Origin of the sequence: Bacillus sp. FSL R5-0439, assembly GCF_038008805.1 — a bacterium.
Taxonomy (GTDB): domain Bacteria; phylum Bacillota; class Bacilli; order Bacillales; family Bacillaceae; genus Bacillus; species Bacillus safensis.
In genome coordinates, this window is sequence record NZ_JBBOZW010000001.1 from 2,189,861 (window position 1) to 2,244,380 (window position 54,520).

69 protein-coding genes, 1 tRNA gene and 2 riboswitches (2 of these 72 cut by a window edge) are annotated in these 54,520 nt (G+C 41.3%); of the genes, 17 read left to right on the forward strand and 53 right to left on the reverse strand.

The features are described from left to right. The 7 genes from spoIIIAB to NST59_RS11175 form a co-directional block, all read right to left on the reverse strand. Positions 1 to 301, reverse strand: partial view of a stage III sporulation protein SpoIIIAB gene (gene spoIIIAB, locus NST59_RS11145; protein WP_064497591.1) — the 5' portion only. The gene continues 215 nt to the left of window position 1, outside the view; the window shows 301 of its 516 coding nt (coding positions 1-301); its start codon is at positions 299 to 301; the stop codon falls past the left edge of the window. Further along, positions 295 to 1,218, reverse strand: coding sequence for a stage III sporulation protein AA (spoIIIAA, locus tag NST59_RS11150; RefSeq protein ID WP_024428002.1), 924 nt, complete (start codon positions 1,216 to 1,218; stop codon positions 295 to 297). Before spoIIIAA ends, spoIIIAB begins: the two co-directional genes overlap by 7 nt. A 66-nt stretch (positions 1,219 to 1,284) precedes the next feature. Further along, positions 1,285 to 1,566, reverse strand: a complete 282-nt coding sequence (locus NST59_RS11155; protein ID WP_039179893.1) for a YqhV family protein — start codon at positions 1,564 to 1,566, stop codon at positions 1,285 to 1,287. Positions 1,567 to 1,894: 328 nt separating this feature from the next. Continuing rightward, positions 1,895 to 2,452 (reverse strand): elongation factor P, encoded by a 558-nt coding sequence (gene efp, locus NST59_RS11160; protein WP_024422954.1) that lies wholly within the window; start codon positions 2,450 to 2,452, stop codon positions 1,895 to 1,897. A gap of 25 nt (positions 2,453 to 2,477) precedes the next feature. Next, on the reverse strand, positions 2,478 to 3,539 hold the full coding sequence (locus NST59_RS11165; RefSeq protein ID WP_341040598.1) for a M24 family metallopeptidase: 1,062 nt from the start codon (positions 3,537 to 3,539) through the stop codon (positions 2,478 to 2,480). Continuing rightward, positions 3,536 to 3,979, reverse strand: a complete 444-nt coding sequence (gene aroQ / locus NST59_RS11170) for a type II 3-dehydroquinate dehydratase (RefSeq protein WP_341040599.1) — start codon at positions 3,977 to 3,979, stop codon at positions 3,536 to 3,538. The genes NST59_RS11165 and aroQ overlap by 4 nt, the downstream gene beginning before the upstream one ends. A gap of 108 nt (positions 3,980 to 4,087) precedes the next feature. Then, positions 4,088 to 4,615, reverse strand: a complete 528-nt coding sequence (locus tag NST59_RS11175; RefSeq protein WP_039179901.1) for a YqhR family membrane protein — start codon at positions 4,613 to 4,615, stop codon at positions 4,088 to 4,090. Positions 4,616 to 4,838: 223 nt separating this feature from the next. On the opposite strand from NST59_RS11175, the gene NST59_RS11180 reads away from it, so the two are divergent. Next, positions 4,839 to 5,795 (forward strand): DUF1385 domain-containing protein, encoded by a 957-nt coding sequence (locus NST59_RS11180; protein WP_039179902.1) that lies wholly within the window; start codon positions 4,839 to 4,841, stop codon positions 5,793 to 5,795. 38 nt (positions 5,796 to 5,833) lie between these two features. Beyond that, positions 5,834 to 6,229: an SA1362 family protein gene (locus NST59_RS11185; protein WP_039179905.1), complete on the forward strand. Its 396-nt coding sequence runs from the start codon at positions 5,834 to 5,836 to the stop codon at positions 6,227 to 6,229. Here the strand turns inward: NST59_RS11185 and NST59_RS11190 are convergent. The 3 genes from NST59_RS11190 to NST59_RS11200 all read right to left on the reverse strand — a co-directional run bounded on the left by NST59_RS11190 (position 6,226) and on the right by NST59_RS11200 (position 8,562). After that, the gene (locus tag NST59_RS11190; protein ID WP_341040600.1) at positions 6,226 to 7,101 is read right to left on the reverse strand and encodes a patatin-like phospholipase family protein; all 876 of its coding nucleotides are present in this window, start codon (positions 7,099 to 7,101) and stop codon (positions 6,226 to 6,228) included. The two genes, NST59_RS11185 and NST59_RS11190, sit on opposite strands and share 4 nt — an antisense overlap. Positions 7,102 to 7,205: 104 nt before the next feature. After that, positions 7,206 to 7,640, reverse strand: a complete 435-nt coding sequence (gene mntR, locus NST59_RS11195) for a transcriptional regulator MntR (RefSeq protein ID WP_003215946.1) — start codon at positions 7,638 to 7,640, stop codon at positions 7,206 to 7,208. Positions 7,641 to 7,725: 85 nt separating this feature from the next. After that, positions 7,726 to 8,562, reverse strand: a complete 837-nt coding sequence (locus tag NST59_RS11200) for a lipoate--protein ligase family protein (protein ID WP_144490306.1) — start codon at positions 8,560 to 8,562, stop codon at positions 7,726 to 7,728. Positions 8,563 to 8,781: 219 nt separating this feature from the next. Between NST59_RS11200 and NST59_RS11205 the strand changes: the two genes are divergently transcribed. Then, the gene (locus tag NST59_RS11205) at positions 8,782 to 9,162 is read left to right on the forward strand and encodes a rhodanese-like domain-containing protein (RefSeq protein ID WP_039183198.1); all 381 of its coding nucleotides are present in this window, start codon (positions 8,782 to 8,784) and stop codon (positions 9,160 to 9,162) included. Between the two features lie 44 nt (positions 9,163 to 9,206). Here the strand turns inward: NST59_RS11205 and gcvPB are convergent, their stop codons facing one another. From gcvPB to gcvT, 3 genes are read right to left on the reverse strand one after another with little or no spacing between them, the layout of a single operon-like run. Beyond that, a complete protein-coding gene (gene gcvPB / locus NST59_RS11210; protein ID WP_047202283.1) occupies positions 9,207 to 10,667 on the reverse strand; it encodes an aminomethyl-transferring glycine dehydrogenase subunit GcvPB in 1,461 nt (486 codons plus the stop codon). After that, complete coding sequence (gene gcvPA, locus NST59_RS11215) at positions 10,660 to 12,006, reverse strand: aminomethyl-transferring glycine dehydrogenase subunit GcvPA (RefSeq protein WP_341040601.1); 1,347 nt, start codon at positions 12,004 to 12,006, stop codon at positions 10,660 to 10,662. The genes gcvPB and gcvPA overlap by 8 nt, the downstream gene beginning before the upstream one ends. 16 nt (positions 12,007 to 12,022) lie before the next feature. After that, positions 12,023 to 13,120: a glycine cleavage system aminomethyltransferase GcvT gene (gene gcvT, locus NST59_RS11220; RefSeq protein ID WP_058839091.1), complete on the reverse strand. Its 1,098-nt coding sequence runs from the start codon at positions 13,118 to 13,120 to the stop codon at positions 12,023 to 12,025. Between the two features lie 99 nt (positions 13,121 to 13,219). Next, positions 13,220 to 13,313, reverse strand: a riboswitch (glycine riboswitch). Between the two features lie 3 nt (positions 13,314 to 13,316). Beyond that, positions 13,317 to 13,423: riboswitch (glycine riboswitch) on the reverse strand. Positions 13,424 to 13,671: 248 nt separating this feature from the next. Between gcvT and NST59_RS11225 the strand changes: the two genes are divergently transcribed. The 4 genes from NST59_RS11225 (at position 13,672) to sinR (ending at position 16,870) form a co-directional block, all read left to right on the forward strand. Next, the gene (locus tag NST59_RS11225; protein ID WP_126681602.1) at positions 13,672 to 15,342 is read left to right on the forward strand and encodes a DEAD/DEAH box helicase; all 1,671 of its coding nucleotides are present in this window, start codon (positions 13,672 to 13,674) and stop codon (positions 15,340 to 15,342) included. A gap of 14 nt (positions 15,343 to 15,356) precedes the next feature. Then, complete coding sequence (locus tag NST59_RS11230) at positions 15,357 to 16,154, forward strand: YqhG family protein (RefSeq protein ID WP_039179926.1); 798 nt, start codon at positions 15,357 to 15,359, stop codon at positions 16,152 to 16,154. Positions 16,155 to 16,336: 182 nt separating this feature from the next. After that, positions 16,337 to 16,501, forward strand: a complete 165-nt coding sequence (locus NST59_RS11235; protein WP_073206269.1) for an anti-repressor SinI family protein — start codon at positions 16,337 to 16,339, stop codon at positions 16,499 to 16,501. A gap of 33 nt (positions 16,502 to 16,534) precedes the next feature. Further along, entirely contained in the window at positions 16,535 to 16,870 is a 336-nt protein-coding gene (sinR, locus tag NST59_RS11240) for a transcriptional regulator SinR (protein WP_024422969.1), read from the forward strand. A 67-nt stretch (positions 16,871 to 16,937) separates the two neighbouring features. On the opposite strand, the gene tasA is transcribed toward sinR, so the two are convergent. Genes tasA through tapA form a run of 3 tightly spaced genes read right to left on the reverse strand, consistent with a single transcriptional unit; the run spans position 16,938 to position 18,947 of the window. Beyond that, positions 16,938 to 17,738 (reverse strand): biofilm matrix protein TasA, encoded by an 801-nt coding sequence (gene tasA / locus NST59_RS11245; protein ID WP_039179929.1) that lies wholly within the window; start codon positions 17,736 to 17,738, stop codon positions 16,938 to 16,940. A 57-nt stretch (positions 17,739 to 17,795) separates the two neighbouring features. Beyond that, positions 17,796 to 18,368 carry a signal peptidase I SipW gene (gene sipW / locus NST59_RS11250; protein WP_047202287.1) on the reverse strand — a complete coding sequence of 191 codons (573 nt, stop codon included), beginning with the start codon at positions 18,366 to 18,368 and terminating at the stop codon, positions 17,796 to 17,798. A gap of 51 nt (positions 18,369 to 18,419) precedes the next feature. Then, on the reverse strand, positions 18,420 to 18,947 hold the full coding sequence (tapA, locus tag NST59_RS11255; RefSeq protein WP_058839089.1) for an amyloid fiber anchoring/assembly protein TapA: 528 nt from the start codon (positions 18,945 to 18,947) through the stop codon (positions 18,420 to 18,422). A gap of 299 nt (positions 18,948 to 19,246) precedes the next feature. On the opposite strand from tapA, the gene NST59_RS11260 reads away from it, so the two are divergent. Continuing rightward, on the forward strand, positions 19,247 to 19,525 hold the full coding sequence (locus tag NST59_RS11260; RefSeq protein WP_231120214.1) for a DUF3889 domain-containing protein: 279 nt from the start codon (positions 19,247 to 19,249) through the stop codon (positions 19,523 to 19,525). Between the two features lie 33 nt (positions 19,526 to 19,558). On the opposite strand, the gene NST59_RS11265 is transcribed toward NST59_RS11260, so the two are convergent. The 9 genes from NST59_RS11265 to NST59_RS11305 form a co-directional block, all read right to left on the reverse strand. Beyond that, a complete protein-coding gene (locus NST59_RS11265; protein ID WP_024718846.1) occupies positions 19,559 to 19,753 on the reverse strand; it encodes a YqzE family protein in 195 nt (64 codons plus the stop codon). 59 nt (positions 19,754 to 19,812) lie between these two features. Then, positions 19,813 to 20,196, reverse strand: a complete 384-nt coding sequence (locus NST59_RS11270) for a competence type IV pilus minor pilin ComGG (RefSeq protein WP_341040602.1) — start codon at positions 20,194 to 20,196, stop codon at positions 19,813 to 19,815. Further along, on the reverse strand, positions 20,193 to 20,723 hold the full coding sequence (gene comGF / locus NST59_RS11275; protein ID WP_341040603.1) for a competence type IV pilus minor pilin ComGF: 531 nt from the start codon (positions 20,721 to 20,723) through the stop codon (positions 20,193 to 20,195). The genes NST59_RS11270 and comGF overlap by 4 nt, the downstream gene beginning before the upstream one ends. Then, positions 20,632 to 20,949, reverse strand: a complete 318-nt coding sequence (gene comGE, locus NST59_RS11280) for a competence type IV pilus minor pilin ComGE (RefSeq protein WP_039179945.1) — start codon at positions 20,947 to 20,949, stop codon at positions 20,632 to 20,634. The genes comGF and comGE overlap by 92 nt, the downstream gene beginning before the upstream one ends. Continuing rightward, the gene (gene comGD, locus NST59_RS11285; RefSeq protein WP_039179947.1) at positions 20,933 to 21,379 is read right to left on the reverse strand and encodes a competence type IV pilus minor pilin ComGD; all 447 of its coding nucleotides are present in this window, start codon (positions 21,377 to 21,379) and stop codon (positions 20,933 to 20,935) included. Before comGD ends, comGE begins: the two co-directional genes overlap by 17 nt. Then, positions 21,372 to 21,665 carry a competence type IV pilus major pilin ComGC gene (gene comGC, locus NST59_RS11290; RefSeq protein ID WP_024422977.1) on the reverse strand — a complete coding sequence of 98 codons (294 nt, stop codon included), beginning with the start codon at positions 21,663 to 21,665 and terminating at the stop codon, positions 21,372 to 21,374. The genes comGD and comGC overlap by 8 nt, the downstream gene beginning before the upstream one ends. 16 nt (positions 21,666 to 21,681) lie before the next feature. Then, a complete protein-coding gene (gene comGB / locus NST59_RS11295; protein ID WP_039179950.1) occupies positions 21,682 to 22,722 on the reverse strand; it encodes a competence type IV pilus assembly protein ComGB in 1,041 nt (346 codons plus the stop codon). Beyond that, on the reverse strand, positions 22,703 to 23,773 hold the full coding sequence (gene comGA / locus NST59_RS11300; RefSeq protein WP_341040604.1) for a competence type IV pilus ATPase ComGA: 1,071 nt from the start codon (positions 23,771 to 23,773) through the stop codon (positions 22,703 to 22,705). Before comGA ends, comGB begins: the two co-directional genes overlap by 20 nt. A 177-nt stretch (positions 23,774 to 23,950) precedes the next feature. Beyond that, the gene (locus NST59_RS11305) at positions 23,951 to 24,826 is read right to left on the reverse strand and encodes an STAS domain-containing protein (RefSeq protein WP_039179956.1); all 876 of its coding nucleotides are present in this window, start codon (positions 24,824 to 24,826) and stop codon (positions 23,951 to 23,953) included. A 98-nt stretch (positions 24,827 to 24,924) separates the two neighbouring features. Between NST59_RS11305 and NST59_RS11310 the strand changes: the two genes are divergently transcribed. Next, positions 24,925 to 24,995, forward strand: a tRNA-Gln gene (locus NST59_RS11310). 55 nt (positions 24,996 to 25,050) lie between these two features. Here the strand turns inward: NST59_RS11310 and NST59_RS11315 are convergent. Further along, positions 25,051 to 25,431, reverse strand: coding sequence for a Spx/MgsR family RNA polymerase-binding regulatory protein (locus NST59_RS11315; RefSeq protein WP_007501232.1), 381 nt, complete (start codon positions 25,429 to 25,431; stop codon positions 25,051 to 25,053). A 215-nt stretch (positions 25,432 to 25,646) separates the two neighbouring features. Between NST59_RS11315 and NST59_RS11320 the strand changes: the two genes are divergently transcribed. Next, positions 25,647 to 25,889, forward strand: coding sequence for a DUF2626 domain-containing protein (locus NST59_RS11320; RefSeq protein ID WP_003217440.1), 243 nt, complete (start codon positions 25,647 to 25,649; stop codon positions 25,887 to 25,889). Positions 25,890 to 25,936: 47 nt separating this feature from the next. On the opposite strand, the gene NST59_RS11325 is transcribed toward NST59_RS11320, so the two are convergent. After that, positions 25,937 to 26,575, reverse strand: coding sequence for an MBL fold metallo-hydrolase (locus tag NST59_RS11325; RefSeq protein ID WP_039179959.1), 639 nt, complete (start codon positions 26,573 to 26,575; stop codon positions 25,937 to 25,939). A gap of 157 nt (positions 26,576 to 26,732) precedes the next feature. On the opposite strand from NST59_RS11325, the gene NST59_RS11330 reads away from it, so the two are divergent. Beyond that, the gene (locus NST59_RS11330; RefSeq protein WP_003217333.1) at positions 26,733 to 26,906 is read left to right on the forward strand and encodes a DUF2759 domain-containing protein; all 174 of its coding nucleotides are present in this window, start codon (positions 26,733 to 26,735) and stop codon (positions 26,904 to 26,906) included. Between the two features lie 189 nt (positions 26,907 to 27,095). Here NST59_RS11330 and NST59_RS11335 read toward each other — a convergent pair whose 3' ends face one another. The 11 genes from NST59_RS11335 to rpmG form a co-directional block, all read right to left on the reverse strand. Further along, complete coding sequence (locus NST59_RS11335) at positions 27,096 to 27,410, reverse strand: MTH1187 family thiamine-binding protein (RefSeq protein ID WP_024427984.1); 315 nt, start codon at positions 27,408 to 27,410, stop codon at positions 27,096 to 27,098. Between the two features lie 76 nt (positions 27,411 to 27,486). Further along, complete coding sequence (locus NST59_RS11340) at positions 27,487 to 28,740, reverse strand: MFS transporter (protein WP_341040605.1); 1,254 nt, start codon at positions 28,738 to 28,740, stop codon at positions 27,487 to 27,489. 155 nt (positions 28,741 to 28,895) lie between these two features. Next, entirely contained in the window at positions 28,896 to 30,020 is a 1,125-nt protein-coding gene (locus tag NST59_RS11345; protein WP_059374629.1) for a M14 family metallopeptidase, read from the reverse strand. A gap of 86 nt (positions 30,021 to 30,106) precedes the next feature. Further along, positions 30,107 to 32,026, reverse strand: a complete 1,920-nt coding sequence (locus NST59_RS11350; RefSeq protein ID WP_039179972.1) for an LTA synthase family protein — start codon at positions 32,024 to 32,026, stop codon at positions 30,107 to 30,109. 213 nt (positions 32,027 to 32,239) lie between these two features. After that, positions 32,240 to 33,193 carry an ROK family glucokinase gene (locus NST59_RS11355; RefSeq protein ID WP_341040606.1) on the reverse strand — a complete coding sequence of 318 codons (954 nt, stop codon included), beginning with the start codon at positions 33,191 to 33,193 and terminating at the stop codon, positions 32,240 to 32,242. 13 nt (positions 33,194 to 33,206) lie between these two features. Continuing rightward, positions 33,207 to 33,410 (reverse strand): YqgQ family protein, encoded by a 204-nt coding sequence (locus tag NST59_RS11360; protein WP_047202300.1) that lies wholly within the window; start codon positions 33,408 to 33,410, stop codon positions 33,207 to 33,209. A 70-nt stretch (positions 33,411 to 33,480) separates the two neighbouring features. Further along, a complete protein-coding gene (locus NST59_RS11365) occupies positions 33,481 to 35,019 on the reverse strand; it encodes a rhomboid family intramembrane serine protease (protein ID WP_327841534.1) in 1,539 nt (512 codons plus the stop codon). 86 nt (positions 35,020 to 35,105) lie between these two features. Continuing rightward, the gene (locus NST59_RS11370; protein ID WP_162473402.1) at positions 35,106 to 35,279 is read right to left on the reverse strand and encodes a hypothetical protein; all 174 of its coding nucleotides are present in this window, start codon (positions 35,277 to 35,279) and stop codon (positions 35,106 to 35,108) included. A gap of 85 nt (positions 35,280 to 35,364) precedes the next feature. Beyond that, positions 35,365 to 35,829, reverse strand: a complete 465-nt coding sequence (locus NST59_RS11375; RefSeq protein WP_047202302.1) for a hypothetical protein — start codon at positions 35,827 to 35,829, stop codon at positions 35,365 to 35,367. 131 nt (positions 35,830 to 35,960) lie between these two features. Then, entirely contained in the window at positions 35,961 to 36,521 is a 561-nt protein-coding gene (locus tag NST59_RS11380; RefSeq protein ID WP_341040607.1) for a 5-formyltetrahydrofolate cyclo-ligase, read from the reverse strand. Positions 36,522 to 36,569: 48 nt separating this feature from the next. Continuing rightward, positions 36,570 to 36,719 (reverse strand): 50S ribosomal protein L33, encoded by a 150-nt coding sequence (gene rpmG / locus NST59_RS11385; protein WP_008360061.1) that lies wholly within the window; start codon positions 36,717 to 36,719, stop codon positions 36,570 to 36,572. Between the two features lie 413 nt (positions 36,720 to 37,132). Between rpmG and NST59_RS11390 the strand changes: the two genes are divergently transcribed. Together NST59_RS11390 and NST59_RS11395 are read left to right on the forward strand one after the other, a co-directional pair. Then, positions 37,133 to 37,480 (forward strand): hypothetical protein, encoded by a 348-nt coding sequence (locus NST59_RS11390; RefSeq protein WP_024422989.1) that lies wholly within the window; start codon positions 37,133 to 37,135, stop codon positions 37,478 to 37,480. Further along, on the forward strand, positions 37,477 to 37,977 hold the full coding sequence (locus tag NST59_RS11395; protein WP_064497607.1) for an endolytic transglycosylase MltG: 501 nt from the start codon (positions 37,477 to 37,479) through the stop codon (positions 37,975 to 37,977). Before NST59_RS11390 ends, NST59_RS11395 begins: the two co-directional genes overlap by 4 nt. Before the next feature lie 41 nt (positions 37,978 to 38,018). On the opposite strand, the gene pstB (NST59_RS11400) is transcribed toward NST59_RS11395, so the two are convergent. The 9 genes from pstB (NST59_RS11400) to NST59_RS11440 all read right to left on the reverse strand — a co-directional run bounded on the left by pstB (NST59_RS11400) (position 38,019) and on the right by NST59_RS11440 (position 47,617). Beyond that, a complete protein-coding gene (pstB, locus tag NST59_RS11400; protein ID WP_039179987.1) occupies positions 38,019 to 38,801 on the reverse strand; it encodes a phosphate ABC transporter ATP-binding protein PstB in 783 nt (260 codons plus the stop codon). Positions 38,802 to 38,816: 15 nt separating this feature from the next. Continuing rightward, complete coding sequence (gene pstB, locus NST59_RS11405; RefSeq protein ID WP_024422992.1) at positions 38,817 to 39,629, reverse strand: phosphate ABC transporter ATP-binding protein PstB; 813 nt, start codon at positions 39,627 to 39,629, stop codon at positions 38,817 to 38,819. A gap of 23 nt (positions 39,630 to 39,652) precedes the next feature. After that, the gene (gene pstA / locus NST59_RS11410; protein ID WP_039179988.1) at positions 39,653 to 40,537 is read right to left on the reverse strand and encodes a phosphate ABC transporter permease PstA; all 885 of its coding nucleotides are present in this window, start codon (positions 40,535 to 40,537) and stop codon (positions 39,653 to 39,655) included. Then, a complete protein-coding gene (pstC, locus tag NST59_RS11415; RefSeq protein ID WP_047202305.1) occupies positions 40,537 to 41,463 on the reverse strand; it encodes a phosphate ABC transporter permease subunit PstC in 927 nt (308 codons plus the stop codon). The genes pstA and pstC overlap by 1 nt, the downstream gene beginning before the upstream one ends. Positions 41,464 to 41,542: 79 nt before the next feature. Continuing rightward, positions 41,543 to 42,460: a phosphate ABC transporter substrate-binding protein gene (locus tag NST59_RS11420; protein WP_039179996.1), complete on the reverse strand. Its 918-nt coding sequence runs from the start codon at positions 42,458 to 42,460 to the stop codon at positions 41,543 to 41,545. Between the two features lie 214 nt (positions 42,461 to 42,674). Continuing rightward, a complete protein-coding gene (locus tag NST59_RS11425; protein ID WP_039183202.1) occupies positions 42,675 to 44,810 on the reverse strand; it encodes a peptidoglycan D,D-transpeptidase FtsI family protein in 2,136 nt (711 codons plus the stop codon). 122 nt (positions 44,811 to 44,932) lie between these two features. After that, positions 44,933 to 46,219, reverse strand: coding sequence for an MFS transporter (locus tag NST59_RS11430; protein WP_039179998.1), 1,287 nt, complete (start codon positions 46,217 to 46,219; stop codon positions 44,933 to 44,935). Between the two features lie 121 nt (positions 46,220 to 46,340). Beyond that, a complete protein-coding gene (gene sodA / locus NST59_RS11435; RefSeq protein WP_007501264.1) occupies positions 46,341 to 46,949 on the reverse strand; it encodes a superoxide dismutase SodA in 609 nt (202 codons plus the stop codon). A gap of 182 nt (positions 46,950 to 47,131) precedes the next feature. Next, positions 47,132 to 47,617 carry a DUF456 domain-containing protein gene (locus NST59_RS11440; RefSeq protein ID WP_039180001.1) on the reverse strand — a complete coding sequence of 162 codons (486 nt, stop codon included), beginning with the start codon at positions 47,615 to 47,617 and terminating at the stop codon, positions 47,132 to 47,134. 144 nt (positions 47,618 to 47,761) lie between these two features. On the opposite strand from NST59_RS11440, the gene NST59_RS11445 reads away from it, so the two are divergent. Further along, on the forward strand, positions 47,762 to 48,520 hold the full coding sequence (locus NST59_RS11445; protein WP_041117993.1) for a DUF1189 domain-containing protein: 759 nt from the start codon (positions 47,762 to 47,764) through the stop codon (positions 48,518 to 48,520). 74 nt (positions 48,521 to 48,594) lie between these two features. On the opposite strand, the gene NST59_RS11450 is transcribed toward NST59_RS11445, so the two are convergent. Continuing rightward, complete coding sequence (locus tag NST59_RS11450) at positions 48,595 to 49,140, reverse strand: GNAT family N-acetyltransferase (protein ID WP_064497610.1); 546 nt, start codon at positions 49,138 to 49,140, stop codon at positions 48,595 to 48,597. Between the two features lie 198 nt (positions 49,141 to 49,338). On the opposite strand from NST59_RS11450, the gene NST59_RS11455 reads away from it, so the two are divergent. Further along, positions 49,339 to 49,641: a hypothetical protein gene (locus tag NST59_RS11455; protein WP_039180007.1), complete on the forward strand. Its 303-nt coding sequence runs from the start codon at positions 49,339 to 49,341 to the stop codon at positions 49,639 to 49,641. A gap of 105 nt (positions 49,642 to 49,746) precedes the next feature. Then, positions 49,747 to 50,862 (forward strand): flavodoxin-dependent (E)-4-hydroxy-3-methylbut-2-enyl-diphosphate synthase, encoded by a 1,116-nt coding sequence (ispG, locus tag NST59_RS11460; protein WP_024423001.1) that lies wholly within the window; start codon positions 49,747 to 49,749, stop codon positions 50,860 to 50,862. 43 nt (positions 50,863 to 50,905) lie between these two features. Here ispG and NST59_RS11465 read toward each other — a convergent pair whose 3' ends face one another. Then, positions 50,906 to 51,268 (reverse strand): cell division protein CrgA, encoded by a 363-nt coding sequence (locus NST59_RS11465; RefSeq protein WP_144491407.1) that lies wholly within the window; start codon positions 51,266 to 51,268, stop codon positions 50,906 to 50,908. A 139-nt stretch (positions 51,269 to 51,407) separates the two neighbouring features. Here NST59_RS11465 and NST59_RS11470 point away from each other — a divergent pair, with 139 nt between their 5' ends. After that, positions 51,408 to 51,986: a 5' nucleotidase, NT5C type gene (locus NST59_RS11470; protein ID WP_247544517.1), complete on the forward strand. Its 579-nt coding sequence runs from the start codon at positions 51,408 to 51,410 to the stop codon at positions 51,984 to 51,986. A gap of 19 nt (positions 51,987 to 52,005) precedes the next feature. Here NST59_RS11470 and NST59_RS11475 read toward each other — a convergent pair whose 3' ends face one another. The 4 genes from NST59_RS11475 to NST59_RS11490 all read right to left on the reverse strand — a co-directional run. Beyond that, a complete protein-coding gene (locus NST59_RS11475) occupies positions 52,006 to 52,923 on the reverse strand; it encodes an ROK family protein (RefSeq protein WP_327841522.1) in 918 nt (305 codons plus the stop codon). Positions 52,924 to 53,059: 136 nt separating this feature from the next. Continuing rightward, entirely contained in the window at positions 53,060 to 53,488 is a 429-nt protein-coding gene (locus NST59_RS11480) for a Fur family transcriptional regulator (protein ID WP_003217433.1), read from the reverse strand. Further along, positions 53,466 to 54,326 (reverse strand): metal ABC transporter permease, encoded by an 861-nt coding sequence (locus NST59_RS11485; protein WP_024423005.1) that lies wholly within the window; start codon positions 54,324 to 54,326, stop codon positions 53,466 to 53,468. Before NST59_RS11485 ends, NST59_RS11480 begins: the two co-directional genes overlap by 23 nt. Further along, positions 54,326 to 54,520, reverse strand: partial view of a metal ABC transporter ATP-binding protein gene (locus tag NST59_RS11490; RefSeq protein WP_024423006.1) — the 3' end only. 582 nt of this gene lie beyond the right edge of the window; 195 of the gene's 777 nt are visible here — the last part of the coding sequence; its start codon lies off the right edge, out of view; the stop codon is at positions 54,326 to 54,328. Before NST59_RS11490 ends, NST59_RS11485 begins: the two co-directional genes overlap by 1 nt.

Genomic DNA, 54,520 nt, shown 5'->3' on the forward strand with positions numbered 1-54,520 from the left:
TCTTTTTCCAAACATCTTCAAGACTTTCGTTCCATGCATGACGTGCAGAAAAAGTCCCCACTTTCAGCTTTTCTGCAAATTGTTCAAACAGCTGACTCACAGGAGGACCTACCTGCGCTGCAATTTGCTCTGCCGCCCGCGCTAAAGGGGTTTGACCATACATAATTTCAGCTTCAAGAGACTGGAGAGCAAACCGCAGCTGCCGAATTTGTTTAGGTCTGTCGCTGTATCGTTTGGCAAACTCGAATCCTCCCCAAGTCGTGGCCGCGACAATGAAAATAGCGCCAATGAGCTTTAACATACGTCCACTCCCCGCCTCCATTTCATCTCTTGGCCGTCCCCGCCGTACATCCGCCCGATCGTACCTGGTCCATTGTTTCGATTTAATTCAACATATCGTTCAAACACACGAAGCTCCCATAACGGCTTAAATGAAGGACGTTTATATACATCTTCAAGTGAATAGCCATGAGCTGAGACGATGATGTTGACTCCGGCATGAATCGCTTCTAAAAGTGCCTCGACATCCTCGCTTTTTCCGATTTCATCGACAATCATGACCTCTGGGCTCATTGACCGAATCATCATCATCAACCCTTCAGCCTTTGGACACGCATCGAGTACATCAATCCGGTGGCCAAAATGGTGCTGCGGCACCCCTCTTATACAACCGGCGATTTCAGAACGCTCATCAATAATGCCTGTTTTTCTAGGAGGGATTGTCTTTGTGCCTGTACTAGCAAGACGTGCTATATCCCGGAGCAATGTGGTTTTCCCCGTTTGCGGGGGACCGATGATGAGTGTATTGTGCCAGTGTTCTTCATATAAATAAGGAAGAAAGGGAAGCGCAATCCCGATTTTTTCTTTTGCAATGCGGATATTAAATGAAGAGATATCTCTTAGCCCTTTGACAAATCCGTTTTCAACGATCACTTTTCCTGCAAGTCCTACCCGGTGTCCGCCAGATATGGTGATATAGCCCTGTTTTAGCTCTTCCTCAAGTGTGTACATGCTGTAATTGCTCAGCCTGCCTAATAGCTGAGACGCATCTTCCCAGGTGGTGTGATAAGAAAGGAAACGTGGTTTTCCTCCTTGCATCAGTTCAATAGGACGATCCGTGCGAATGCGGATTTCTTCTATTTGCGCCCATTCTGCCTCTTTCAGCAGTCTGAGTTCTTGTCCAATCGAGTGCGGGAGAATATCCAACAAACTCCGCAACGAATTCCCCTCCTTTTTTTCTTCTCTAAAATGTATGATGTGAGCCGTTAATTATGCCAAGCCGTTTCACTTATAGATCCCAACAAGAATAAACACGACACCAATGAAAATGAACACGAGCTTTGCATAGGATAGCTGCCCTGCAATTTGATAGATTCCAATCGTCATCGTGATAATAAAAATGAGCGGTCCGATGATCGCCAATATACTATTGATGACCACCGCTTTCCGTACATCATTTGTGATTAAAATGAGGATGGCTGCCGTCAGTTCAATGGCGGCGGATAAGAACCTCATGCCTGCCATTGCAGCGACCGACGGGTGTATGCCTGGGAGAAATTGTTTCATATAGAACCTCCAGCTTTTTTTACACTATATGCTTGACCAGCTGGAAGTAGTCTTGTTTTTCAGGAAGGAAGAGAGATGAATGAGAGAATTGAGAGAAGGCCAGTCTTGAGGAGTCATTTTTCAATAAAAAAAGACTGTAAACACGAGGTTTACAGTCTCAGCGTGTAGACAAACCCTCGCATTCGGTGTCAGGTCTGCGCGCTGGTGCTCACGAATAACAAATTCGCTCCGCGCCAGTGCTCACCCTTCCTAGACTGCAAAGGTTTTCTATCACACTGAAAAGAAGACAAAGGCTGTAAACACGAGGTTTACAGCCTTTTTTCGTTCATTACGCTCTTGAAACGTATGAGCCGTCTGATGTATTAATCACTAGTTTATCTCCTTGGTTCACAAAGAAAGGAACGTTGACGATTAAACCAGTTTCAGTTTTTGCAGGTTTTGAACCGCCTGATGTTGTGTCACCTTTAATACCAGGCTCTGTTTCTACTACTTCTAGTTCTACTGTGTTTGGAAGTTCTACTCCAAGTGTTTCAGCACCGTACATCACGATTTGAACAGACATATTTTCAAGCAAATATTTCAGCTCATCTTTAATTTGTGCTTCACTTAGTTCAAGCTGCTCATAAGAACTTGTATCCATGAAGACATGCTGATCGCCATTAGCATACAAGTATTGCATTGTTTTTGTTTCGATTTGAGCTTTCGCTACTTTTTCGCCTGCGCGGAATGTTTTTTCTTGAATGGCACCAGTACGCAGGTTACGCAGTTTCGAACGAACAAACGCTGCGCCTTTCCCTGGTTTTACGTGCTGGAAATCCACTACTCGCCAAATACCGCCGTCCACTTCAATTGTCAGGCCAGTACGAAAATCGTTTACTGAAATCATTTTGTCATCCTCCTACATTTCACCATCATAATATGATAAGTTCTTTCGGTGAGTGGGTCAATCGTTTATTGCCGTCAGCTGTCAGGACAATATCATCCTCAATTCTCACGCCGCCGACATCTGGCAAGTAAATCCCCGGCTCAACTGTGACGACCATTCCCTCTTCTAAAACGACCTCTGATCGTGAGGAAAGGCCTGGCGCTTCATGTACTTCCATACCTAGGCCGTGCCCGGTTGAATGCCCGAAGTATTGACCATAGCCGTACTTTTCAATGATGTCTCGTGTGATGCGATCAGCTTCTTTTCCTGTTAAGCCTGGCTTGATTCTATCCACACCAGCGTTTTCTGCTTCTAATACGATATGATAAATTTCCTTTAGCTTGTCGCTTGGTGTTCCGACAGCAATCGTTCTTGTCATATCAGAACAATAGCCTTTATAGTAAGCACCGAAATCGAGTGTCACTAAATCACCAGATTCAATTAACTTTTCACTCGCTCTTCCGTGCGGCAGGCTTGAACGAACACCAGAAGCAACAATCATATCGAATGAAGATCCTTCAGCACCTTCTTTTCTCATGAAAAATTCAAGCTCGTTCATGACAGCAATTTCCGTCAGGCCCGGCTTGATGTAAGTGAGAATATGATCAAAGGCGTGATCTGCAATCTTCGCAGCTTCCTCTAATATCTTAATCTCTTCACTAGACTTAATCAAGCGCAACTTTTCAACTGATTCAGAGACTGGAACAAGCTCTATCTCACCTGCTTTGGCTGCGTACTGCTGATACGTGGCAAATGTCATATGGTTTTGTTCAAACCCAAGGCGTTTTACTCCAAATTCCTTCGCCGTTTGGGCAGCCGTTTCCACAATGTTTCCTTTATGTTCAATGATGTCATAACCTTTGACTTGATCCTTCGCTTGCTCTGTATAGCGGAAGTCCGTGATAAAAGCTGCCCGGTCCTTTGAAACAACTGCAAGGCCGGCAGATCCGGTAAAGCTGGTCATGTACTGTAAATTAAAGCTGCTCGTAATGACAAGGCCATCGATCTCTAATTCGCTTAAAAGTGTTCTTAGTTTTTCAAGTTTCATGATACTGCTCCCCCTTCACTGACTAAATAACGAATCGCCAATTTATACCCTTCTAAGCCAAGCCCAACGATTTGCCCTTGGCAAACTGGAGCAAGTACAGAATGATGGCGGAATTCCTCTCTCTTATGAACATTTGAGATATGTACTTCAATGACAGATAAAGAAATACTTGCAACGGCATCTCTCAGCGCATAGCTGTAGTGGGTAAATGCACCCGGGTTAAACACGACTCCATCGTACTGATCTTCTGCTTCGTGGAGCGCATCAATCAAATCTCCTTCGTGATTCGATTGAAAGAACGTTAATTGAATGTTTGCTCGTTCTGCAAACTGGAACAAATCTGTCTCTAAATCTGTCAGCGTCTTACTTCCATAAACAGCAGGCTCTCTTTTGCCAAGCCTATTTAAATTGGGTCCATTCAGTACAAGAAAATGAGGCATATGACCACTCCTTCACCCTAATTCAATCTATATTGAGATCTGTTTCTTTTTCCTTAGAAACCTTTCGTTTCCAAAAATATTTTATCATATGAATAGGTGATTTACACTTTATTCTGTCTTTTTCCCGAGTGCCCTCGCAAGCTTTTGACTCGTCAATTCATTATATTCAAACGAAATGCTGTACCCGACAAACATGCCATATAAAATATATAGGCAAAATGTCGTTACTATGGTGCTTTGCTGCAAGTCATGTACTTGCTTTACATCTGGGAAAATGGGATTAAATACGTAAAAAACGAGCAGCCATAAAAGCCCGCCATAAACCAGACCCATCCAAAAGCCTTTGATCCTTTTTAAAAGCCCATAATAAATAAAGGCGGCTCCAATCGATAAAATTCCTAACAGCATAATACTTATAAAAGTACCAAGTCCTCCCTTTTTCCACTCTCCGAGCACAAATGGCTGAAGCAGCATGTTAGGACTCACCTCTGAAAAATGGAACACATAGGTCAGAAACCCGATAAAGCCCCAGAAAACACCGCCTACAAAGCCTGTAGCAGCTGCTCTTGCCACAAGTGATGTCGTTTGCACGGACTGATTTTTTTCTTCTTGGTTTTTCTTTTCATCACGTTTCATTTGTGAACACCTCCAGCAAGTAGTATGTCCAAAATGTCATGAAAAAAAAGGATTTCCATGCGTGAGTGTAAAATTTTTAAAACAGGGTATACTGGCTAAAAAGAGGTAGATAGAATTCTAGTAGATAATCGACCTGGGCGCTAGTGATTTCCCCTCATTTCCTGTACAATAAAGGTATAAGGAAATGCATGTAAATTACAGGAAACAGGCAGGTTGATGAAATATGTCCAATCAAACAAAACCTCCAGCTTATGGAGGGCAGGCAGTTGTCGAAGGTGTCATGTTCGGAGGTAAGAAGAACTATGTGACAGCGATTCGGCGAAAGGACCAGTCCATTGAGTTTTTGAAGCTTCCCCGGACCTCCAATAAACGAACCGCCTTTCTCAAGAAAATCCCCTTTGTCAGGGGTGTTGCTGCACTTGTTGAAGCAAGCGCAAACGGCAGTAAGCACTTAAACTTCTCCAGTGAGCGATATGACTTAGATCCTTCTGAAGATCATACTCTTGAAAAAGAACAAAAAGGCTCGAAATTATCCATGATTTTCGGCATTGCTGTGATCGGAGTTCTCTCTCTTCTCTTTAGTAAATTTGTCTTTACCCTGGTACCTGTCTTTTTAGCAGAGCTTGTGCGTCCCATCTTTTCAGGGAATTTCGCACAAATCGCAGTGGAAACATTCTTTAAATTGGTCCTTTTATTAGGCTATATTTACTTTATTTCCATGACCCCTTTAATTAAAAGAGTATTTCAATATCATGGGGCAGAACATAAAGTCATAAACTGCTATGAACAGAACCTTGACATCACAGTGGAAAATGTCCAAAAGCAATCCCGTCTGCATTATCGATGCGGCAGCAGCTTTATTTTATTCACTGTCATTGTTGGAATGTTCGTCTATTTACTCGTACCGACAGATCCTTTATGGGTGAGAGTTCTGAACCGCTTGGCGCTCATTCCGGTTGTTCTGGGCATTTCATTTGAAGTGCTTCAGCTCACGAACAAACTCCGAGAAGTGCCTGTACTTAAAGTGCTTGGCTATCCTGGCCTTTGGCTGCAATTGCTTACAACAAAAGAACCTTCTGACGATCAAGTCGAGGTAGCCATTGCAAGTTTTAATGAACTTCTTCGTTTAGAGGAAGCATCTCTAAAACAAGCGTCAGATTCTGCTCATCAAGTGATCTAACTTATAAATCCGGTAAATTCCTTCGGAGGTGGACAGTTATGAATCGCCGAGTACATCCTGCTTTTACCATTATTTTCGCTTTAGGTGTTTTGGGATTTGTGTACTTACTCACAACGAACCCAGGCAGACTTTTTACAATGCTGCTGTCTGTTGTGATCATTGGAGCGGCCCTATTTTTCCTATTTAGATGGCTGATGAATCGAAGAACTGGAACAGAAGGCAATCTTTATCGCAAAGCAGTCAAACAATCAAAACGTCGCTACCAGCAGCCTAAACCAAAAACGAAAAGCCAGATGAAAAATCGGGTCACTCATTTGCGAAGCGTGCCGACTGACCACAAGTCTAAGCCCGTCCTTCTCAAAAAGAAAAGCCAAACACATTTGACTGTGATTGAAGGCAAGAAAAACAAAAAGAAAAATCGCGCCTTATTTTAAAATGTCCAGCTTTTTAAAAATTGCTCGGCCTTCTGTCTGCCTAGATCGACGAGCGCCTTTTTCTTTTCTGTCATGAGTTGAAAATCAGTGGCAATGACGTGTTCTACAGGAATAAAAATAATATGACGTTCGTGTTTTGTGGCGATATGTCTTTCGTCATGAGCACCACGCATCGTTTCAAAAAGAGCGCCAAACAGTTCAAACGCATTGCGGATGGAGTGTTGTGGGCGTTCTTTTTCGTTTGGCGTTAATGTGACACCGACGAATGGTCTTTTTTTCTCTTCAGCAAACAGCCAAATTGGAAAATTGCTAAGCACTCCTCCATCTACAATGGTACAAATGCCTTTTGAAGACTTCAGTTTGACAGGTTCGAAAAAATAAGGCAGGCTGCAGCTCATTCGAATGGCCCTCGCCACGGAAAACCGCTCTGGATTTAAGCCATATGAAGGAAGGTCGTCTGGCAGTACGAGGATTTTTCCATTCGTTAAATCGGACGCAACAATTTTCAGCGAATCTTTTTTGAGGTCTCCAAACACGGTGACCCCTTTTCGTTTTAGCACATCAGTCAGCCATTTTTCCAGCCGGTCTCCTTTATAAAGACCAAGACGCCAGTAAATGGATATCCACCTAAGCATTTTAAACGGGATGAATTGACATCTTCTATCAAGCAATTGATGCTCATCCATTTCATCTAAAAGCTCCCGAATTTCCTGGCTTGTAAAACCTGCTGCGATGAGTGAAGCAATGATTGCTCCAGCACTTGTACCAGCAAGACGGACAAATTGAAATCCTCTCGCTTCAAGCGCTTCATAGGCACCAGCAAGCGCTGCCCCCTTAATGCCTCCACCTGAGAACACACCATCTATCTTCATCAAGGAGCCCCCTTTGATTTCACGCTAATAATAGTGTAGGAGCATTTGCTTTCAATTAGAACTTTAATCAAAAAGGACACCCATGCTAAGGGTGTCCTTTTTGATTAAGATTCTTGATTTGTTTGTTCGTTTTTCTTTTGAATCGCTTTCAGCTGAACAGATCGCTCATCGTTTTCTTCAAAAAATTGAACGAGATCGCCGATGCGGTCAATGCTGTTCCAGCTGAGATGATGTTCAATGCCTTCTACATCATCATAAATTTTCTCTTCATCTACACCAATGATTCTTAAAAATTGCTCCAGCAGTTCATGTCTGTATACGAGACGTTTTCCAATTTTTTTGCCTTTCGGGGTTAAAATTAGACCACGATACTTCTCATAAATGAGGTATTCATCTTTATCTAGCTTCTGAACCATTTTTGTTACAGAGGAGGGATGGACAGCGAGTGCTTCTGCAATATCAGAGACTCTGGCATATCCTTTTTCTTCTATCAGCATATAAATTTGTTCAATGTAATCTTCCATACTAGGTGTAGTCATAAAACCCCTCCATAATGCACCTTTACTTAATAATCAACCCAATTCTACACCATCGTTCATTAAAAAACAAGGAGTGTCCATCGTCTTAACGCTTGTAATTCCAATCATCTGAGGCATATTTCGTTTTGGCGAGATGATGGACAAACGCTAATTCTTCATCTGTCAGCTCATAAGATTCAAGCTCAATATTTAATCCTTTTTCAAATCCTCTTTTAAACGCAACACGCGCATCGTCTATCGTACAAGTTCGGTCTGAGATTTCATTGATGGCAACCGCTTTGTTTTTAAAGCTTCGCTGCATCCGCTCTCTTACCCGGTCGTTAGGATAAAGGAACAAATCGAATAATTTATCCTCATCAAGGTCAATTAAAATAGATCCATGCTGGAGGATGACACCTTTTTGTCTCGTCTGAGCACTGCCCGCTACCTTTCTGCCTTCTACAACAAGCTCGTACCAAGAAGGGGCATCAAAGCATACAGAAGATCTTGGGTTCTTTAAGCTTTCCTTTTCTTTATCTGTACGAGGAATGGCAAAATACGCATCGAGTCCCAGCTCTTTAAATCCTTCTAAAATGCCTTCTGAAATGACGCGGTACGCCTCTGTCACCGTTGCTGGCATTTCTGGATGTTCCTCTGACACAATCACGCTGTAGGTCAGCTCCTGGTCATGTAGTACTCCTCGTCCTCCGGTTGGTCTGCGGACAAATCCAAGACCATAGCGCTTGACAGCTTCTAGGTTGATTTCTTTTTCAACGTTCTGAAAATACCCAACAGATAATGTCGCCGGATCCCATCCATAAAAGCGGATAACAGGCGGAATGAGCTTCTCACTATGCCAATAAAGCAAGGCTTCGTCCATTGCCATGTTAAAGGCAGGGTCTTGGTTTCCTGAATCAATGAAACACCATTTCTCTTTTTGCATATAAAATCCCTTCTCTTTTACGTAGTCAATGTTAGATGATGGTGGTGACCACCGGTTTTCTCTCTTCATCAGTCTATCAAATAGGAACGGAATTGAAAATAATTCTTACCATTTATGATGACAAGTTTCTTATGCTTTACTATAATAGTATTTGTCTAAAACGTACCATCAGACAGGCTACTGTGCTGATGCTCAAGAAGGAGTCGAGTTGTATTGTCAATGTTCAACTATATCGTCCTCTCACTTTGTGGACTTTTTGTTCTTTATTCCATCGGCAGCTACATTTATCAGCAGCGCATTATGAAAACGCTGACGGAAGCAGAATTTATTAAAGGTTACCGCAAAGCCCAGCTCATTGATGTGAGAGAGCCAAATGAGTTTGAAGGCGGACATATTTTAGGGGCAAGAAATATCCCTCTTTCCCAACTAAAGCAGCGCAAAAATGAAATACGTCCTGACAAGCCTGTTTATCTCTATTGTCAAAATAATTTCAGAAGCGGAAAAGCAGCCCAAACTTTACGTAAAAACGGCTGCCGTGAGATTTATAATTTAAAAGGCGGCTTTAAAAAATGGGGCGGCCGCATTAAAACGAAGAACTAACAAAAAAGACTCTGGGAGCATGATTCCCCCTGAGTCTTTTTTCTTTATTTTCTTTCAAAAACGAGAACGGGATTCCGAGCGGCCTTTGTTTCGTCCATACGTTTCACGACGGTTGTATGCGGCGCTTCCTGCACCACTTCAGGATTCTCTTCTGCTTCTTTCGCAATTTGAATCATTGCTTCGATGAATGCATCAAGTGTTTCTTTTGATTCTGTTTCTGTCGGTTCAATCATGATACATTCCTCTACATTGAGCGGGAAGTAGATCGTTGGCGGATGGTAGCCGAAATCAAGTAATCGTTTGGCAATATCCAGTGTCCGCACACCTAATTTTTTCTGACGTTTACCTGAAAGAACAAATTCATGCTTACAATGACGATCAAACGGCAAATCATAATGAGCGCTTAAGCGGCGCATCATATAGTTCGCATTTAACACGGCATTATCGGTTACAGCCTTTAAGCCGTCTGGCCCCATAGAGCGGATGTACGCATAGGCTCTGACGTTAATGCCAAAGTTGCCATAGAATGGCTTCACGCGCCCGATTGATTCCGGACGGTCATATTCAAAGTAAAAACGACCTTCCTTCTTTACAAGCACCGGCTTTGGCAAATACGGAATTAAATCTTTTTTAACGCCAACTGGACCTGAACCAGGACCTCCGCCTCCGTGTGGGCCTGTAAAGGTTTTATGAAGATTTAAGTGGACAACATCAAATCCCATATCTCCTGGTCTTGCTCTACTTAAAACCGCATTCAAGTTGGCTCCGTCATAATAAAGTTTACCGCCAGCTCCATGAACGATTTCAGCCATTTCTAAAATGTTTTCTTCAAAGAGGCCAAGTGTATTCGGGTTTGTAAGCATTAAAGCAGCTGTTTCTTCATTAACAACGCGGCGTAAATCTTCTAAATCAACAAGCCCGTTTTCATCAGATGCGACAGTAATGGTTTCAAATCCAGCGACTGTCGCAGATGCCGGGTTCGTTCCATGAGCAGAATCAGGCACAATGACTTTTGTACGCTGATGATCTCCTCTTGCTTCATGGTACGCACGGATCATCATGAGTCCCGTCCACTCGCCATGTGCTCCTGCCGCAGGCTGTAATGTCACAGCGTCCATCCCCGTAATTTCTTCAAGATGTTCACCTAGATCGTATAGTAATTCCAATGCACCTTGTACAGTGTCTGCCTCCTGTAGTGGATGGACCTGCGAGAAACCTGCAAGGCGTGCAACCTTTTCATTAATCTTTGGATTATATTTCATCGTACAAGAGCCAAGAGGATAAAATCCAGAATCGACCCCATGATTGCGTCTTGATAATGCTGTATAATGACGCATAATATCAAGCTCAGATACTTCAGGAAGCTCAGCATCCTCATCACGGATGTACGTCTCATCAAATAAAGACGGGATCTCCTGTTCAGGTACATCTAAATCAGGCAGGCTGTACCCAATTCTTCCTTCTTTAGATAATTCAAAAATAAGCGGCTGATCTTGTTTATTCATGGCGATCCCCCAATTCCTTGATAAACGTATCAATTTCTTCTTTTGTTCTCAGCTCTGTCACGGCTACAAGCATGTGCTGCTGAAGCTCTGGGTAGTCTAGCCCTAAGTCGTAGCCGCCGATGATTCCTTTTTCAAGCAATCGTTTATTGGCTTCTTTCACAGGCTCCTGTAACTTGATCACAAATTCATTAAAATGAGCCCCTTCTACATCCGCCTGCAGTCCATATTTTTCTGCCTGCGTCTTGGCATAATGGGCTTTTTGCACGTTTTGATAGGCGATGTCTTTTATGCCTGTTTTTCCTAGTGCCGTCATGGCAACAGAAGCAGCTAACGCATTTAATGCTTGGTTCGAACAAATATTTGACGTCGCTTTATCTCTTCGAATGTGCTGCTCACGCGCTTGAAGAGTCAGGACAAATCCACGAACACCATTTTCATCTTCTGTCTGCCCGACTAATCGACCTGGCACTTTTCTCATCAACTTTTTCGTCACAGCAAAATATCCGCAGTGAGGTCCGCCAAATGCCGCCGGGATACCGAACGGCTGCGCATCACCAACGACAATGTCTGCCCCAAGTTTTCCAGGCGGCGTCAATAGCCCGAGTGCGAGGGGATTGCTAGAGACAATGAACAGGCTTTTTCCTTTATGTGCAATGGGTTCAATGTCTTTTAACGGCTCGACGACACCAAAAAAGTTTGGATATTGCACGAGAACTGCTGCTGTATCATCGCAGACGGCCTTTTCCAGTGCAGCTAAATCTGTCTGCCCTTTTTTCGCAGGCACTTCAACAACTTCAATGTTTTGTCCTTTGGCGTATGTTTTCAGCACCGCTCTTGATTCAGGGTGAACCGTTTCAGAAACCACCACTTTTTTCTTCTTTGTGTGTCCCGCAGCGAGCATTGCCGCTTCTGCTAGTGCCGTCCCGCCATCATACATCGAGGAGTTGGCAAGATCCATACCAGTCAGCTCAGCAATCATTGTTTGAAATTCAAAGATCGCTTGCAATTCACCTTGCGAAATCTCCGGCTGATAAGGTGTATACGCTGTATAAAATTCAGAGCGTGAGATGACATGATCGACAATGACAGGCTGGTAATGATCATATACACCAGCACCAAGAAACGATGCATAGGAAACTGTATCCTTATTCTTTGCAGCTAGCCGGGATAATTCCCTGACAAGCGCTGTTTCAGATGCGGCTTCTTTGATGTTGTATGCTCCTTTGAATCTAACTTTCTCTGGGATATCTGAAAAAAGCTCATCAATCGACTGAACGCCGATGACATCCAGCATTTCTTTTTGATCTTGCTCTGTTTGCGGCAAATACCTGTGGTTCATCCTCTATTCCCCCTCGTTATTTGGCTCTTTTATAAAATGGTGTTGCGACGATTTTGGCTTTTAGACGTTTTTTGCGAACTTGTACTTCCACCTCTGCCCCAAGCTCCGCTTCTGAGGTTTCGATCAAAGCAAGCCCGACATTTTTCTTTAATGTTGGGGATTGAGTGCCCGTTGTGACAAACCCAACCTGCTTTTCTCCTGAAAAGACTGGATAATCTGTACGCGGAATCCCTTTTTCAATCATTTCAATGCCGACAAGCTTTCGCTTCAGTCCCTCTTCTTTTTGTTTTTTAAGTGCTGCTTTTCCGATAAAATCAGCTTCTTTATCCGTTTTGACAGCAAAACCAATTCCGCCTTCTAATGGAGAAATATCCTTTGTCAGCTCCTGGCCATAAAGCGGAAGCCTTGCTTCAAATCTCAAGGTATCACGTGCACCGAGTCCGCACGGTATTAATCCTTTTGGCTGCCCCGCTTCTAATAAAGCGGACCAAAGGTGGACCGCATCTTCTGACTGGCAGTAGATTTCAAAGCCATCTTCCCCTGTGTAACCTGTTCTAGAAACGAGCACTTCTTTATTTGCGACCTCAGCTTTTGATAAAAACGTAAAAGGTTTAAGCGATGTCACCTCTTCATCCGCCACCTCTTTGATGATGTCAGCTGCAAGAGGTCCTTGAAGCGCTAGCAAGGCGGTTTGATCAGATATATTTTTGATCAATACGTCATCCTTCTCTTGGTGCTTCAAAAGCCAATCCACGTCTTTATCGATATTTGATGCATTGATGACAAGTAAATAGTGGTTCTTTTCTTTTTGGTAGACGAGCAGGTCATCTACCGTTCCGCCATCTTCATAACACATGGCTGTATATAGTGCCTTACCGTCTGTCAGCTTAGACACATCATTGGTTAATAACCTTTGTAAAAAAGGAAGGGCATCTTGACCTTTGACGTCCACCTCACCCATGTGAGACACATCAAAAAGCCCTGCTTTTGTTCGAACAGCTTCATGTTCTTCTTTAATGGAAGAAAATTGTACAGGTAATTCCCAGCCCCCGAAGTCAATGGTTTTTGCGCCAAACGTTTCATACGCATGAAAAAGCGGTGTTCGTTTCAACATCAATCGTTTCCCCCTTTTTTTAGTGCAAATGCAAGCTGAATTTTCAGAAAAAAATCACAGCAAAAAAGGACAGAGCGCTCCCTTTTATCAAAAAGAAGTCTCTGTCCTTGCACCTGAAAGTTTACAGCACAACATCATTGTGCGTTTTCCCCTTTGGTGGTTTGCTAAAACGATCAGCAAACACTCTCCAGAGTTGCGTCCGGTAAGAGTACTTTTGCCTGAGAGATTCACTGAATCATTCAGCTTGCTCCTTCGGCGCCTGCCAGTGCAAAATAACCGCCAAGTCTCTCCCCATACCATCATCCGCTCATATTTTTCACATTTATTGGACATACTATCAAAATGGGTGACTTATTTTCTAGATCACTTATCAACATCCTACCATTAGAAATGGATGGAGAGCAACAGAAAAATCATTAACATTTTTAAAATAACCTTTCGATATCGTTCGCTTTTATTCATATATCTAGTCTTTTAGAGACCTCTTAAAAAATGAAGCGTTTAAAAACAGAACAATTTATCAGATCCTACTAGAAAGGCAGGCGACCACATTGAATATTCAAACGATTTTTGATCAGGAATGGACAAATGAATTTCAGCAGCGGCTTTCATCAGACGGCCCCTGGGCGAACTGGGATATGTATCGATTAGCGACGCAGGTTCAAAAAGTCACAGCCATTGATTCATTCGAGGGACTGCAAGCTCCTGCGCACCTGCCTGCATTCACACCTTTACAGCACCAGCTCGAAGTAGCCAGAAGAGTCGTAGAAGAAATGAATGGGAAAGCCATTCTAGCAGATGAAGTGGGCCTAGGGAAAACCGTAGAAGCAGGACTCATTATCAAAGAATACATGATTCGTGGACTTGCCAAAAAGATTCTTATTCTCGTCCCCGCCTCCCTTGTATCTCAGTGGGTACAGGAGCTGCGGACGAAATTTTATATTGATGCTGTTGAACAAAAAAAGAGCTATGTGTGGGAGCAGTGCGACGTTGTCGTTTCTTCCATTGACACAGCCAAAAGACAGCCGCATCGAGACACGATTTTATCGATTGCCTACGATATGGTCATTATCGATGAAGCACACAAACTGAAAAACAATAAAACGAAAAACTATGAATTTGTGAGAAACCTGAATAAGAAGTTCTGTCTGCTGCTGACAGCGACACCTATTCAAAACCGGATCGGAGAAATATTTAATCTCGTTTCCCTTCTGAAGCCGGGCCACCTAGGAAATGAACATCAATTTAAAGATATCTTTGCCAAAAAGGACTTGCAGCTTGAAGACCATGACCGATTAAAACAGCTCGTCAATAAAGTGATGATTCGAAACCGAAGACAAGACACAGGCATCGAGTGGACAAAACGACATGTCAAAACGATTTCCATTGATTTTTCTCCGACAGAACAAGCATTGTATGATGAAATCTGCAAGCTGAAAGAGAATCCGTCTTATACAAAGCATATGTTTTCCATTATGACCTTGGAACGAGAATGCTGTTCAAGCCGTGAGGCAGTTTATATGACGATTAAAAAAATGCAGGAAGAAGAAAAGCATATTCTCGGCTCTTCTGCTATAGCGCAAATCATGGAGAAAATCAATCAAGTGGAGCAAAACTCAAAGGCGCTTGAAGTGGTCAAACTCATTCAACAGTTAAATGAAAAAGTCATTATTTTCACCGAATACCGCGCAACACAAATTTATTTACAATGGTTTCTACAGCAAAATGGCATTAGCTCCGTGCCATTTCGTGGCGGCTTTAAGCGGGGTAAAAAAGATTGGATGAAAGATTTATTTAGAGAACGGGCGCAAGTGTTAATTGCTACAGAAGCTGGCGGCGAAGGGATCAACCTTCAGTTTTGTAATCAAATCATTAACTACGACCTCCCGTGGAACCCGATGCGTTTAGAACAGAGAATCGGACGTATCCACCGCCTTGGCCAAGAACGAGATGTCCACATTTACAATATGGCAACAAACGGAACAGTTGAAGAGCATATTTTAAAGCTTTTATATGAAAAAATTCAGCTGTTCGAAAACGTCATAGGCGATTTAGATGATATTTTAACGAGAATTGATATTGAAGAAGTCGAAACAGAGTTGCATCAAATTCTCTTCCAGCATGAATCTGATGGAGACATGAAAAAGAAATTAACCCAATTTGCTTCTTATTTAACTGAAGCACAAACACCACTTTTAGAAAAGAGACAGCAGGGCTCATAAAGGAGAGTTGATCAATGGAGCAGCATGACATTCACACCTTTCTTCTCCGTTTTTTCAAGGCGAATCAATGCAGCATATTAGAAGAAAGTGCAGGACATATGACCGTACAGCTGACAATCGAAATGGATAAATTGATTATGAACCGTCCTTTTTATTGGCACTGGCTTGAAAAAACTGGCGGTGTACCTGAACCGCGGCAATTGACTTTCATCACAGATCAAAAAAAAGCGGGTGATACGGTCAGTGGTGAATTCATCCATTTCGGCTCCCCCCGGTTATTTCAAATATTTGAGGCGGTCAAACAACAGGGCCGTTTTATCCGGCTTTATGAACGAGTCAGCCCGCTCACGAACAATCAGATCGCACTTGAGCCATGGCTTGGTCTCAATGTAAAAATTTCTTACCTTGCAGACCGGAAGAAGGATAAGCTTTTATCATTAGGACTCCATCTTATACGCGGAGAAGTCATTGAACAATTTCAAGAAAAGCTGGAAGCTCGTGAGCTGTCGTCTCAAATTCCCGATTATTGTTTTACGATGAGTACAATGATTAAGCCAGAAAGCGGAATCAAACGGCTCTACAGCCTTATGGAACGTTATGCCCATGAGGAACCGGACGACTGGGCAGTGCGAGCCGTTCAAAAATGGAAAGAAGACTCCGAACTTTTAAACCAATTTTATGAAGGGACTTCAGACACATCTGTAGAATATGAAATAGAAAGGCAAGCACTCAAAACTTTATACGAACCAAAAATCAGTCTTACGATTGAAAATGGCGGACTTTTTTACTTACAGCAAAAAAGAGGAGGTTGACCCATAGTCCCCTCCCCTTTTATGTGACTTACAATTTTCGATCAGTCTAAAGCTAAGTTTGTCTGTTTGTATTGGGCGGAAACATGACGCAAGCAAACTATGAGGTCTTACCACCTATGTCTTTCCATTTCATGCGTTAAGTGCCTGAAATACATGATTCAGTATTTTAGGAGGGTATTTGTATGGAAAAGAAAACGAACAAATTAGACAGTGAATGGGTTCAATTATTACGTGAAGCTCGCAAGGCAGGACTAACAGTTGAAGAAGTCCGTCATTTCCTCAAATCAAATGAAAAGTCCTCTGAGTCTCCCCCTCTGGTAAGAAGTCATTCTATCAAACCTTTCTGAATGTGCTATAATATCGAAAGGAAGGTGATGACATTGATTGGCCAGCGTATTAAACAATACCGCAATGAAAAAGGCTACTCACTATCAGAACTGGCCGAAAAGGCTGGGGTAGCGAAGTCTTATTTAAGCTCAATAGAAAGAAACTTGCAAACAAACCCCTCCATTCAATTTCTTGAAAAAGTCTCCGCTGTTCTGGACGTCTCGGTTCATACACTTTTAAACGAAAAAGATGAAACCGAATACGATGGTCAATTAGATAGTGAATGGGAAAAACTAGTTCGAGATGCAATGACATCAGGGGTTTCGAAAAAGCAATTTCGTGAATTTTTAGATTATCAAATCTGGAGAAAAAAGCAAGAAGAGGAGTAAAGCGCACGTTTTAGCGCATACTCCTCCAATTGCTATGCAGATCTTGATATCAGCCTAAAGACTGGCTTTATTTTTTATCTTCGCTGTGTGCTTTTTCGTTTTCTTTCACGTAGCCTTTTTCATCCGTATGCTTTTTTGGATTGATCGTTAAACCATTCCACTGAGTCGCTTCGAAGGAAAGATCAATTTGAATCGCATCGCCTTGGTATTTATTTTGGATATAGTGACCAGCTTTATCCTTCGTCTGGTCATTGATAAATTCAATGGTCATTTCCACTTTATCGTAATCAAACGGATTCTTTGGAATGCCGTCATACTCTGGAGCCACTGTTCCATCAACAGTTGCTACATTAATTTTCCCACTTTCATGTAAAAACTTCTCATCGACGGCATGACGAAGCTTTTCAAATGCGGTCTGATCCTGTTTTGACGTTAATTGATGCAAGTCAAGCAGGTTTGCATGGTCTAAAATAATGTTTTTCGGATAACCATTTCCACCTTCGGCTCCAACCGTCAGAACACTCACCTGAAACTGACTGAGAAATTCTTCAGCTGTATTCTTACCGCCATTCTTCGCGGAAGATCCATCTGTAAACTGGCTATAATCAAGACTCATCAGCACTTGGTTTATCGCTAGTGATCCCTTATTATCAAAATGAAATTCTTTCTTGATCCGATCACCAGGTTTTAAGTTCGAAAGGTTGATGGCGCCGGAGTTCTCTTTAGCAGATAAATCCAGCTCTCCTGTCGAGTAGACCGCATTTGCCTTTTCAAAATCATTAAACGCCGCCCATGTTCCCCCGCCGATTAATGCAAGACCTAAAGCCCCTGATAATACACCTAAACGAATTGATTTCTTCATTGCCATGAATAATAAACCCCCTAATATTTTGTTTTATTGAAACCTGATTAGGTTACAAACGATTTAAGCTTGTTCCTCTGACATATGTACATCAGCCGTGTGTCTACGGTGTTTCGCTGCGCCCACAAAATGAATAGTTGAATAAACAAGCAGCATGACACCCGGTATAATAAGGAGCAAAGCAGTTCCAGCTGATGTCCCTGCATACGAAAGAAGCTTTCCTGCATAAGGAATGTTCACTCCCATATACTGCGCAGTCACCTGATCCGCTTTTACCAGCGTGCCGTCCTGATACATATTATTGTCACCCTTCGTCTCAAACGCTTTATTTGCATCCTTTCCTTTCACCCCAACAATTCGGTGGGTCACAAAGGACTGATCCTGCTTTGTTTGGAACGTAATAATATCTCCTTTTTTGAGCGTCTCAGGTGAGGCGACCTGCTTTACAACAATCAGTGACCCAGCTGAAAATTCTGGTTCCATCGAACCTGATAATACTTGCTTCAATTGATAACCGAAAATCTGAGGTTCTCCTCCTGTTGTTCTTGATGACAACACGACAATAATTGAGGCTATCATCACCGTGAACACCACCACATAAAGAATACTCCCAGACATCTTCATCCATTTTTTCATGACCCCTTCTCCCCTTCGCCTATCATTTCTCGATTTAAAAGACAGCTCCATTTAGGACGCCTTTTCTTGACACTTTGAGAGCACCATCTGTTTAGACCAAAAGTACGCCTTATCAGATGCGCCAAATCCTTTAGGATAAAAGATTTTAAATGCATAGATTCCATTTGTTTTTGCTTTATCTGTCGTGACAGTCGCTGTTTCTTGCGACAATAGGGACTTTATGGAGCCCTTTTCAAGAATATGACCATCTTGTAATGGCTCCTGACCATTTCCCACTTTATGTAATTCCCACTTCCATTCAGAGTACGCAATAGGCTGTCCACTATTTTTTAGTGTCATGCTCAGCCTTTGAGGTGCGCAGACTGTTCCTTCGATCATCGTTTGATCCACAAGCTCCAATTGACTTTGATCCCATTTTTTAGGCTGACAATGCTGATCTGTCTGTTCAAAGTTTTCACATGTTTTCATAACAAAATTTTTGTGCTCGACATCGTTAAAAGAGGCATTCGTTGGTGTCATGAGGAAAGATGTCAACATCAAACAAATGGCACAAAAAAGGACAAAGAGCGACTGTTTCATTAATCCCTTCAACTCCTTGAACGGTTGTTCTTTAAAAAGAACGATTATATACAGTATAAGGAAATACCTATAAAACCCAAAACGTCAAATTAGTTCATTTTGTTCTTAAACAAGAACCATTGCGAGAAAATTCTTCCATTTTCTCATTCTTTCGCCATATTCAATATTTTTTTGTGTGACATTTGTACTTCTTAAAACTTACATAAAAATGTAGGATTTGGTCAGGATATGAAGAGGTGAGGTGATGTTAAGTGAAATATGGAAAAATCATAATCATGCTCAGTTTACTGCTGAGTCCTATGATGCTAGACGTCAAACCTGTGGATGCGAGAGGTTTGACTGCCGCCGCAGACCAATGGGAAACGCGAGCAGTCAAAGAAGCCAAAAAAAGATACCCGCTAACGCAAGTCTTATTTAAACAAAAAGTATGGGACCGCCACCGCGATAAGGAATCTGTAAAACAGTATCATATTACGTTAAAAGACCATACAAAGGAATTTGGGGTGTTTGTCACCATTTCCTATAATCCTTACTCAAATAAGGTGAATAAAGTGATTGTTGTGGAGGAATACAACTAAAATGGCATAAAAAAACCGCCTGCTGGCGGCTTTTTACTTTCGTCGATGTCGCTGACGTTTTTTAAGCATCATGGAGAAGCCAAACGGCAGAACCCCAAATAATCGCTGTGAAAACGGCGGTTTTGTTTCCATTTTTTCTTGTTTGTGTTCCTTCCGTTCGTCTCGTGGTGTATTCATATATTTAATGATTTCCTGCGTCATATATTTTACATAGTCATTTGTTTTCAAGCAAATTCACCTCTTCTTCCTTCAAGTGTTACCAGAAAGAGGATGATTTTATACACTGGCTAATCAGGGTTTGCCCATCTCATGATTTCACCGGTCTTCCAATCCAGCATCAGCTCCCGCTCATCGGATAAGCCATCCTTTGTTTTCACCCTCACCAAAGCGAGGACACGTTTTTTCTGTTGATCGCATTTCATCTGCTTCAGTGTCACATGCCCTTCTTCTGTATCAATATAGATCTTCTGCTTTTCACAAATGCGTTTTACTGAGCTGGCAGCTTCACTCACACCCACCCTAAAAAGATGCTGTTTTTTATAAAAAGAAATCGTGAGCTCTGTACTTCTCAGCTCTTTTTGAAAGCCCATCGTTATCGCTCCTAGGATCAAGAGAAAAAATAGGATCACAGCAAGCACATGCGGATAGATAAACCCTTCCTCTCTTTTCACGATTTAGGAACCACCCCTTTATATGTGAAAAAAACGGCTTCATGAACCTTACCAGATCCATCTGTGACTTTCAGAATGGCTCTATGCTGACTCGTTCTCACCTGAAATTGTTTCACCTTGTGCAATAAAGGAAGATGTCCAGCTTGATCCGTTCGTTTTCGAAGCATCTCTTGATATGGCTCAATCGTTATCACTCGCCCTTGATGAGATACATACTCTAACGCATTACCTCCTTGCACCGATCGAACTGCCGTTGCACGGCTTAATTCCTCATCTAATTGCAGGACAGTTTGTTTCCACTCCATTTGTGAAAATCGGTTAATCTCTTCAAAAGGAAGGGCTTTCTCAGCTGTTGAAAAGATCAGTACAGAGCCAAAAGAGAGGAACAAAAATAGCTGCAATTGCCACAAAGCCTGGACAAGGGTAAAACCTTGTTCACCGTTCCGCAACCTGGTGAAAGCATATGGTCTGCTTTTTTTGTAAGTTGTATGATACACATCCCTTCTCTTTACTCCAATTGAATACATATGTGTTGTCGCCTCGCTTCTTTTTGACAGACGATTTTGTACCCTCTATGAATGCTTCATTCATCTGTTCATGTAAGATTTGGTAAGCTTCAAGTTTGGCTCTTACTTCCTTTTTCCCCAGCATGATTTTTTCATAGGCCGGCATAATCACAAGGGCTGCAAATAGGAAGATATGACAAGCAAACAGCGTTTCAATCGTACTAAACCCTCTATTGCTTTTGAACATGGATTCGCCCGCTTCCTAAATAAATCGTGAGTTTATACGTTTGACTGTCAAATTCGACAATGAGAGATCCACCGCTGCTTGGATGTCCATTTTCATTAAAATAGATACCTTGCGAGAATGTAGAAGTTTTGATGCTGCCCTTTTTATGCTGATAAGAAGCAATGACTTCGTTACTCTTTTGATCTATTACCTGATAAGATACATGCGGCGGTTGGATCTCAACATGCACACGTGTTTTTTTGATAAATGCAGTATATGATGCCAATTGAAGATCTTGTTTCATGAGGTTTACTTGTCTTTTGGCTTCAGCGCTTACTATTAAATTTGGGATTTTCATTCCTATGATCGACAATAGAATCGATAGAACTAGTAAGATCATTAGCTGCTCTATGAGGGTAAAACCCTTCTCATGTAAAAGTAATTTATTCATGCTTCACGTTGCCGTTTTGAATGACAATCGCTTTTCCATTAGGACAGGTTAATCCCTTTTTAACATAACCTTCTTTTTCTAACTCAGCTAAAGATGGCGTCTTCCCATCATGCTCCAATTCATACGCCATCACTTGTGTGCTGACCATTGATTTGAGCCCTTCACAGCCCTTTGCTTGAATTGCTTGGTGATGACGTGTGATATTCGGTATGGTAATGAGTAAAAGAATGGATATCACGAGCATGACAATTAACATTTCTAACAGGGTAAACCCTTTATCATTCATGTCTTTGTCCTCCTTCTTACACTTGCTCCATTAGTTGATACATTGGTAAAAGAATAGATAAATATACGATGAGTATAAGAAGTGCCGTCACACCATAGATCACCGGCTGCAGCCAAGACATCCATTTTTCAATTTTCAGCTCTGCATTCTCTAATAGAAATTGGCTGTACGTGTACATTTCTCTTGCTAGCATCCCGCTTGCTTCACCATGTTTGATGATGGCTGCAAAATGTTTTTCGAAAAAAGGACTCTCACTTACTTGATGTGCCATGCTTTCTCCTTTTCTTAACTCATCCATCATTTGTTCACCTATTTCTTGAAGAAAAGGTAAGTAGCTTTGCTGTTTAAAAGCTTGCAAACCCTCGTACATCGATAATCCAGCCTGAAGCAGTCCGCTTAGCTGAAGAGAAAAAAGGTATGTATGCATCAGCTGCATCCCTTTATATAAAAAAGGCAGCTTACTCATCACCCTCAATTTCTCAAGCGTCGACTTTTTCCTAAAAAACAAAGCATAATAGCCGGTAAGACAAATACACAGACAACTGGTGATGAGCAGAAAAGCATGAAGGAATTGAAACATTCCAAACATTCCTTGAATCAGCCAAGACATGCGGGTATCCATCGATGAGTACAAAACAGAAAATTGAGGAATGATCATATTCTGAACGAGTATCAGCACGACCAAAACCGTGAAGATGAGGAAGAGCGGGTAACGCAACATGCGTTTAAACGTGTCTAACTGCTTGACTTTTTTCTCTAAAAAACGGGCGCTTTGTTCTAAAGCACGGGCTAGACTGCCATGCTTCTCAGAAAAACATAGTATGGCGATGACTTCCCGCTGAAAATGGAGTCGCTCGAGCACCACATAAAAAGGCTCGCCTTCGTGCAGCCACTGAATACCTAGTTTTAATTGCTGCCGCTGTTGTTTTGATAACTGGATATTCACCATCACTAATGCCTCAATCAATGTATATCCAGCCTGAATTAATTGAGCCAGTTTTGATAGGCATTCAGCTTGGTCCTTTTTAGACCATACTTTAGAGGCTCGCTTCTTCATAAACCCAGCGATGGTAAGTGTTTTTTGATAAATAGCCGAGTGCCACTCCTTTACGAATTAATCTTTGCAGTGTTTCATATGACGAGTGAGCATATTCTCCTTTAGCCTCCTTGATACACTCACCAAGCTCTTTTCCGAATAGCAGTTCAAATACATTTGTTCGTCTGATCGGTCGATTTAATTTACAGTAAAGCTGACATGTTTCTCCGCAAAAAGGACAGGTGAGCTCGATTAATCGCTGGGCAGCAATCGCAACCATCGTTTGCTCAAGTTCATTCATCGTGACACCAAATTCAAGCATACGATAAAGGGCTCCTTTTGCATTTTTTGCATGGAGCGTACTCAATACTAAATGGCCTGTCAGTGCTGCTCTAATCGCCGTTCTGGCCGTTTCAGCATCTCTTATTTCTCCTAGCACAATCATATCTGGATCATGTCTTAAAATAGCGCGTAATCCTGCGGCATATGTGATGCCGGCTTTTTCATTTACTTGAACCTGTAACACTTCTTCATTTCTTGTTTCCACAGGATCTTCAAGCGTAATAATATTTCGGTTGAAATTCTTTTTTGCAAACTGGATCAGTGAATAGAGGGTTGTTGTTTTCCCCGAATTGGTTGGACCGGTAAATAAAATGAGCCCATGCGAATGCTTCAAAAATGACAATAACCTGGCTGAAGCTTTCGGAAATAGTGACAGGTGTTTTATTTTCGGAACATGATCCTGCGGCAATATTCTAATCACTAAACTCTCATCATTTACAGTTGGTAAGGTAGACATTCGAATAAACACCTGGCCGCTTCTTAACATCACAGCTAATGACCCATTTTGCGGTCTCCTTTTTTCCCCGATATCCATAGAAGATAAAAATTTAAAATGAGCAATGAGCCGCTCGCCGGTTTTTTTATCAATGGTTCGCTGCTGGATTAAATCTGAGTCTACGCGGAAAGATACCAACGCTTCCTTTTCTTTTGGGACAATGTGCACATCAGATGCTCTCATGCGGCATGCTTCTTCTAGCAGCTCTTGCCTTAAATATTCAATCCCATACAAGTGGATCACTCCTTTCATTGATCACATTGTAGAATGGAGGAACCTGAATGACAAAAGAGCATTTTATGATTTTCATGACTAATAAAGCATGAAAACCCTCAACTCAAGATGCATCACATCATTTTTTAGAAAAGAGCATATAAAAAAACCTGACTTTTACAAGTGCAGGTTTTTTCGTCATGATGTGGCTTCTTGCTGCTGCTCTTCAAAAATGCGAAATCCTCTTTTTTCTAAAGCTTTTGCAAGGCTGTGTTCTGTATTTACTTTTGAGAAATCAATGCCGAGTTTCACTACAGTTTGAGCGATCTCTGGGCGAATGCCTGATATAATCGTCTCAATTCCTAATAGCTTCGCACTATCGACCACTTTAAACAGCTGATAAGCAACCATCGTATCAACAACGGGAACGCCAGATATATCAATAAATAAGTGCGTTAGACGCAGTCTTGAAGCCTGTTCCAGCACGGATTCCAAAATGATTTTGGCCCGGTACGTATCGATTTCTCCGATCAATGGCAAAATCCCGATTTCCTTTGATACCGGAATAACAGGGGCACTCAGTTCTTGAATCATCTCTCTTTGTGCATTGAGCTGACTGAGTGTGACGCGGTCATATTCTTCTGATAAACGCTCAATCATATCATCAAATGTGGCGTGAAAGTGCTGATTCCACTGACACACATCTTGCAGCGTCACTTCAAGCTCGGTTTCTTGGGTGAATGTCTCAATTCTCGAACAGAAAATGTGGCGGAAGATCTTAAATTGTCCAATGATTTCATATAACGGCACCTCATGCACTGCTCGATCACGAGCAATATCAACAGACCACTTTTTCAAATGGTTTTCTACTTTGTCTGACAGTGTCACAAGTGTTGCTGCAATGGTTTGAATAAACGCTGTGTTCTGTTCCTTCAGCTTCTTTTCTGTTTCCTCTGAAGCATGTTTAGAATATAATGAGCCTTCTTCTGTTCTTGTCTTTAGCCATTCTTCGGTCATGACAGGGGCTTCTTTTAGGATAAATTCGTATAATTGCTTTGATTTTTCATTTTTCATTTACTTCTTTCGCTCCTTTTGCACTTAAAACTCGTGACATACAATTTTTATGTATAAATGACCGTAGATGGTGAACAATATCATTACACGTTTGATATTGGGCTATAGCCAAGTGGTAAGGCAATGGACTTTGACTCCGTGATCGTTGGTTCGAACCCAGCTAGCCCAGTTCAGCACAAAAACGAAGACGGCTGAAGCATGTTTCAGCTGATCTTCGTTTTTTATTAGGAAACTGATTGATGAATCGCTTTCTTTTTTGATATTTTCATGAGTTCTCCTGGATTATAACCAACTACTAATTTATTTCCATCAATGATGATTGGTCTTCGAAGCAGTTTTGGTTTTTCAATGAGAAGCTGCAAAACCTCGTTTACTTTTAAGTCATTAATATTTAAATTTAAGCTTTTAAAAGCTTGACTTCTTGTGGCTAAAATTTCATCCATTCCTTCTGTTGTTAAAGAAAGAATCTTTTTTAATTCATCTAGAGTTGGCGTTTCTCTGAAAAGGTGACGCTCTTTAAAATCAATTTGATTCGCCTTTAACCAATGTTTTGTTTTGCGGCAAGACGTGCAGCTTGGGTATGAATAAAAAGTAATGTCACTCATTAGTCTTCCTCCTTAGGTCGTTAACCTTTTCTCTTATGGAGTAAGTACCCTCATGTTTTTCAGCATAAACACTTTTTCTTCACTTTTTCAAAAAATTTTTTTCTACATTCAAAATAAATTGTTCACACGTTGTCAAAAATGTAAATGTTTACATAACAAGTGGTGATCAGCTATAATATGATTCAAAGGGGTTTTTTTAAAGGGGAGGGAAAGAAATGAATCGCATGTTCCGCGTGCTTGGCTTTTGGACGGGTATTTTTGCTGTCATGTTCTATTTAGGACATATGAAAGATGCATCGCTGCTGTTCTTCGGTCAAACCGTTCTTTTTGTATTTTTATCCTACTTGAATCTATCCGAAAGAATGTATATTTACATTTTCGGAGCGTACTTGACGATTTTCTTTGCCGGATTTACATATTATTCGATTTTCATCATGGTTCCCGGTACCGGACATTAATTGAAAAAAGCATCTCTTCTAAAGAGATGCTTTTTTCATGCCTGCAATTAAAGAGAAAAACCATTAATAAACGGATTTTGCTCCTGCTCTGTCAGCACAGTGGTTTCCCCGCCATGCCCGCTTAATACAAGAGTTGATTCTGGCAAGGACAATAATTTATGATGGATTGATTGAAGCAGCACTTCCTGACTGCCGCCTACTAAATCTGTTCTCCCAATGCCACCTTCAAATAGCGTGTCACCAGAAATAACAAAGCCCTCTTCCGCCGAATAGTAAGACACACTGCCAGGTGAATGCCCAGGTGTATGGAACATTTCTAATGTAAACGATCCAATTTGAAGAGTTCCTTCTGTCGTAATCAATTTTTCAGCTTCTTTGACCGTAATTCCATTTCCAATCAATCGAGCTGAACCGTTTAATTCAGCGTTCGTGAGCCATTCTTTTTCATTTTCGTGTACATACAGCGGCACTCCCCACTCTTCGCGTACCTCATCTGCCGCACCAATATGATCAAAATGAGCATGTGTTAATAAGACAGCAAGCGGTGTGAGCTGTTTTTCTTTTACATAGGAAATCAGCTTTTGCGCTTCGCCGCCTGGATCAAAAATTAAGCATTCTCCCTGCTCGTTTTTCCAAATATATGCGTTCGCTTGTACATAGCCTAGTGGCATTCTTCTCCAATTCATTTTCATCACCTACTTTATTGATTCTTTTTTATTATGAAGGCTATTCAATAAAAATTCAAACAATCGTCAACTGGAATCTACTCGACAAGCTTTATGAAAACGGTTAAAATGAAAAGAAAGGAAATCAAGGGGATTGATGACAAAGGGGGACTTTCACATGATGCTCGTCATTATTTTTGGTCTAGTCACGATTTTAGCTGCGCTCGGTATCTATCGCTCACTAAAAAAAGTGAACGTACTTGCCATCGCTTTTGCTGGCGCTACATTTTTGGTTTTTGGATGGTTCACTGTCATGACCATCATCTATAGCGGTTATCCAACTGCACATTAAAAGCCTGCATCTAGCAGGCTTCAGATTGTTGACAAAGGGCTAAAATGATCTTGATTTTAGCCCTTTGTCTTCTTTTCAGCGTGATAAAAAACCTTTGAAGTCTAGGAAGGACGAGCACCGGAGCGCAGCCCTGACACCGAATGCGAGGGTTTGTCTACACGCTGAAAGCCTGCTTATAGCAGGCTTTTTTTATTGATTTAAATGCTTATTCACGCTTTCTAATTTGCTTGTAAGCGTTGTGGTTTGATCCCGCCTGTCATCGATGCGGATATTGGTCGCTACTCGGTGCAATCCCTTTTCAAAAGGGGCTTCATGAATGCGCTGAATGACCTCAAATAAAACGGATAATTCGCCTTCAATTAACGTATTCATCGGTGTTAATTGATATTTGATTTTCCCTTCTTGTTGAAAGCCTTCTAAAATTCTTTGTACATCTGCTACGTAAGCACTGACACTTGGTGTTTCAGTGCCTATCGGAATGATGGTGACGTCTGCTATAGCCATCGTTTTTCCCCTTTCAATCAAATTCTCATGTTTTCTCGTCCTCATTGTAACCTATCTTCAATCAATCATGCCATGCTCACGTTGCGTTTACGGCAGGTTTGTCTCGTTCTATCGTCAAATCCGCCCTCTCTATCTTTCCGATCTTTGTAAACAAAAGCAGGCATATACCTGAAACAGCTTCAATGATGCCGCCAGCCGCAATGACATACCCAGACCCAAACAGTGTTGCCATATAACCGCCAATGAGGGCGCCTAAAGGAATCATCAAGAAGGAAATCATGTTGATAATCGCGTACACTTGCGGCTGATCCTCTGCCTTTACTGACAATTGAATCATCGTATGTTCGGGTACGTTAACTGCACTAATGGCTGCTCCTAAAGCAAAAGCTGATATAAACACAAGTGGTAACAATGCGTTCATACCTGTGATGAAGAAGGCGATTCCATCAACAATCCCAGCACCTATAAAGAGCAATCCATACCGATTCACTTTTATCTTTGTTAAAACAAACCCCATCAAAAAGGCGCCTAGTGCGGTTGTGACTTTGATGAATGAATAGACGACCGGTCCACTATGTAAGTCTTCAGTTAAATAAATAACAGACAATGCTTCCCATGGTGCCGCAGCAAAGTTTGAGCAGACACAAAAAATGGCTAACGGAAACAAAATATGATGGCTTCTAACAAGTGAAAAACCTCGAATTAATCTTTTGCCATAAGATAATCCTTTTTTGGCTTTATCGATGATGGCTTCTGTTTGATATGAAATCATGAACACCAATAAAGCGGACAAAAGATAAAGAGGAATGATCACAAGCATTGTATAGCCTACGCCTACAAATGCAATCATGACACCACAAATCGTTACCGTCACAAGTCTTACGACATGACTTGCTGATTGGATGGTTGCATTCGCCTTTTGTATGAGGTCCTCATGGACAAGCTTTGGAATAATCGATACAGATGCCGGTTCGTAGGAGCCTCCCGTCGCCGAATGAAGCAGCATGCAGCCAATGATGAGGACTAATGGTGTGAAACCATAAAAGTAACTAACCACGATCACAAGAATAATCGCTCCTCGTGTTAAATCAGCAAAGCACATCCAAAATTTCAATTGATGCGGCTTCATCATAGGCGTAATAAATGGTCCAACAATCGCTTGAGGGACAAAGCTGACCGCAATAAAAAAAGCTGTCCCTATTGCTCCTTTCCCTCCTAGTACCAAAAGCCACAAGATGGTGTTGAAAGATAAACTATCCGCTGTAATTTTGCACATTTTAGAAACAAATAGATAAGTAAAATTTCTTTTCCACAGGCTTTGAGCACTCAATAGTCGACATCTCCCTAAATCATATCCTTTTTTTTACATCCATATCTTTCACAATAGCTTACAAGAAAGCCTTCGTCAATTACTTCAACATTGTTTTTATTGACCATAAGCAATTGATTGTTGCTCCAATATGAAAAAGCACCAGACAGGTGCTTTTAACACTTACACGCTTCCCATAAAAGCCGCTTTGTTTTTTCATAAATCGAATCAAATTGATCCATGGAAAGAGGATTTTTCCCTAGACCAAGCTCAACTGTATAGCCCTCATTATGAAATTGATAAATAAACCAATCGCGATAGCCTGCATAGCTGTCGAGATATTGGATCGGTTTGTAGCCGCTCACTTGTTCGAATCGTTTGACCATTTCTTTTGAGATGGCTGGCTCATGGCCAAGAAAACCCCAATAAATCTCTTCTCCTTGTGTATGAAGGGCAATCAGCCGGTCAAATCGTTTTCGCAGCGCAAGATTTGCCATCGCTTTCGCTTCTGGTTCTGTTAATGGCTCGCGCCCAGGATAATCCCGGTAGGACGGTGCCTTCGACTGATGACGATAGTACTCGATCTCCCAATAAGCAGGGAATTGATTGTTTAAATCCACCCCTCGAATATTTGCTTTCCATTCCCGGTAATCGGAATATCCACCGTTTAGCAGTGTGAATTCTTCACGATGAAGACCTAGTGACTCCGGTCCATTACGAACCAAATCCACTCCATCTGGATTGACCATTGGCACGATGGATAAAGCGGTGGTCTGCAGAATATGAACCGCTTCATAATGTCTTGCCTGAACCGGGTCAGACGCTGCTAAGCAAAGCGATTTCAACCATTTTAATAAAACAGACGTCGTGATCCATTCATTTGCATGAAATGTGGCATTGAGATGAATAGAATGTAAATGCTGAACAGGCTCTGTTCGGATTTCATAAATAGGTGTATCAAGCACTGAATGACCAATGACGCTGATATGAAGAAAAGGAAATACGGCTTTCAAGCGGCTCAGCTCTTCTTCTAATTGAGCGCTATCATATTCAAATGTTCCATTGATCCAATCATCGGATTGCTGCAGTCTATAAGGCGCAATAAATTTCTGCACATCACCGATGGAATCAAATTCATGGACTCCTTCTGGAAGTCTATATCCCGGTAAAAGAAGGTCATCAGTGCTTGTTTGATTAGATAAATGAAAAGCAGCTTTGCCAATACCAAGCTGCTTTGCCACAGCATCCCTCTCCGCTTCATCCAGCTGCCATTCAATTTTTCCAAACGACGTTGTCTTCATTTACATCCCTCCTCTCATATTATATGAACCGTCAGGCAAAAAAAGAAAACCTCTGCTTCTAAAAATAGCAGAGGTTTTTTCATCTATTAGGACGCCTTTTTCAGCTCCGTTTCACCTTCTTTTTTAGATGGTGAATGGTCCGGGCTATTTCGATCATAAAATCTAAGGAGATCTCCGTAGATGATTTGATCAGAGAATTGAAGCTCCTGCTTCGCTTTCTCTTCATAAGACTGACACACATTTTTATCATCTGCTGGCTCGCCTGTCTCTTTATTGTAGCAAACACCATCTGTAAAAATGCTGTCCTTCGTAATAAAGCTTCCATCACGGAGTACTGTAAAGTCATTCGTATCTTTTGATAAAAGGTCATGACCAAATTGAATTTGTTTACTTGTATCAATTCCTAGAAGATTGAGTACAGTTGGACGGATATCGACCTGACCACCTACCGTATCAATTTCTTTTGGATGTTGATCCGTTACCCCTGGAATGTGTACAACAAATGGGACTTTTTGAAGCTGTACTTCTTCAAATGGCGTAATCTCTTTATTTAAAAATTGTCCCATGGCTTCGTTATGGTTTTCAGAAATTCCGTAGTGATCCCCATATAAAACAAAAATGGAGTTATCGTATAACCCAGCTTCCTTCATCTTTTTAAAGAAAAGCTTAAGGGCTTCATCTTGATAACGCACTGTAGGGAAGTACTTGTTCAGCGTTTTGCTCTTTGAATCATATTCATCAATGAGCTTATCTTCTTCATCTAAATCAAAAGGGAAATGGTTCGTTAATGTAATCAATCTCGTATAGAAAGGCTGCGGGATCGATTTCATTAATTCAGCGGACTGCTCAAAGAACGGACCATCTTTCAGTCCCCAGCCAACTGAGTTTTCTTCATTCACATCAAATGATTTAATATCAAAGAACTTATCGTAGCCAAAGCTATCGTAGATAAGGTCGCGGTTCCAGAAGCTTTTGTTATTCGCATGAATAACAGAAGAGTGGTAGCCCTCATCCTTTAACAGCTCAGGTGTCGCTGTAAACTCATTACTTGGATTTGTGAAGAACACAGCCCCTCTTCCAAGTGGATAAAGAGAATTATCTACAATAAACTCTGAATCAGATGTTTTCCCTTGACCTGTTTGGTGATAAAAATTAGTAAAGTTATAGCTCTTCTTGATCAATTTGTTTAAAAACGGAGTAATTTCTTTCCCGTTTAATTTTTCATTGATCACAAAACTCTGTGTAGACTCAAGTGATACAAGAATGACATTTCGTCCTTTTGCTTGACCAAATGTCTTTTCATTACGGTCCGTTTGATTTGCGCTTACATAGTTTTCAATTTCAGTTAAGCTATTACTGTCAGCAAGGGCTCGTTGAGCAGACTGCTTCGATTGCAATACCCCATCATAAATATGGAAGTTATATAAGCTGATATTTTTCACTAGCATCTCACGGTCAAATGAGCGAGTAAGCAGTTCTGGTCTTTCTGTTTCAGCTAAACCAAGGTTAAAGAAAAATGTAGCTGCCACAAATAAGTAATATGCTGCTCGTTCTTTTCGTGAAACTGTGACATCTGTTCTAAAGGAAGGCTGTTTTTTATAGAGCCAAATTAAAATGATGATATCAACGAACATCAGTAAATCGACTGGTTCAATTAAAGAGGTAATACTTGACCCGAGGTCACCCATATTGTTTGTTTGAAATAGGACGGGGATGGTTAGAAAGTCACTATAGAATCGATAAAACACAATGTTGGCTAACAAAATGAATGTCAGGATAAAGCTTGTCACGATGATATATCGATTTCGATTTTTCTCTTTGAAAAATAAACCGATACCGAAGATAAATAAGAGAAAGCTAAGCGGATTAATAAACAGGATAAACTCCTGCATGAAATTTTCAATTTTAATATTGAAACTAGATTTATAGATAACATAGGTTTTGACCCACATCAGCAATGTCGCAATCAGTAAAAATGAAATCGCCTTTAATCTATTCTTTCGCATTGTAACCTCCTTATGCTAAGCGCGCATCTAGGCCCTAGATATACCCTAATTATTGGTGCTTCTAGAAAAATAACTAAAGTATATCTTATCCTGTATATGATGGAAAATCAATGTCTTTTTCCTCATGACAAACTTATGAATATGCTAAACATCCAATTTCATGCCTATCTATCGCTTTTTTTAATAAAAATGACATCATTATGACTTTTTTGCTCAAGACAGCCATTTGGTTTTTGCCATCCATGCACCACCGATGACACCCGCATCGTTTCCGAGTGATGCTATCAGCACTTCGACATCGTCTGCGCAAGGCGGGAACGCATGTTGTTTCACAACGCGTTCTACTTTACTGCGAAGAAGCTCACCTGCTTTTGAAACACCGCCGCCAATCACAATTTTCGTTGGGTTTAAAGCACTAGCAAGATTCGCAAGGACAAGTCCAAGATGTGTCGTCACTTCTTCTACGACACGCATTGCAAGATCATCTCCGTTTTCTGCCGCTTCAAATACATTCTTTGCTGATAGCGAAGCGAGCTTGCCAAGTGAAGATGTATGCTGCTCGGTTTCTAATTTATCCTTTGCAATCCGGACGATGCCAGTCGCAGATGCGATCGTTTCAATACAGCCTGTTCTTCCGCAGTTACAAGGTGCTCCTTGAAATGGAACGGCACAAATATGGCCAATTTCTCCGCCAGCTCCTGTCTCCCCTTGAACAACTTCACCGTTGACGATGATGCCGCCGCCAACCCCCGTTCCAAGTGTGACCATCAGGATATTTTTTGCGCCATCTCCTGCACCCTTCCACATTTCACCGAGTGCAGCAATATTCGCATCATTTTCAATGACAGATGGAAGTCCTGTCTCTGCCTCTAGGTGATCTTTCAACGGATAGTTTGTCCAGCCCAAATTCGTTGTTTTATAGACGATTCCAGATACTTTATCTACAGGTCCAGGTGCACCCATTCCGATCCCAATAAGTGCTGATTTTGGCATACTGATCTCAACCAGTTTATGGTCAATTGATTTGGCAATATCGACTGTGATCGTCTGCCCGGATTTATCCGTAGGAATCTCCCACTTATGCTGAATTTCACCATATAGATTAATGAACGCAAGCTTAATTGTCGTACCGCCAAGATCAATACCTACAAACCAATCCCCTGTCATATGCCCTCCACCTTCACATTGTTTTTCGATTTATTTTGGCTAGCTCCATTTGAAGAATCGTCATTGCGTTTGACCATTCAGTGCGGTCAATGATGCCCGATGTATACATTTCCTTCAATTCGTCTGCCATAAATTCTAATTCTACTTCACGATCTCCGAAATACACATAATTTCCAAATCTCATAAGCAGCTGCTGTACATCATATAACGTTTTCATTGTTTCCACCATTTCTTTTCATCAACAGATAGGATAAGCGTATTCATAAATGCGCTTTCAGTCAAGTCATTCAACGTGTTTGACTATTTTCGATATATTGTTTCAGCTTTAAAAATTGATCATTTTGAGGATCCTGTTTTAATGCTTTCGCTAATAGATCATCTGCTTTCGCTGTCTCTCCTTTTTCTACGAATAACAACGATAAATGATACAGTTTATTTGGTTCATCTGGATCTTTTTCAAGCGACTTTTGTAAAAATTGAATGGCCTTATCAAGGCGGCCCTGCTGCGCTTCCGATAGTGCATAAATATGAAGTGCCTCAGCTGATGCATCTTTTTCGTGTACGTATTCCTCTAGTCGTTCACTTGCTTCGCTATACTTTTTCTCATCAAATAAACTCGCTGCCTCACTTGTTGCCGCTGCTTCCTTTTGATTATCAGAATGAAATCCTGTATACAATCCAAGACCGCCAATCAAGAGCAAAACAGCAGTCGCAAGAAGCATTTTGACAGGCTGCGTCTGTTTAGGCAGACGGACAGCTAATGCCGTGAGAAAGCCGCCAACCAAGCCGCCAAGATGCCCTGCGTTATCAATACCTGATACAGTGAAGCCTATTCCTAGGTTAATGAGAATAATAACAATAATATTTGTCCCCATCGTCCGAAAGAAAAGCTTTCGGTTTGAGATAGCTAAATATAACAGTGCCCCTAAACAGCCAAAAATCGCGCCTGATGCTCCGGCTGCAATTGCCGTATTAAACACAAAGCTCGCTATGGAGCCAAAAATGCCAGAAATCAAATAGATGAGCAAAAATCTTCCTGACCCATAAATTCTCTCAACAGCCGCTCCAACTGACCAAAGAGCAAAAGTATTAAAGAGTAAGTGCGTCAAGCCAATATGTAAAAACATTGGTGTTATCAGGCGCCACCATTCACCCTCTAAAATCAGCACATTATTTTTAGCACCAAATGCAGTTAAAGTTGCCGTATTGGTACTTCCGCCAGATAGCTCAAGTAAAAGAAACATCACCACTTGGACAGCGATCAGCAAGTAGGTGAAAATGGGTCTGCCATTTTGAAACACGGCCCGTTCTCGTTCACGCTGTTTTTCCTGATCATCAAATGCCTGGAGCACGTTCCTTTTAAGCTTCATTGCATCCTCAGCTGTGTCTCTCTTCGCTTCTTCTACATCAACTGCAAGAGATGTATTGAGCCATTTTTGCAGTTCGTTTATATCGTTTTGAAGCGTGTCTGCATTGAGTAACACAGGAGTAACTGTCACCTTATTCTCTTTTTGCGGCTGACCGTTTAAGTCTTCCCAATCATCTACTGGAACATCAGTTGTAAATTGCAGCTGCAAGAGATGAAGCGATCGTTTACGCATAGCTTCTCTCAGCTGATTGATCCGGTATGTTTGCTCCTCGATATCTCGAACAATCTCCTGTCTAAAATTCACATCTTTTCTATATAGACGGATGAGATCATAGCCTGAGTTTCGTGGTGCTTCAAAAAATATTTCATCTTCTGGGTACGGACTTTGAATCATCTCGTATCCTTTTTGTCTTAGTTCATCAACAACTCGCCAAAATAGACTATCTATGACATTCATACATTCGCGCTCCATTTTTTACATTATTATAGCAAGAATCGTTCTGATCCGCATTTCAAAACAAAAAAATCCCGGCATTTGCGGGATTAGAATGCTTGGCGAATAAATTTCGTCCGAAAATATGGGATTTTCATCAGCCATTTAATCAAAAAGTGACGTACTTGATTTTGGCCTAAAATCAAATTCATGAGCCGATAACGATTTTGCACGAGAACGAATGCAAACAGTGTGAACACAATGCTCCAAATCATTTTATTCATCATATTCCCTCCTATGTTCGTATCGTGGCTTAAATAGGATTTGTTTATGCATGAACCAACATTTTTATCACCTAAAAGCAGGCCTTCACAATCTAATCCCTTGTTCTTTTGATTGAATATAATAAACCTCTCCGCACTCTGATTGATCATAAGAAACGTCAAATTGATGAAGGTCGATTAAATCCTTGAAAGTATGAGGCAGCTTACAATTCCGCTCTAATCCCTCCACCTTGTGCGGGAAGTAACTGTCGTATGGATTTGGTGTATGAACATATACAGCGTCTAAACCAGGGTCATGCTCGTGAATACAAATCCAAGTTTGGTATGGCTTTTCAAAGCCTTCAAGCTGTTTTAACAGCCTATGATATAAAGCGATATGAGCTTTAATATGTTCTCTTCTTATTTTTAAGCTATTTTCCCCGACCCCAAAAAAATCAAGGTGCGTATGCGAAAAAGAGAACCACGAATCGTGGTCGAGCGTTAATTGATGAGTATTCACTTCCTCCCACATATTACGGAAGTATCTTTTCTTTCCACGAAATTTTTTCAAAACATATCCCCCCGTCAGCTAAAATGCTTTTTAATGAAGAATGTTGATCGCTATCGTTCATGTGACTTTTGATCACACACAAGACCTTCGCTCAACACAAAAAGCCCGTTCATACGTATAAGCAGCGGACTTTATTTTGGATATATGGTACCTTTCTCACTGACCATGATGGAGACCGGGATGTCGTGCGTTTCAGCCGGAATCTGCTCGGTTTGCTGTACAGTCAAACAAAGGGCAAGGGTTTCACCGTGATAGTCAGCTAAGTAGCGGTCATAATAGCCGCCCCCATATCCGATACGGTAGCCTTGTCGATCAAAGCACACCCCAGGCACAATGATCAAATCGATTGATTCTTTAGATGCAGCGGCCGACGCCATAGGGTCGGGCTCCAATAGCCCAAAGTAGCGGGATATCATCTTCGTTTCCGGTGTATATTCATAAAACGTCATCTCTTTTGTTTCCGGAAAACAGGTGGGTACACATACTGTTTTCCCCTCCTGCCATGCTTTTTCAATGAGAGGCATTGTCGGTACCTCTTTTCCTCTAGACATGGTGAGTGCAATCGTATTTGCTTGTTTCCATGCTGGCAGCTGAAACAAATGCTCATGAAGTAAAGCGGTGCTTCGCTCGAATTCCTCAGCACTCATCTGATCCAGCTTGGCTAATGTTTGAAGGCGAAGCTCTTTTTTCACACAGATCATCTCCCATCATAAAAAAACAGCAGGAAAATTCCCTGCTGCTTACTTTGTTTCACGATGTAAAGTTTGTTTTTTATCACGTGAGCAATACTTTTTGAATTCAACGCGATCTGGATTGTTTCGCTTATTCTTTTTAGTAATATAGTTACGCTCACCGCATTCAGTGCAAGCTAGAGTAATATTTACGCGCATGTTTTTCCCTCCAAACTAAAATCAATTCACATTCAGACCTAACTATAATACCACTTCTAGCTTAGGAATGCTAGAATGTTTTTTCACCAATTTCAATTTCAGTGCAATCCGTCTGCGTTCTGATCTATATCGTACGATCATTTCATGAAAAATGGCCTGCTCCCCTATAAAACATCAACCTTTGTCGTACTGTATACATGAGAAACCCTCTTTTATTTTGACAGCGAGCAAGATTTTCATACTCGTTTTTCATATAAAAAGAAAAAAGATGAAAAAAAGGTGATTTTTTCAGCAATTCCTTTTGAAACTAGCTTTTTTATGGTATAAAAAAGAAGGGTCGAAAACTGTCTGAAACAATCATGAAAGCCTTTTATGGTTTTCAGCATTAAAATACGAATAAAAGGTGATGAAACATGGAAATTGCAATTATCGGATTGCTTGTTGTCAGTATCGTACTGATCGCATTCTCATATTTTCAAAGAGAGCCGATTAAAGAAGTCGAGCAGGAACTTGAAACACTTCAACTATCTGCAATGCAAGAAATCTATAAACTGAAAAAGAAAATGAAGGTTCTTGAAGAAGAATTGCTTGAAACAAATATCGTCGTCCGCAAACATTCAGAAATTGATCCATCTATCGCAAGACAAATCATTTCAAAGCATCAAAATGGCATGTCTCCTGAGGCCATTGCGCGTGCTGAGCATGTATCTGTAGATGAAGTCAACATGATCATTAAAGACAACGAGAAGGTGCTTGTATGACGAAAAAAAGCATCCAAACGTTTGCGGCAGGTATGATTCTTGCAACTGGTGTTCTGGCAATCGTTTTTTTCCTCACTGGAAAAGATGAAGCGACGGCTGATACAACTACAAAAGAAACGCTCGCAGCGAAAGTAACAGACACTGACGTGAAAAACTATTTAGACTCTAAAAAAGAAGTCTCCGTCAGCCGTGAAACATATCAGCAGCTTCTTGATTATAAAGAAAAAGCACTGAAAGCAAATGAAGACGGCGATTCTAAAAATGATAAAGAAACATCAGACAAGCCTAAAGGCAAATCGGTCAAATTCGTTATTAAAAACGGGATGAGCACAAGTGATGTTTCAGACATGCTTGAAAAGGACGGAATCATCAACTCGTCTAAAGATTTTAATGATTACGTGATTGACGCCGGCTACCATAAAGAAATTCGTGCAGGCAAGTTCAATTTAAAAACAGGGATGACGTTCAAACAAATCGTCAAAGCCTTAACAAAATAACAATAAAACCCCCTGGCGGCGCTGACCTCCAGGGGTTTTTGTTATCCAAATCGACCAGATATATAATCATTTGTTCTTTGATCATTTGGCTCAGAGAACATCACATTCGTATCATTGATCTCAACAAGCTCCCCCATTAAGAAGAAGGCTGTTCTATCTGATACCCTGGCCGCTTGCTGCATGTTATGCGTCACAATGGCAATCGTATATTTCTCTTTTAATTTCATAATCAATTCTTCAATCTTTAATGTTGAGACAGGATCAAGCGCTGATGTTGGTTCATCCATTAATAAGATATCTGGGCTTGTAGCAATGGCTCTTGCGATACAAAGACGCTGCTGCTGACCGCCGGAAAGACCTAATGCAGGCGCACTTAAGCGATCTTTCACTTCATCCCAAAGGGCAACATCACGAAGCGCTTTTTCAGCGATTTCTTTTAATTGCTGCTTGCTCTTCACCCCGTGAATTCTTGGCCCATAGACGACATTATCAAAGATAGATTGAGGGAATGGGTTTCCTTTTTGAAAGACCATCCCAACGTTTTTACGCAGTTCCACGAGATCGACGCGGCCTTTTAAAATATTGTCACCGTTATACATCATATCCCCGGTGATTTTCACACCTGGCACTGTTTTGACCATGAGATTTAAGGTCTTGATAAACGTTGACTTTCCGCAGCCGGACGGACCAATAATTGCTGTGACTTCATGCTCTCTTATGTCTAAATCAATATGCTTGAGTGCGTGATGCTGTCCATACCAAAGGTTCATATCATTCACACGAAACACTTCTTTTTTTGCTGTTTCAGTTGCTACTGCATTCATCAAAATCCACCCGCCTTATCCAAATCGACCATTGATATAGTCTTCTGTTTTTTGCTGCGCAGGACGTGTAAAGATACGTTCAGTGGCATCATATTCTACTAGATCACCGTTTAGGAAAAAGGCCGTATGATCAGATACACGTAACGCTTGCTGCATGTTGTGAGTCACAATGACGATCGAATAATCATTTTTCAAATCTGATAATAGCTCTTCAATTTTTGCATTTGAGATCGGGTCTAGGGCGGAAGCAGGTTCATCTAATAAAAGAACGCTAGGCTTCATCGCAAGTGTACGTGCAATACAAAGGCGCTGCTGCTGACCGCCGGATAATGACAAAGCTGAGCGGTGCAGACGATCTTTGACCTCATCCCAAAGCGCCGCTTTTGTTAAGCTTTCCTCTACCGCATCATCAAGCACTGATTTTCTTTTTTCTCCCGCATACTTTAATGCATGGGTAATGTTATTGTAGATCGATTTAGGAAATGGGTTTGGCTTTTGGAAAACCATGCCGATTTCTCTTCTTAAATTGACCACATTAATGCGGTCATCCAAAATATTGAGCCCTTCGTACATGATCGCCCCTTCACTTCTCGCACCTGGGATCAAGTCGTTCATGCGGTTAATGCTGCGTAAAAAGGTTGATTTCCCGCAGCCAGATGGGCCGATTAATGCGGTAATTGCGTTCTTCTCAATTTCAAATGAAATGTGATTGACCGCTCTTTTTTCCCCATAATAAATGCTTAAATCCTGCACCTGTAAAATCTGTTCTGCTTGAAGTGGAGCCTTTTTTGCTGCAATCTCTTTTTTTTCTGCTAGCATTTGAACCATATCCCCTTCACACCTTTCTCACATTATTTTGACGTAAGCTTCTTATGAATAAATGAACCAAGCCATCTAGCTGCTAAGTTGAATACTAAAACTGAAAGCACAAGTACGGCTGATGCACCATTTGCAATGGCCTCTGCATCTGGAATGATTCCTTGTGTATTGACGTTCCATATATGAACGGCCAATGTTTCTGCCGGTCTAAAAATATTCAGCGGTGACGTATCAGAAAATGGACTCCAGTTTGTAAAATCTAGACGCGGTGTGGTGAGACCTGCTGTGAAAAGAAGCGCTGCTGCCTCCCCGAAAACTCTTCCTGATGCTAAAATCGCACCGGTAATAATAGAAGGAATCGCACCTGGAATCAGGACCGTCTTCACTGTATGCCATTTCGTCACACCAAGCGCTAGTGATGCTTCCTTTTGATCCTTCGGTACAGAGCGAAGCGCGTCTTCTGTCACCCTGACCATCACTGGCAGGTTAAACACCGTGAGCGCAAGAGCTCCTCCGATGATTGTATAGCCCCAGCCTGTTAAATTGACAAACATGAGTAAACCAAACATACCAATGACAATGGAAGGAAGTGAAGACAGCACTTCAATACATGTGCGAATAAAATCAGTGACTTTGTTTTGAGGCGCATATTCAGCCATGTACACTCCGCCGCCGACACCAAGTGGTACTGTGATCAGCATTGTAATAAACAAAATGTAAAACGAGTTAAACAGCTGATCCCTAATGCCGCCGCCAGAGCCAATTGCACTTGAGCGGGTTGTCAAAAAGTCAAAATTTAATTCTTTTGCCCCGTTGAAAATGATATAAGAAAACAAACCAACTAGGATCGCCGTAATAATGGCGGCACATAATCCAAAAACAATCGTGGCAAAACGATCGGTCATTTTGCTATTCATTAAATCTTCCTCCTAGACGACAAGTATCTGATAATGAGTATGAACATAAACGATACAACTAGAAGGACAAGCCCCATTGACCAAAGTGTATTGTTCTCAACACTTCCATACGTTGTGTGACCCATGTTTAACGTAATAATGGTTGTTAATGTACCAGCTGTATCCATAATGCTCTCTGGTAAATTACGTGTGTTTCCAATGACCATTTGAACGGCAAGGGCTTCTCCAAATGCTCTCGCCATCCCAAGAACGACAGCTGTCATTAATGTTGGAAGAGCTGCTGGTACAAGCACACGTCTAATCGTTTGCCATCTTGTTGCGCCAAGTGCATACGATCCCTCACGTAAGCTTTTTGGAAGGGAAGCCATTGCATCAGTTGCAATAGATGTAACGGTTGGCAGAATCATAATAGACAGGACAATCGTTCCTGCTAACACGCTATGCCCTGAGCCGCTTGACTTGAAATGTCCGATAAACGGCACCAATACTGTAAGACCTATGAATCCGTAAACAACGGATGGAATCCCTACAAGCAATTCAATGACTGGCTGGAGAATTTTCCGGCCCCATGCAGGTGCAATTTCTGTCATAAAGATCGCTCCTGCGATGCCTAGCGGCGCTGCAATGAGTGCCGATAGAAGCGTGACAGCGATCGATCCAAAGATAAAAGGAAATGCGCCGTACTCCGGGTTTTCTGCTGTTGGGTTCCAATTGATACTGGTTAAGAACTCAATTGGGCTTACACCATTTACGATGAAAGATTGTAAACCCTTAATGCCAAGGAAGATGGTGATGGCGATGGATACTGCAATCATTAAGAATGCGCAGAATCTCACCAAAATACTTCCTCTTACTTCATCCATTTGCCTATTTTTCTTCGAGCTGATCAGCCGATCGCTCGCTTCTGTATGTTCTATCTGCTTCATCTTTTTCTACACTCCTATGAATGTCATAAAAGGAAAAGTGAAATGCTCCACTTTTCCTTCATCAGCAATTCAAGACCTCTTACTTATCTGATTGTTTGCCTGCTGCGTCTCTTTCTACTTTCATATTAGAGACTGAGATGTAGCCTTGGTCTTTAACGATTTCTTTTTGTACTTCGTCACTCATAAGGTAATCTAAGAATTGTTTCGCTAGACCTTCCGGCTCACCTTTTGTATAAGAGTGCTCGTATGCCCAAATTGTATATTTACCGCTTTCTACATTGCTTTCTTCTGGTTTCACACCATCAATGCTAAGCGGTGTAATTTTGTCATCTGTTAAATAAGAGAATGCAAGGTATCCAATCGCACCTGGTGTTTCTGCAATCAGTTTTTTCACTGTGTTTGAAGAATCTTCTGTGATTCCTTCTGCAGGTGTTGCACCATCAAGTGCATATTTCACAAATGTTGCACGAGTTCCTGAAGAATCAGGTCTGTTAACAAGCGTGATTTTTTGGTCTTTCCCGCCAAGCTCTTTCCAGTTTTTGATTTTACCAGTGAAGATTTTTTTCAATTCGTCCTTTGTGATGTCTTTGACACCCACTTCAGGGTTTACAGCTGCGGCCATTCCAACAACTGCTACTTTGTGGTCTTTTAAAGCTTTTGCGTCGACTCCGTCTTTCTCTTCAGCGAATACATCTGAGTTCCCAATTTGTACAGATCCTTCTGAAACTTGAGAAAGTCCTGTTCCTGAACCGCCGGCTTGTACTTGAATATCGGCTTTTGGATGTTTATCCATGAATTTTTCTGCTGCCGCAAGAACTAAAGGCTGCATCGCAGATGATCCTGAGATGGTAATGGAACCTGATGCCTCATCTTTGTTTGAAGCATTTCCTTTACTGTCTTTTGAATCCCCGCTTGAGCTGCTGTTTCCGCATGCTGTGACGAATGCTAACAATGCGATAGTAAGGAAAGTAAGCAGCCATAATTTGTTCTTTTTCATTTCAAGAATACCCCCTGAATAATTTGTCCTACGAGTAATACATTAAAGGTTCTTTATTAATTTCGTTTAAATGGAATGTTAAGGTTTTGTAAATGTCGAAGTTTTGTAGAGAAATTGCGGCGTTTTTTATGAATTTTGTCAATTTATATCGGAATTTTTGAAGAAAACGTAAAAAAACGCCCACAAAAAGTGAGCGTTTTTACCTATGAAAGGTCTAGTTATTTGTTTCTGCTTCATTTTCAATTTTGTTTTTGTTTTTCGCCTGTGTATCATTGCTTTCCTGTTTTGATTTCAGTTCAAAGTACTTGTCTAATACTTGTTCCCCAATATCGTTTGTAATTGGATAGCGCTGGTTGTAGTCTTGATACACCCACGGGACGACAACGGAAATGGCCACTTCAGGATTATCAGCAGGCGCGTATGCTACAAGAGTTGTATTATACGTCGGTGTACCGCGCTTGCTTTTAATTGGACCGTCATAGAATGATTGAGCGGTTCCTGTTTTGCCAGCTGGATTATACTTTTTGTTGCCAAAGTTTGAATAAGCTGTCCCTCTTGGGTTCTGCATCACAAGCTTGAAGCCTTGCTGGACACGCTTGATTTGATCACTTGTCATGTCTAGCTTATTCAATACATCCGGTTTGACGGATTCTGTCACAGCTCCAATGCCGCGCTGCGGATCTGGCTCTCTCACTTCTTTGACAAGCTGCGGACGTAAACGATACCCGCCATTTGCAATGGTTGAAACGTATTGCGCCATTTGCAGCGGTGTAAACGTATCATACTGTCCAATCGCATAGTCAAGTAAAAGGCCCGATTGTGTAGACGTTCCTCTGTAGCCCGTTGCCTCGTTTGGCAGGTCAATACCAGTTTTGACGCCAAGGCCAAATTTACTGAAATTGTAGCGGAACGTATCAAATGCTTTCGGATCAATTGGGAGCGGCTGATTCTTACGATATTCGCTTTTCCCAATAGCGATCGCTGTTTTGAACATATACACGTTTGATGAACGCTCTAGTGCTGTTAAATCATTAATGAGTCCCATATTTTGATAGGATTTCTTTGGCGGTGACTGAGCGATATAGAGAGGTTCATCATACTGGGTACTTCCAATATGAATAGCGCCTGTTTTATATCCGGTCAGTACCGTTGCCCCTTTTACAGCTGATCCCATCGCATATGAGGATGTCATCGTTCCTAATGAGTAGTCATCGAACTTGTATTTTCCGTTTTTGTTTGAAATCTGCTTACCCGCAACAGAGAGAACCTCTCCATTTCTCGGGTCCATCATGACAACAAATGCGCGATCAAGAAGCTCAGTTCCCCCTCTTTGTTTCGCACTTCTCAAGTTCTTTTCAATAATTTTTTCAACCGCTTTTTGCAGCTGAATGTCAATTGTCAGCACAAGGTCTTTCCCGCTCTTACCTTCTGTTAACACTTTAGAGCTTGTGACATTGCCCTGTTTATCAGTTGTACTCTGTTCTTTTTCCTTTTGGCCCTGCAGGACATCTTCATATTGATATTCAAGATAGCTTTTTCCTACACGGTCATTTCGGCTGTAGCCGAGTGATAGATAATGCTCAAGAAGTGACTGCGGAAGACCTTCATCACTCGAGGACACACTGCCAAGCATACTGCGGAGCAGTCCTTTATACGGATAGCTGCGTGACCAGTCTGTCGTTACATCAACACCTGGCAGCTCGTCCAAATGCTCAGAGACGTAAGCAATTTCGCTCGGCTTTACATCTTCATTTTTAATAAATTGAGGCGTCAGTGCATAGCCTCCATCCATCTGCCTTTTAATGGCAAGCACTTGTAAATCTTTTTTCGTCAGTTGATTTAATTCCTTGTCTGTGATGCGTTTTAGCTGAAGCTCATATAGTTTATCATCAGAGACCTTATCGTCACCCTTTAATTCTGATTCCTTTTGAACAAGCTTTTTCGCTTCATTTGGATGCGTTAAGATCCAGAAATCTTTTTTGTCACGATCTGTGATTTTTTTCGTACTCACATGAATCATATCCGCTAATTTTGATGCCACTTTGAGCCGCTCTTCTTGTGAAGTCGTCGAGGTTCTCGTATATGTAATGGCATTTAGCGCTTTATTGCTGACAATCGTATTGTAGTTTCGGTCGTAAATTTTTCCGCGCGGAGCAGATGAGCTGACATTCACATCCTCTTGTTTCTCTGCCTGCTTTTTATAATCTTCTCCATTGACAATTTGCACAAACCCGAGTCTAACGACAACACCGGTAAAAATAATAAACGCAGCTAAAAATAATAAATTCAGCCGGATCGGAAGTGTTTTGCGCCCTTCCTTCGCGTCTTTTTTGTTTTTCTTGTTTCTCATCACATCACCTTTTCTATCAAGAAAGAAATGGCACCCCTTTTTGTGTTTAAAAGGTGCCATCATCATTTTAGCGGTTTTTCTATCATTTATCTAGAAATTTGATGTTCCATTGGTAAGAAATTTTACCTTTCTCCCTTAATAAGGTTCGTGTGAGAAACTGGCTTTTGACCGTCAGCCTCTTTCATATCAGCTGTTTTTTCTTTTAAATGAATATCTTTTACAAAATAATAAATGAGGGTATGTCCCGCCCCGAGCACAACAAGAGATGCTGGGATTCCGAGCTCATCACCTAGTAAGGTGACAGACAACAGGAACAAAATAATCGAACTAATACGGCCGGCATTTAAAAATAGCTCTCTGACCACAATATATTCAATTCTGGCCTTTCTGGCATACCTTGCATGGCCGATGACATCATATGTTAAGGATACATAAGGAACAAGCAGGAGCGGATATCCTATTGCAATCGCTACCGCATACATGAGAAGTGAAACATAGGACAAGTGGAAGACGATTAAAAACAGGGCGCCGTATAAAATCAGACCGCCAAGCATAATCGCCTTCTTCCGCCACTTTTTCTTAATCAAACGCGTAGCGAAGAAATAAGCAAAAAACGCAACACCTGAATTCACTAAACCAAACGTCCCGAGAGCAAGCTCACTGTTTGTTGCAATAAACACGAAGACACTGATTAAGAAGACAAAGACCCCTTCACGAAGCCCTTGAAAAAAGTGTGCTGATGTAATCCTACGCCAGTTCTCGTCTGCATGGCGTTCTTTCCAAATTTGTTTGATGATAAATTTGCCTTTTGACTGTCTTCTTTTGAGGAAAAAGCTCATCACAACCGCTAGTGAAAACAAAAAAAGCGATAATGTGAAAATGACTGTGTAGCCTGTATCATCCGTTAACTGAGAAATGACAATCCCCGCAATGAGAGGACCGATCATGCCGGCAGTTGAGGAAAGCACCCCGAGAAACCCATTAAAGAAGTCTCTTGTTTCAGGCTCGGTGATCTCAAAGGTGAGTACGTTAAAAGCAAGCCAGTAAAAACCATAGCCAATCCCAAGGACACTTCCCAATAAAACAAGCCGTGCGGCCGCTTGTTCTCCTGCCATTAAAACAATTAAATAAAAAGCGGCTAAAAAGATGACACCGAAACGAAGGACAAACGCCCGGTCTATTTTTTTAGCGAGCCGGCCAGCGAATAAAAACGTAATGGGCTGAAGCACCACAATGGCCAAGTTATAAATCGCAAGATCCGTGAATTTCCCAGACTGTTTCCATAAGTACACATTTACAAACGTATTTGAAAGCGCAATGGCAAGTGCGTATAACCCGCCAATCGTGAGGAGGAGCAATAAATCTCTTGTAACATCCATGTCCCCGAACATTTTCTTTAATCTGCTCATACAATTCATTCTCCTTTTCTACACAATAGTCTGTCTCATCAAAAGGCAGATATGTAAAAAAAGGAGGGAAAATATAAAAAGACCTGCTTCTCTTGAAAGCAGGTCTTTTAGAATCAAATCATTATTTTGCTTCGCTGTAAAGGCGAGCTACTTCATCCCAGTTCACAACATTCCAGAATGCTGAAATGTAATCAGGACGACGGTTTTGGTAGTTTAGGTAGTAAGCATGCTCCCAAACGTCTAGTCCTAGAATTGGCGTTTTTCCTTCAGTTAAAGGAGAATCTTGGTTTGGCGTGCTTGTGATTTCAAGTTTTCCGTTGTTCACAACAAGCCATGCCCAACCAGAACCAAAGCGTCCTGCAGCTGCTGCAGCGAAATCAGATTTGAATTTTTCAAATCCGCCTAATTCTTTTTCGATTGCATCTGCAAGTTCACCAGTTGGTGCGCCGCCACCGTTTGGTGAAAGAAGCGTCCAGAATAATGAGTGGTTTGCATGTCCTCCGCCATTGTTACGTACAGCTGTACGAATGTTTTCAGGCACTGAGTTTAAGTTAGCCACTAGCTCTTCAATTGATTGATCTTCAAGAGCTGATACACCTTCGATTGCTTTGTTTAAGTTTGTTACATATGTGTTGTGGTGTTTTGTGTGGTGAATCGTCATTGTTTCCTTGTCGATATGTGGTTCTAATGCATCGTAAGCATATGGTAATTCTGGAAGTTTAAAAGCCATGGTTAATTTCCTCCTTAAAATGTATGTACTGAAATGCTTCCTTTGTAAGTCAGCAATTCACCCTACTCAAAGAGTATCAAAAGAAACAGCTTGTTTCAACGTTATTGCTCATGTTCTGAAACATTTCAGTGTTTATTTTGTATTTAGCCCTTTAGATAAAGTTTTAAACACCCTTTTTCAACTTAGCGAAGGACATAAAATAAAAAGATGCCCAGCATCAACGCTTGAATCAATCCTTTTGCAAAAACACCTGATACAAATCCAATTAATGAGCCTAATCCGACTTTCACACTCGTCTTCAAATCTTTTTGATGAACAAGGAGCTCTGCAATGACACTCCCGAGAAATGGACCAATAATAATTCCTGCAATGGGGATCACAAAAGGACCAGCTAATAACCCAATGGTGCTTCCCCAAATAGCTGCCTTGCTGCCGCCAAAGCGCTTGACCCCTATAAGATTTGAAACATAATCCGCCGCAAATAAGACGGCAGTAAACATCGCTTGAATGAGCCAGAACGTCAGTGTAAGCGGCTCGAAACTAAAGAAGAAGCCATATAGAATAAATCCGAGTACCATAAAGACCACACTCGGAATAATTGGATAAACCAGTCCAACAAACGCAATGATAAATGCACAGCCAATCAGTATCCAATAAAGCACGTCCAAGACCCTGCCGCCTCCTTTTTATATGCTGTATACATTATGCCTCATTCCTTCTATCTTAACCAGTGATGAGGCCATACTTGTACTTGATGGATAGACATTGATACAATATGAGAAATAGAAAAGAATGTAGGAAGTGAATAGGTATTGAACGTATTTAATCTATTGTTAAAAGGAATTTATTCACCAAAAGATATTGCCAAAGCACGTTTTACAGGAATCGGTAAAGCGATTTTATTCATTTTTATCCTCTCAATTATCGCAGCAGTTCCTCAGGGATATCATATGAGCCAGGAGATCTCGAATGCGATGTCAGGATTTCAGCACGTGATCAAAAAAGATTTACCCGACTTTTCAATTGAAAAAGGAAAGCTTCAAGCGGATCAAAGTGCACCAATAGAAAAAGAAGAAAACGGCATTACGATCATCTTTGATCCTGCTGAAAAAATAAAAGCAAGTGAACTTGAATCAAAGCAAACAGCCATTGCTTTATTAAAGGAAAAAGCAGTGATTGCGATTGATGGGCAAATGACAGATATTCCATACCAGCTCCTAGGCGGAACGCTGACAAAAGACGAACTTGCTCGCGTCACAAATCAGAACCAAGCGATTATTATCCCTGTCATCTGTGTACTGCTATATTTATCAACTGCGGCGCTCATGTTTATTAGCGCAACATTCCTTGCAATGCTTGGTACATTTATTAAACGAATGCAGCAAAAAGAGCTGTCTTTCCAAATGCTTTGGAAGCTCTCCGCTTATTCACTCACATTAACCACGGTCTTTTTCGCCATCATGAGTGCATTAAACACACCTGTTGCAAACTCATTTTTATTGAATTGGGTCATTAACTTTATCTTTTTATATCTTGTTGTAAAAGAAATACCTGCAAAAAAAAGCAAATGATCCATCCAACAAGGATTTGTCTACACAATGAAAGCTCCCCCGTCTCGGAGGAGCTTTTTATGTATGTTCATACGCTAGGACTCATCTGGATGGATGATCGCAAATAAATAATGATCCTCCCACACTCCGTTAATCTTTACTTTTTTACGATTTAGTCCCTCATTTTCAAAACCTGTCTTTTCAAGCACACGAATGGAACCCCTGTTACTCGGCTTTACTCCAGCCTCAATCCGGTGGAGATTCAACTCAAAAAAGGCATAGTCAATGATTAAACGAATGGCTTCTGTCATATATCCTTTTCCGCCCTGCCTTTGATCGAGTACATACCCGAGCCAAGCTCCTTCTATCGGACCTCTTACGACAGAACTTAAAGAGATCGTCCCAATTAAGTCACCTGTTTCATTTAAGAAGATACCATGCATGTATGATTCATCTTGTTCTCTTCTTTGCCTACTCCGCTGAATTCGTTCAATTTGACGAGGTAACGTGAAGAAATCATCTTTGATCAAAGGTGTAAATTCCTGAAAATATGAGCGATTCTCAAGTTCTAATGTTAACAGTGATTCTGCATCATTTTCTGTTAGTGTTCTCACATATATATGCTGACTAACTTTCTTCATAAAATCTCCCCCTTTCTTATTTTATCATAATCGCCATATGAGATTGCTCTCCTATTTACACCAACGACCCAAGCAGTTTTATTACAAGACATACTAGAACTAACTAGAACCATCCTTTCCAGCTTTTCTCCTCTTTTTTGGTTCTATCATTTCAGGACATGCATAGACTGAAGTAAACTCTTAAAAGCGGTGAGTAAAATGCGGCGAATTCTTTTTTTACTAATCAGTTTATTTGTCCTCTTTATTATCTTTTTTGATTTAAAAAATGGAACCATTCCTGTTGAGGAAAACCCAGCCGTTCCAGCAAGTGCCCTTCAAACAGCTGAGAAAAAGACATATAAGAACGTTACGGTAAAACAAGGTGAAACGGTCCTCTCCATCGTACATACAAGCAAGCCACTTGATGATGTCATTAAAGATTTCGAGGAGCTGAATCAAGGTGTGAAAGCGAACGAAATCAGAGCAGGCAGTACATATAAGTTTCCTGTCTATAAGAGATAAAACGTTAATTCCTTGTCATTCATACGAAGAGACTGTTACAATATGAACTGTAAAACACGACGTACACGGCAAAGAATTGCTTGTACACTAAGGAGCGATTGACAAGTGAGTGAAGTCACACATCGTACTAAAACGCGTCCCGTCAAAGTGGGACCTTTAACTATAGGTGGAAATAATGAGGTTGTCATTCAAAGTATGGCAACAACCAAAACACATGATGTCGAAGCGACAGTCGCTGAAATTAAACGTTTAGAAGAGGCAGGCTGTCAAATCGTGCGTGTCGCATGTCCAGATGAGCGTGCAGCAAATGCAATTGCGGACATTAAAAAACAAATTAACATCCCGCTTGTTGTGGATATTCATTTTGACTACAAGCTTGCACTGAAAGCGATTGAAGCAGGCGCAGACAAAATCCGAATCAATCCAGGAAACATTGGAAGAAGAGAAAAAGTTGAAGCTGTTGTCAAAGCAGCAAAAGAAAAAGGCATTCCAATTCGTATTGGGGTAAACGCTGGTTCATTAGAGAAAAAGATTCTTGATAAATACGGCTACCCAACTGCAGATGGTATGGTCGAAAGTGCACTGCATCACATTAAAATTCTAGAAGACCTAGACTTTCATGACATCATCGTCAGTATGAAAGCATCTGATGTAAACCTTGCAATTGAGGCATACGAAAAAGCGGCTAAAGCCTTTGATTATCCTCTTCATCTTGGGATTACAGAATCAGGTACGTTATTTGCAGGTACAGTCAAAAGTGCAGCTGGACTTGGCGCTATTTTGAATATGGGGATTGGGAATACACTCCGTATCTCATTAAGTGCTGACCCAGTTGAAGAAGTAAAAGTAGCACGTGAATTGTTGAAATCATTTGGTCTTGCATCAAATGCAGCAACACTAATCTCCTGCCCAACTTGTGGACGAATTGAAATTGACCTTATCAGCATTGCAAATGAAGTCGAAGAATATATTTCTAAAATCAAAGCTCCGATTAAAGTAGCAGTCCTCGGCTGTGCTGTAAATGGTCCAGGTGAAGCGCGTGAAGCAGATATCGGCATCGCAGGCGCTAGAGGCGAAGGATTATTGTTCCGTAAAGGTGAAATTGTTCGTAAAGTACCGGAAGAAACAATGGTCGAAGAACTGAAAAAAGAAATCGATAAAATCGCTGAAGAACATTATGCGAAAATGGAAGCTGAAAAAGAAAAACAAGCGAATGCATAACAAAAAACGCCTGACGTCATTGTCAGGCGTTTTTCTGTTCTTGTTAAAAGAACGGGGTGATAAATATGCCTAGGATGACGGAAACAATTCCGATCCCAATTGACCACGCGCCAAGCGCATGTGCTCCTTTTCTTCGTGCAATATAACCAACGACGATGGCCGCTACCCCTAATAGCACCGGCAAGACAAATAATGAGATAATCGCAATCGCGAGTGCTGTATAGCCTATCCCTTTACTGCCTGAATCGTCACCTGCTTGGTCACGTCCTCGTCTATCTTCTCGATCTCTTGAAGCTTGATATGGCTCTGCAATTTCAGCAGCTGTTTCCTCTAAATAGCCATCATCATTACTAAAGTGTGTGTCGATTTCACGATCATTTCTTCTGAAATCCTCGTCTCTTCCCATGATCAATTCCCCCTTTTGGTTAATAGAAAGGAGCTTTTTTAGTATGAGCAAAAATGTCTGTTTCATGTTTGCTAAAACTTGCTGGAATTGTGAAATGATTATGTTACACTTTAAGAGTATAAAAATGAGGAGTGTGGGCATGTTACGTTTAGGAATTGATATTGATGGTACAGTGACGGCACAGGACACCTTTGTTCCCTATTTAAACGAGTCGTTCCAATGTGCCATGACACTAGATGATATGACAGAATATGATTTGACGAAGCTTTTAAAGATTTCTCAAGAAGAGTTTTGGGGCTGGATGAATGAGCATGAGCCTCTTATTTATAAACAGGCAAAGCCTGCTGAGGGTGCTAAAGAAATCCTCGACCAAATGAAGCAGCAGCACAAATTGATTTATATTACAGCAAGAAGGCAGCAGCATTCAGATATCACCTACAAGTGGTTTCAAGAACATGACGTGCATTATGATGACATTGAGCTGGTTGGCGGTCATCATAAGCTGGAAGCCGTTCAAAAGCACAAGATTGATGTATTTTTTGAAGACCATCACGGCAATGCCACAATGATTGCAAAAGAGGCAGACATCCCGGTTATACTTTTTAACTCTCCTTATAACCAGATGCCAATTGACGACAGAATTATTCGCGTAAACAACTGGCAGGAAGCGTCTCAATGGATCAAACAATATGAACAGCGTCTGCAAGCTGCTTATTAAGGTAGAAAAGCCGATACATTTAATGTATCGGCTTTTTCGATGGAGCAAGCTGACCTTCTTTCATGAGGAAATGGTACAGCGCTCCCTTCATGCCTGCCTGATTCAAGTAATAACACGTTTCCAGCTTCACCTGAATGTTCTTCCACGCAGGCAGTGTATGTAGGTGTTTCTCAATACTTGATAGTAAATCTGGTCTTGCGCTCACGCCGCCGCCAATGAGAATTTTTTCTGGATTGAGGACGGTTGCGACATTGTAAATGCCAATGGCGATTCGCTTGTACCACTGATCCACCAGTTTTTCAATGGACGGATCGTGCTTCGCCTTTTCAAAAATGTCTTGTCCGTCTATTTGTGTACTTTGCGGAATTCCTTGCTTTTCTTTATAGCTGCGAATGAGTCCAGCCGTTGAAGCGCTGCTGTTGAGTGTTGTAAATTGTCCATTGTCTGTTTCTGTCAGCATCATGCCAAATTCACCGCCGCGAAAGGAAGCCCCGCGCACAAGCTGACCACCAGCGAAAATACCACCGCCAACACCTGTGCCAAGCGTCATACAAATAAAGCTGTCACACTCTTTCGCATGGCCGCTATATTTTTCTGCGAGAGCTGCACAGTTCGCATCATTTTCCACTTCTACACGAAGAGATGTTTTCTCTTCTAAAAGTGTTTTTACATTTTGACCATTTAAGGCGATGATGGCGCCTGCAAATTCTGTATAACCTGATTCACTGTCCACAAAGCCCGGAAGACTGATGGCGATACCCCTGACAACCTGCATCCTTTGATATTCCCTGACCACATCCGCCATCGCTTCTAAAAACGGTTCAAGCTGCCGGCAGTTCGTCTGATAGTCACCGCTAGTGATTAGCTTTCCATCCTGATCCATTAATCCATGTTTCGTTCTCGTCCCGCCTACATCAAACACGACGTAATATGCCACTTTTGACCCCTCCCTTTACTCCAAAAGACTCAAATTGCACGTTGTATTACCTTGATCTCATTTTAATGAAACAGCCACCCTTTGTAAAACGTTTTCAAAAGACAAAACAAAAAAGCCAGCTCCATGGCTGGCTTTTTTACGAGTGAACTTCCTTCGGTTCGCAGGAAGGACACGTTCCGTATATTTCAAATTTATGTCCGCTAATATGATAATCCTCTAAATCGGCGTCAAGCTTGTCCATAGGACAGGCATCGATTTCTTTTGTTTTCCCACATGTAAGACAAATAAAGTGATGGTGATGATGGGAAAATGAACATTTGAAACGGAATAGTTTCTCCCCTGACAATTCCGTTGTTTCTAATATTCCAAGGTCTTCATATAGTGACAAGTTTCGATAAATTGTATCAAAGCTAAGACCCGGGTAATCTTCACTTAGTGCCGTCAGCACATTTTTAGCGGTCAAGTATTTATCAGAATCAGAAAACAATTGAAGCATATCTTCACGTTTGCTTGTATATTTGTAGCCTTTTTCCTTTAATAAATCAAGCGCTTCTTGTACGTTCATGTTGATTCCCCCTTCTGAATTTCCCAATACTAATACACCCGATTAAAATCAAAATAGACAGCATCACAATGGTTCCGCCTGGCGCTAAATCAAGATAATAGCTTAAAATCAATCCGGCTAATACCGACAATTCACCAAACAAGATCGAAAGGAAAATCGCCTGTTTAAATCCTTTGGCAATGCGGATACTTGCCGCAACAGGAAGCGTCATGAGCGCCGACACAAGCAGGGTACCAACGATACGCATCGATGCCGCAATGACAAGTGCAACGACTAAGATAAAAATAAAATGAATCCATTTTGCTGAAATACCAGAAGCCTTTGCATGCTCTTCATCAAAAGAAAGCAAAAATAATTCTTTATATAAAAGCACAACAACTAACACAACAACGAGTGAGATCCCTACAATGATCCAAAGATCGAGTCTTGACACCGCACTGACACTTCCGAATAAATAACTAAACAAATCTGTATTAAAGCCATTCGCTAGTGAAATGAAGATGACGGAGATCCCAATTCCCCCTGATAAAATAATGGGAATGGCAAGTTCCTGATAATGTTTATACACGGAGCGCAGGCGTTCAATAAATAATGAACCAGCAACAGAAAAAGCCATCCCTAAGTACAGCGGGCTTACCCCTGTCAAAAGGCCAAACTTTTTATCAAGAAATAGACTTGCGGCAATACCGGCAAGTGATACGTGGCTGAGGGCATCTGCAATAAGCGAGAGCCTTCTGACGACAATAAATACACCAAGTAAGGGCGCAATAAAACCAATCAGTAACCCTGCAATAAACGCATTTTGTAAAAATTCATAATGAAAAAATGGAAATAGCATTATTCATGTCCCCCATGATGGTGATGGTCGTGATGAATCACTTGAATGTCATGCCCGTAAAATTGGGATAGCGCCTGATCATCCATTGAATCAAACGCTTCTGCATCCCCGTGGAAATGCAGTGTCTGATTTAAACAAGCCACATGGGTGACTTTATCGGAAACGGTGCCAACGTCGTGTGTGACGAGAATTAA

Bases quoted from the DNA above. Each gene is read 5' to 3' on its own strand.
- NST59_RS11155 (WP_039179893.1), bottom strand. From the start codon at position 1,566: ATGAAACAATTTCTCCCAGGCATACACCCGTCGGTCGCTGCAATGGCA.
- efp (WP_024422954.1), bottom strand. From the start codon at position 2,452: ATGATTTCAGTAAACGATTTTCGTACTGGCCTGACAATTGAAGTGGAC.
- NST59_RS11165 (WP_341040598.1), bottom strand. From the start codon at position 3,539: ATGAAACTTGAAAAACTAAGAACACTTTTAAGCGAATTAGAGATCGAT.
- aroQ (WP_341040599.1), bottom strand. From the start codon at position 3,979: ATGCCTCATTTTCTTGTACTGAATGGACCCAATTTAAATAGGCTTGGC.
- NST59_RS11175 (WP_039179901.1), bottom strand. From the start codon at position 4,615: ATGAAACGTGATGAAAAGAAAAACCAAGAAGAAAAAAATCAGTCCGTG.
- NST59_RS11180 (WP_039179902.1), top strand. From the start codon at position 4,839: ATGTCCAATCAAACAAAACCTCCAGCTTATGGAGGGCAGGCAGTTGTC.
- NST59_RS11185 (WP_039179905.1), top strand. From the start codon at position 5,834: ATGAATCGCCGAGTACATCCTGCTTTTACCATTATTTTCGCTTTAGGT.
- NST59_RS11190 (WP_341040600.1), bottom strand. From the start codon at position 7,101: ATGAAGATAGATGGTGTGTTCTCAGGTGGAGGCATTAAGGGGGCAGCG.
- mntR (WP_003215946.1), bottom strand. From the start codon at position 7,640: ATGACTACACCTAGTATGGAAGATTACATTGAACAAATTTATATGCTG.
- NST59_RS11200 (WP_144490306.1), bottom strand. From the start codon at position 8,562: ATGCAAAAAGAGAAATGGTGTTTCATTGATTCAGGAAACCAAGACCCT.
- NST59_RS11205 (WP_039183198.1), top strand. From the start codon at position 8,782: ATGTTCAACTATATCGTCCTCTCACTTTGTGGACTTTTTGTTCTTTAT.
- gcvPB (WP_047202283.1), bottom strand. From the start codon at position 10,667: ATGAATAAACAAGATCAGCCGCTTATTTTTGAATTATCTAAAGAAGGA.
- gcvPA (WP_341040601.1), bottom strand. From the start codon at position 12,006: ATGAACCACAGGTATTTGCCGCAAACAGAGCAAGATCAAAAAGAAATG.
- gcvT (WP_058839091.1), bottom strand. From the start codon at position 13,120: ATGTTGAAACGAACACCGCTTTTTCATGCGTATGAAACGTTTGGCGCA.
- NST59_RS11230 (WP_039179926.1), top strand. From the start codon at position 15,357: ATGGAGCAGCATGACATTCACACCTTTCTTCTCCGTTTTTTCAAGGCG.
- NST59_RS11235 (WP_073206269.1), top strand. From the start codon at position 16,337: ATGGAAAAGAAAACGAACAAATTAGACAGTGAATGGGTTCAATTATTA.
- tasA (WP_039179929.1), bottom strand. From the start codon at position 17,738: ATGGCAATGAAGAAATCAATTCGTTTAGGTGTATTATCAGGGGCTTTA.
- sipW (WP_047202287.1), bottom strand. From the start codon at position 18,368: ATGAAAAAATGGATGAAGATGTCTGGGAGTATTCTTTATGTGGTGGTG.
- tapA (WP_058839089.1), bottom strand. From the start codon at position 18,947: ATGAAACAGTCGCTCTTTGTCCTTTTTTGTGCCATTTGTTTGATGTTG.
- NST59_RS11260 (WP_231120214.1), top strand. From the start codon at position 19,247: ATGATGCTAGACGTCAAACCTGTGGATGCGAGAGGTTTGACTGCCGCC.
- comGF (WP_341040603.1), bottom strand. From the start codon at position 20,723: ATGTATTCAATTGGAGTAAAGAGAAGGGATGTGTATCATACAACTTAC.
- comGE (WP_039179945.1), bottom strand. From the start codon at position 20,949: ATGTTCAAAAGCAATAGAGGGTTTAGTACGATTGAAACGCTGTTTGCT.
- comGD (WP_039179947.1), bottom strand. From the start codon at position 21,379: ATGAATAAATTACTTTTACATGAGAAGGGTTTTACCCTCATAGAGCAG.
- comGC (WP_024422977.1), bottom strand. From the start codon at position 21,665: ATGAATGATAAAGGGTTTACCCTGTTAGAAATGTTAATTGTCATGCTC.
- comGB (WP_039179950.1), bottom strand. From the start codon at position 22,722: ATGAAGAAGCGAGCCTCTAAAGTATGGTCTAAAAAGGACCAAGCTGAA.
- NST59_RS11305 (WP_039179956.1), bottom strand. From the start codon at position 24,826: ATGAAAAATGAAAAATCAAAGCAATTATACGAATTTATCCTAAAAGAA.
- NST59_RS11315 (WP_007501232.1), bottom strand. From the start codon at position 25,431: ATGAGTGACATTACTTTTTATTCATACCCAAGCTGCACGTCTTGCCGC.
- NST59_RS11320 (WP_003217440.1), top strand. From the start codon at position 25,647: ATGAATCGCATGTTCCGCGTGCTTGGCTTTTGGACGGGTATTTTTGCT.
- NST59_RS11325 (WP_039179959.1), bottom strand. From the start codon at position 26,575: ATGAATTGGAGAAGAATGCCACTAGGCTATGTACAAGCGAACGCATAT.
- NST59_RS11330 (WP_003217333.1), top strand. From the start codon at position 26,733: ATGATGCTCGTCATTATTTTTGGTCTAGTCACGATTTTAGCTGCGCTC.
- NST59_RS11335 (WP_024427984.1), bottom strand. From the start codon at position 27,410: ATGGCTATAGCAGACGTCACCATCATTCCGATAGGCACTGAAACACCA.
- NST59_RS11345 (WP_059374629.1), bottom strand. From the start codon at position 30,020: ATGAAGACAACGTCGTTTGGAAAAATTGAATGGCAGCTGGATGAAGCG.
- NST59_RS11350 (WP_039179972.1), bottom strand. From the start codon at position 32,026: ATGCGAAAGAATAGATTAAAGGCGATTTCATTTTTACTGATTGCGACA.
- NST59_RS11355 (WP_341040606.1), bottom strand. From the start codon at position 33,193: ATGACAGGGGATTGGTTTGTAGGTATTGATCTTGGCGGTACGACAATT.
- NST59_RS11360 (WP_047202300.1), bottom strand. From the start codon at position 33,410: ATGAAAACGTTATATGATGTACAGCAGCTGCTTATGAGATTTGGAAAT.
- NST59_RS11365 (WP_327841534.1), bottom strand. From the start codon at position 35,019: ATGAATGTCATAGATAGTCTATTTTGGCGAGTTGTTGATGAACTAAGA.
- NST59_RS11370 (WP_162473402.1), bottom strand. From the start codon at position 35,279: ATGAATAAAATGATTTGGAGCATTGTGTTCACACTGTTTGCATTCGTT.
- rpmG (WP_008360061.1), bottom strand. From the start codon at position 36,719: ATGCGCGTAAATATTACTCTAGCTTGCACTGAATGCGGTGAGCGTAAC.
- NST59_RS11390 (WP_024422989.1), top strand. From the start codon at position 37,133: ATGGAAATTGCAATTATCGGATTGCTTGTTGTCAGTATCGTACTGATC.
- NST59_RS11395 (WP_064497607.1), top strand. From the start codon at position 37,477: ATGACGAAAAAAAGCATCCAAACGTTTGCGGCAGGTATGATTCTTGCA.
- pstB (WP_039179987.1), bottom strand. From the start codon at position 38,801: ATGAATGCAGTAGCAACTGAAACAGCAAAAAAAGAAGTGTTTCGTGTG.
- pstB (WP_024422992.1), bottom strand. From the start codon at position 39,629: ATGGTTCAAATGCTAGCAGAAAAAAAAGAGATTGCAGCAAAAAAGGCT.
- pstA (WP_039179988.1), bottom strand. From the start codon at position 40,537: ATGAATAGCAAAATGACCGATCGTTTTGCCACGATTGTTTTTGGATTA.
- pstC (WP_047202305.1), bottom strand. From the start codon at position 41,463: ATGAAGCAGATAGAACATACAGAAGCGAGCGATCGGCTGATCAGCTCG.
- NST59_RS11420 (WP_039179996.1), bottom strand. From the start codon at position 42,460: ATGAAAAAGAACAAATTATGGCTGCTTACTTTCCTTACTATCGCATTG.
- NST59_RS11425 (WP_039183202.1), bottom strand. From the start codon at position 44,810: ATGAGAAACAAGAAAAACAAAAAAGACGCGAAGGAAGGGCGCAAAACA.
- NST59_RS11430 (WP_039179998.1), bottom strand. From the start codon at position 46,219: ATGAGCAGATTAAAGAAAATGTTCGGGGACATGGATGTTACAAGAGAT.
- sodA (WP_007501264.1), bottom strand. From the start codon at position 46,949: ATGGCTTTTAAACTTCCAGAATTACCATATGCTTACGATGCATTAGAA.
- NST59_RS11450 (WP_064497610.1), bottom strand. From the start codon at position 49,140: ATGAAGAAAGTTAGTCAGCATATATATGTGAGAACACTAACAGAAAAT.
- NST59_RS11455 (WP_039180007.1), top strand. From the start codon at position 49,339: ATGCGGCGAATTCTTTTTTTACTAATCAGTTTATTTGTCCTCTTTATT.
- NST59_RS11465 (WP_144491407.1), bottom strand. From the start codon at position 51,268: ATGGGAAGAGACGAGGATTTCAGAAGAAATGATCGTGAAATCGACACA.
- NST59_RS11470 (WP_247544517.1), top strand. From the start codon at position 51,408: ATGTTACGTTTAGGAATTGATATTGATGGTACAGTGACGGCACAGGAC.
- NST59_RS11480 (WP_003217433.1), bottom strand. From the start codon at position 53,488: ATGAACGTACAAGAAGCGCTTGATTTATTAAAGGAAAAAGGCTACAAA.
- NST59_RS11485 (WP_024423005.1), bottom strand. From the start codon at position 54,326: ATGCTATTTCCATTTTTTCATTATGAATTTTTACAAAATGCGTTTATT.